We start from the raw sequence: 57,671 nt of genomic DNA on the forward strand, positions 1-57,671 counted from the left end.
AAAGAAGTAAATCAGTTAATGAATCCGGATCAATCCTGATTGTAATCACAGTTTGAAACAAGTGTTATCGAAAATCTTTCTTTTGGCAGGTGAAAAGAATGATCGAAGTAAGAGAAATGAAAAAAGGTGAAGATTCCAAACTAATGAATTTTCTGCAGAATCAGGTGGAGGAATGCCTTTCTTTCAATGTGGGTGATCGGTTTTTTTTATTCCTGGACAATGATCATCTGAAGGGTTTTTTGGCAATCAGGAAAGTAGGTGAGCAGATTTATCAACTACTATATCTCGAAACAGCAGGCCAGGACCCAGCAATTCAGGACGGTTTGATGCGAACCACTCTTAATGCGCTTTATCGCAAATCTGTGGAATGGGTCATTGCAGACAGAAGTTTTCATGAAAAACTCATCGTATTACAAGATGCATTTATACCTACTGATCAGGTACCAATAGTTACTATAGATTTTCAGGATTCGTTCACCAATTTACACAATCAGAATATGTTGGCGGCAAAGCCTGCTGTCATTTTCGAAGGAACTTGCAGAGGAGGTTCTTGATTAAATGTCGGCTGATATTTTTCAAGATTTGCAAGATAAAAATAAAAAAACACAGGATCAGTGTTCCATTCACAAATATGCTGCCCTTGCACAAGAATTATTGGAAAAACGACTAAAACGTGGGGATCATGTGATAGATGGCACCATGGGAAATGGGCTGGACACATGTTTCTTATGGAGGCAAGTTTGTCCTGGTGGACAGGTGTATGCGTTTGATGTTCAATTAGCTGCTATCGAAAAAACCAGGAAGCATCTGAGCGAAGCAGGTTACTTACGGCAACATGAAGAAATTTCACTCATCAACGACTGTCATAGCCGTCTTGCTCATTACCTACCCAGAACAGTAAATGCCGCCATGTTTAATCTGGGATATTTGCCTGGAGGTACAAAAGACACCACCACTTCTTGGAACAGCCTGCAACCAGCATTACAATCTCTAATAAGGGGAGGGCTGATTGAAAGTAGTGGTCTGATCTCCATTATGTCATACAGTGGCCATATGGGTGGAGCCGAGGAACGACAAAAATTGCTTGAGTATGTCAGACACTTAGAGGAACCGGAGTGGCACGTAACTGAAATTACTAAAATCAACGCTGGCAGGAGTCAGTCCCCAATTTTAATAATCATTCAACGGAACTAATAATACTCATTGCCGAAATCTGGCTCATCCAGTATAATAAGATTTAAATTACCTTGATTCATTAGTGGATAAAAACAGTAGCGGAAAAAAGAAGGAGGCACAACAATGGGACAGGTAAAACTAACAGATACAACCTATCGGGACGCCCACCAGTCATTAATGGCCACCCGAATGCCAACAGACGTGATGCTGCCCATCGCAGAAAAAATGGACGCAGCCGGCTACCACTCCCTTGAAATGTGGGGCGGAGCCACCTTTGATTCCTGCCTGCGTTACCTGAACGAAGACCCCTGGGAACGGTTGCGCATCATCCGAAAAGCCATTAAAAACACCAAGCTGCAAATGCTGCTGCGAGGTCAGAACATTCTGGGATACAAACACTATGCCGACGACGTGGTGGAAGAGTTTGTCAAACGGGCCATCGGGAACGGCATCGACATCATCCGCGTTTTCGACGCCCTCAACGACGTGCGCAATCTGGAAACCGCCGTCAAAGCCATCAACAAAGAAGGCGGCCACGCCCAGTGCTGTATCTCCTACACCATCAGCCCCGTGCACAACACCACCTACTATCTGGAACAGGCCAAAGCCATGGCCCAGATGGGGGCCGATTCCATCTGCATCAAAGACATGTCCGGCATCCTGCCCCCCTACGTCGCCTATGAACTGGTGTCAGCCCTGAAAAAGACCGTTGACCTGCCCATCCAGGTACACACCCACGACACCTGCGGCCTGGGAAGCATGACCTACATCAAAGCCATCGAAGCCGGCGCCGACATCGTCGACACCGCCATCTCCCCCATGGCTCTGGGAACCTCCCAGCCCGCCGCCGAACCCCTGGTGGCCGCCCTGCAGGGCACCCAGTACGACACCCACATGGACCTGGTACACCTGGACGAAATCGCCCAGTACTTCCGGCCCCTGCGGGAAAAATACTTCAATGAAGGCCTCATCGACCTGAAAGTCATGAGCGTGGACACCCGCACCCTCATCAACCAAATCCCCGGCGGCATGCTGTCCAACTTCATCTCCCAGCTGAAAGAACAGAAGAAGATGGAAAAAATGGACGAAGTACTGGCAGAAGTGCCTCGGGTCAGAGAAGAACTGGGCTATCCACCCCTGGTCACCCCCACCAGCCAAATCGTGGGCACCCAGGCCCTCTTTAACGTACTGGCCGGCGAACGGTATAAAATGGTACCCAAAGAAGTCAAAGACTACGTCAAAGGCCTCTACGGAAAACCCGCCAAAGAAATCGACCCCGCCATGATCCAAAAGATCATTGGCAGCGAAGCCGTTATCACCCACCGGCCCGCAGACGACATCCCGCCACAGCTGGCAAAAATACGGGAAGAAATGAAAGAATACGAAGAGCAGCCTGAAGACGTGCTCTCTTATGCCCTCTTCCCCCAGATTGCCATGAACTTCTTCAAAGACCGCTGGTCGAAGAAGTATCAGATTGAAACCACCCTCTACAATGAAGAAGAGAAGACGCATCCAGTGTAAGGCATGGTGGTGACATCACGCTTATGGAGTGGTTCAGATTAAAGGAGCGGATACGATGCACATTCTCATCACCAATGATGACGGAATCTATGCTGAGGGTATCTACGCTTTGGCGATGGAGCTGAAGAAAATGGCTCGGGTAACAGTGGCTGCACCCAACCGGGAAAAAAGCGCCACTGGACATGCCATTACGATGCATTCACCCATTACCGTCAAAAACATCAGCCGATTTGGGAAAGATGTGAAAGCCTTTTCCATTAACGGAACGCCGGCTGATTGTATCAAACTGTCAATGGATGTTTTATTGAAAGAAGATCTGCCTCATTTGGTTGTTTCAGGCATCAACAACGGGCCTAACCTGGGAACAGATGTCATATATTCCGGAACCGTTTCAGGGGCTATTGAAGCAGCTATTATGGGATTACCGGCTATCGCCGTTTCCATGGCGCATCATCAGATTTTACAGTTTGATGATGCCGCAACTTTTATAAGAGATATGGTTCCGCGAGTGCTGACACCAAAGCAACAGTCACCAATCATTTATAATGTTAACTATCCGGTATGTGATAAAACTTTTATTAAGGGGGTTAAAGTCACCCGCCTCGGGATACGACGGTATGTCAATAACTTTGTACACCGTACAGATCCCCGTGGTAATTCTTATTACTGGATGGCGGGTGAGCTAATGGATTTACCACAGCAATCAGACAGTGATATGACAGCTGTCAAGAATCATTATGTCTCTATCACACCGCTGCATTATGATATGACAGATATATCATTAATTCCGGATATGGAGAAATGGGATTTAAAAATAAAATAACATGAGTGAAAAACGGTCTATAGCAGGCCGTTTTTTTAAATGTATAAAAATATGTCCTCCAATTTTCGGATAATCATGAGGATTATTTTTTTGCTATGGTGACAGCTCACCATACTTTCTGAAAGCCTGCCGTATTTTAACATCACTGTAATCATACTGGCAGCACATCTTGTTTGCAAGATTCACATCCCATCGATGCATGAGTGAATAAGAAAACGTTTGCTTTAGTAGCTGTAAAGATTGAAAAATCACAATAGTAATATTGACACATAATTAACAAGTCTGCGCGAATCATCAACTTTCTGCAAATCATGAAATTATAATTGCATAAAAAGAAAAACATCGCGCAAAATGAAATATTTATTGCATTTTGCGCGATGTTTTGCTATGCTTAGTGATAGGTGATCCCGTCAAAACGATCTGAATAGCACCCGCAAGTAGCAAGAACCATAGTGAATGAAAATGTGAAAGGGATGAGATGATGGTTAAAGAGCGAAAAAAAAAGCAACTGAAGACAATTACCTCATGGTGTAAGGGGTGTGGCATATGTGTGGCCTTCTGCCCTGTTAAGATTTTAGCGATCGAGAATGATAAAGTTCAAATTGTTAATCCTGAAAAATGTACCAGTTGTGGGTTGTGTGAAATGCGCTGTCCCGATTTTGCCATTTATCTGGAAGAACAGGAGGATGAAACAAATGGGTGAGAGAGTCGTCAAATTAATGCAGGGAAATGAGGCCTGTGTAGAAGGGGCAATTGCTGCCGGCATGCGGTTTTATGCCGGTTATCCCATTACACCATCAACAGAAATTGCTGAACTTTGTGCAGAGAAGCTTCCCGTACTGGGAGGAAAGTTTATACAAATGGAAGATGAAATTGCCGGTATGGCAGCCACTATAGGTGGGTCGCTGGCGGGATTAAAATCGATGACCGCAACCAGTGGACCTGGTTTTTCTCTTAAACAGGAAAATATAGGCTATGCTGCGATGGCACAAATTCCGTGTGTCGTTATTGATGTTATGCGCGCGGGACCGAGCACTGGTCTTCCAACGGCGCCATCCCAGGGAGATGTGATGCAAGCAAAATGGGGAACTCACGGAGACCATCCCACAATTGCATTATGTCCTTCATCTGTGAGAGAAGCCTATGACTTGACAATCCGTTGCTTTAACTTGGCTGAGAAGTATCGCACACCGGTATTTCTGATGATGGATGAAATTATTGGACACTTGCGTGAAAGAATTGAAATACCCAATTCTGATGAATATGAAATATTTGATCGCTTAAAGCCAAAGGCCAATGATCCCAACTACAAAGCCTATGAGGTTCAACGCGGAGAAATTGTACCACGCATGGCTGCATTTGGTGATGGCTATCCTTTTCATGTGACTGGCCTGGTATACGATGAGTATGGGTTCCCAAAAACAGACACTGATGTGGCCGAAAAACTGTTGTGCCACTTAATGAATAAAGTCTCAGACAATGCTGATGACATTATTACCTATGAAGAGTTTGAAACAGATGATGCTGAGCTGGTTATTATTGCTTATGGCGGTGTTGCCAGAGCTGCTCGTCAGGCGGTAAAAGAATGCAGAAAAGCTGGAATGAAAGTTGGCTTGTTCCGCCCCATAACCCTTTGGCCTTTTCCAGAAAAACGCATTCATACTCTGACACAAAAAACCAAAAAGATACTGGTAGCTGAAATGAATCTGGGACAGTATGTGATTCCAGTGCATCGAGTTAAAATGCCAGATTCAAAAGTATTCCAGTACGGAAAAGTGAACGGGGAAGCCATTACGCCCGAAGAAATAATCGCTAAAGTAAAGGAGGCATATTAAGATGAGTCAGGGAAGCCAATTGATCCAAGATAATTTCAGAAGTCATCGACTGCCACATATATGGTGTCCCGGCTGTGGCCACGGGGTGATTATGCGAGGCGTAGCACAGGCAATCGAAAATTTGAAGCTGGATAAAACAAAGGTGTGTGTGGTTTCGGGAATCGGTTGTTCTTCACGGGCTACCGGATATATGAACTTCAATACATTGCATACAACTCACGGCAGAGCACTTGCTTTTGCCACTGGCGTTAAGCTGGCCCGACCTGAACTCGAAGTGATTGTCATCACTGGTGATGGCGACTGCACAGCCATTGGGGGTAATCATTTGATACACAGTGCGCGCCGAAATATTGATATCACCACAATAGTATTTAACAATAAGATTTATGGAATGACAGGCGGGCAGTCATCACCTGCCACACCTTATCATGAGAAAGGGACAACAGCTCCCTACGGAACCATTGATCCTGACTTTGATATTTGCAAACTGTCAACAGGTGCGGGTGCGACTTATGTGGCTCGGTCCACAGCCTATCACGTGCCTCAGCTCATCAAATACATTCAAACGGGTATAGCTCATAAAGGCTTTGCGATGATTGAAGCCGTCAGCGGATGTCCAACCTATTACGGTCGGAAAAATAAAAAGGGTAACGCTGTTGATTTAATGAATTATTATAAAGAAAACGCCATTGATATCAAAATGGCCGACAAATTGCCACCCGAAAAGAAAGAAGATAAATTTTTCATTGGCGAATTCACCCGGGAAGAAAAGCCGGAGTATGTTTCAGAATATCAAAAAATCATTGATAATCTGCAAAAGGAGCTGACGGATCATGAGTGAGAAAATTGAAGTCAGATTGGGAGGATCCGGTGGACAAGGGCTCATTCTGGCAGGCATTATTCTGGCAGAAGCTGCTATTTTGGAAGGCAAGAATGCCATTCAGGCCCAGTCATATGGTCCCGAAGCCAGAGGCGGAGCCAGTAAAGCGGAAGTGATTATCAGCGACGGTGAAATTGACTTTCCAAAAGTTCAGAATGCCGATGTTTTGCTGGCGCTAACCCAAAAGGCCTGTGACAAGTACCTGTCGTCGCTCAAAATGAATGGGCTATTGATTTTGGATGATTCCATTGATATCAGTCCAACTACCTTTGAAAACTTTCAAGTTGTCAGAATCCCAATCATTCAAACCGCAACAGAAAAGCTGAAGCGTGTGATGGTGGCAAATATCGTGGCATTGGCTGCCATTCGTGAGCTTACCCAGGCTGTGACGAGGGAATCTCTGGAGGCTGCGGTACTCAAACGTGTTCCGCCAGGCACAGAAACCTTGAATCGACAGGCTTTGCAAGAGGGTTACCAACTGATTCAGTTGATCAGTGACCCAACACATTAACCGTTAATATCCAAGGGTTGGCTATTTAAGAATGGCTGTACCCAAATGTAAATATGTTGTATAATCATAAAGACGGAAACGTTTTCAGCATGGATAGAGGAACCGGTGCAGGTCTGATCAAGCACATCAACCAGATGCATTATCTGACGACGGAGGTGAACCAATGGATGACCAGCATGATTTGATTCTCAGCATCCAGAAACAATTCCCAAAGCTGAGCAAGGGACAGAAACGCATTGCACAATTTATCATTGATCACTATGACAAAGCGGCATTTATGACAGCATCAAAGCTGGGATCTCAAACAAATGTGAGTGAGTCGACGGTTGTTCGATTTGCCAACAGTCTTGGGTTTGAGGGATATCCGCAGTTGCAAAGATCACTGCAGGATATAATTAAAACCAAACTTACAACAGTTCAGCGGGTGGAAATGGGTAAAGACTACTCCAGTGATATGGAAGTGGTCGAAAAAATCATGAAGTCAGATATGGAGAATGTTCGACAGACCATAGAAGGTATTAATTATAATAATATTGAAAATGTCATTGATGAAATGATGAAGGCAGAGCGAATTTATATTATTGGTCTTCGGAGTTCAAAATCACTGGCGGATTTTCTGGGGTTTTATTTGAGTTTGATTCTGGGAAATGTCAGCATGGTTGGATTTGGGATAAGTGACATCTACGAGCAAATGTTACGCATCTCCGAAAAAGATCTGTTGATCAGTCTTTCTTTTCCCCGCTATTCAAGTCGAACCATTGAAGTGACAAGGTACGCGAAAGAACAGGGCGCTAAAGTGGTTGCGATTACAGACAGTGCTATTTCCCCCATTGCAGGTTTGGCCGATCATTATCTAACGGCCAAAAGCAGCATGGCTTCATTTGTGGACTCGCTGGTGGCTCCCTTGAGTTTATTGAATGCCATTATTGTTGCCATTGGAATGCGGGAAAAACGTGATATTACTGAATATTTCAATAAACTGGAGACCATCTGGGAAAAATACAATATATACGATGGGCGAGATAAGTAACCTCTACGTAAGTTGAAAATCTTCTTCCAAGCCACAGTGTTCTTGGCTGTTTTCGAAATGCAATCTTTGTCGGTTGCATTTCTTTATGTTATACGGATGAAATCTCATGATATGTGACTGCCCTTGTGAAAGTGAATCTTTTCATGTATAATCGTTGTAGCACAAAGCAGGCGAGTCGTTTTTCCAAGGAAGGTGATGGAATGAATCTGATGTCCCTCAGGGGAGCGATAACTGTTGAAGAGGATCAGGCAGAATTCATCGATATGGCTATGATGGAACTGATGAACACATTAATCCAGCAAAATCAGTTGAATGAAGATCAGGTTGTCAATTTGATTGTTAGCGCAACATCTGATTTGGTCTCCAGGTATCCTTCTGTTGTCGTTCGTGAACAACTTGGGTGGAATGATACGGCGATACTGAATGTGGAAGAAAAAGTAGTGATCGGCCAATTGCCACGATGTATCCGTGTGTTGTTGACCATTCAGACCCCTCTTACTAAATCTGAGCTGGTTCACGTGTATTTAAGAGAAGCCGTTAAGCTGAGGCCTGACTGGCAATGATTTTATAGGTTTCAAGAATAGGAGAGAGACGTCTTGGAAGTCATTTTAGCAAACCATTCTGGTTTCTGTTTTGGTGTTGAAAAAGCAGTTCGCCGAACGACAGAAGAAGTCAATTCAATCGAAGCAGGTGTGCATCCAGTATGCTCCCTGGGTCCTGTGATTCATAACCAGCAAGTTGTCGAGTCTCTTGAAAAAAAAGGACTCAACACTATCAATGATGTCAGTGAAGCCTCAGAAGGAACTGTCATTATCCGTTCCCATGGTGTTGCGAAAGATGTATATGATGTTTTGGAGGCAAAAGGACTGCGTGTTGTTGACACTACTTGTCCTTTTGTGAAAAAGATACAGACGATTGTTCAGGCGCGTCACCAGTTGGGTGAAACAGTGATTATAGTGGGCAATTCGGAACACCCTGAAGTTATTGGAATCAATGGCTGGTGCCAAAATAGAGGTATTATTATTTCTGATGAAAATGACTTGAAAAAGGTACCGGCAGAAGGACCGCTCTGTGTGGTTGCTCAAACAACGTTACCGGTTCAATTGTTTGAAAAAATCGCTTCAAAACTTACTGAGTTGAATCCACAAACATACGTTCATCACACGATTTGCCTGGCAACACAAGATCGGCAACGTGCGGCTGCGGAACTGGCGGTACTAGTCTCGGCGATGGTGGTTGTGGGAGGCAGACACAGTTCTAATACTCGCAAGTTATATGAAGTGTGTCAGAATTTTTTGCCAGAAAGCACCTATCTGGTGGAAACTCAAACAGATCTTCCAATTGGTAAATTAATTGATGCAGAAAAAATAGGGTTAACCGCAGGAGCATCTACACCGGGTGATGAAATTCAATCTATTTATGATACTTTGTGCGGATTAAAAAAAGACCAAATTTACCAAATTGCCATTGATGGACCTGCAGGAGCAGGGAAAAGCACGATTGCAAAACTATTGGCATCAAAACTGGCATTTACATATATTGATACTGGAGCTATGTACCGGGCGATCACCTATAAAATTCTCAAACAGTGTATTCCTCTTAATGATGTACATGCGATGATTGCATTGGCAAAGCAGACAGAGATCACAATAGAAAATGAGCACATTTTTTTAGATCAAGAAGACGTAACTGATCTGATTCGATCTGAAAAAGTGACAAAAGGCGTTTCAACTGTTGCCTCTGTTAAAGAAATCCGCGAAGAAATGGTGCAATTCCAAAAATGCATCTCGCAACATTCACACGTTGTAATGGATGGAAGAGATATTGGAACAGTGGTGCTTACAGAAGCAGACTTAAAGGTTTTTCTAACTGCTTCTGTGGAAGAAAGAGCTCGCAGGCGTTTTGAAGAACTGCGTGAGCAACAGCCAGACGTACAACTGAAAGCCATTGAAGAACAAATAAAACAAAGGGATTATGTTGATGAAAATCGGGAACACGATCCGTTAACTCCGGCAAATGATGCCGTTCATATAGATTCGACCAGTCTTTCTATTCATGAGGTGGTGGAAAATATCACTCAACTCTTTTGTGAAAAAATTAAAAAGGAATCCGTGGAGAAATTAGTCGACGGGAGATAATAAAATAATTTGATTTTTTTACAAAGAATAGAAGGAATCTGGTGTTTTTTGTCGAATAGACAATGGAATCATTATGCTACACCTGAAACTATTCAACCATAGGGGGTAATTGAATGAGCACCAACAACGATCAAAATAACGAAATGAATCACCTGATGGAAGAAATTGAAAAAACCATGGTTCGCCTGCACAGCGGCGACATTGTAAAGGGCCATGTGATTAGTGTAACCCGGGATGAAGTTACTGTTAACCTGGGCTATAAATCAGACGGTATCATTCCACGTGATGAAGTTGCCGGTGAAATTGCTTCTGACCTTCCTGCCCATTTTTCGGTGGGAGATGAAATCGAAGTATGTGTGGTCCAGGTTGATGATGGTGATGGCAATGTACTGCTTTCCCGCAAAAAAGTGGATGCAATGAATGAATGGGTTGAGTTGTCAGATGCGAAAGAAAAAGAAGAAACCATCGATGTAACTATGAAAGAAGTTGTTCGTGGCGGAATGATTGCGTACTATAAAAATGTGAAATGTTTTATTCCGGCTAGTCAATTATCTGATCGATATGTGGATGATCTGAATGTATTTGTGGGCCAGCAGTCAAAAGTACGAATTCTTGAAATGGATCGCAGAAGAAGCAAGGTAATTCTTTCGCGCAAAGTAGTAATCCAAGAAGAAAAAGAGCAAAAAAAGAAGGAGCTCTTGATAACACTCCAAAAGGGTCAAGTTGTCGAAGGCCAGGTAAAACAAATTACTAACTTTGGTGCCTTTGTTGATATTGGAGGTATTGACGGACTTATTCATATCTCTGAGTTATCATGGGGACGTGTTAAACACCCTTCAGATGTTCTCTCAATTGGTCAACAAGTTGACGTCGAGGTATTGGATTTCGAAGAAAGCAGCGAACGTATTTCACTAAGCCTCAAATCAACTCAACCTGAGCCTTGGAAAGTGGCGGGTGATAAGTATCAGATTGGTGAAGTCATTGAAGGCGTCGTCGTCCGTCTTGTTGATTTTGGTGCTTTCGTGGAAATCGAACCGGGACTCGATGGTTTGGTGCATATCTCACAAATTAGCGAAGCTCACGTAGCAAAACCATCGGATGTATTACAGAAAGGTCAAAAAGTACAAGTTAAAATACTCGATGTTAACGTGACCGACCAGCGAATGAGCCTGAGCATGGCCGCTGTGGAAAAAGACAATAAGGCTGACGAAAGCGTCGGTGAAACAGAAGCAGCGGACAACAATGTCTCAGAAACTGAAGAACAAGCAGTGACCATTGGCGATGCTGTTGGTGATGTTTTCAAAGAAGAAGCATTAGAAGATACGGATGAAACGGATGCTGTGAACATGGCGGATGATATTTCTGAAACTGTTGAAGAAACCGAAGCTGTTGAAGAAACCGAAGCTGTTGAAGAAACCGAAGAGAGCAAGCCAGAATAATGTTCTGAACGATGCAGTTAAAGGAGCACCGCAATGGAAGGTTATGAACAGTTTAAAGAACAGGTATATCGCTTGACTGGTATTGACTTGTCCAGCTATAAGGAACGGCAGATGAAGCGACGGATTGAATCTTTGATTTCCAGAAACCGGCTGAACTCTTACGATGCTTATCTTAAAGCGTTGCAGAATGATAAACGATTGATGGAAGAATTTATCAATTATTTGACTATCAACGTGTCAGAGTTTCGTAGGAATCCACAACAGTGGGATGTTTTGGAGAAAGAAGTTATCCCGTCACTTATGAAAAGCACCAGAAAGTTAAAAATCTGGAGCGCTGCCTGCTCTACCGGCGAGGAGCCCTATACGCTGGTCATGTTAATGTCCCGTTTTATGCCCTTGACTGAAATTGATATTCTGGCAACAGATATTGATGCAGGGGCGCTTGAAAAAGCTAATAACGGGATCTATAATAGCAAAGCCGTCAAAAATCTGGACCCTGCAGATGTTCAGCAGTTCTTCGACAAAAATGGGGATGCATACCGGATTAAAGACACTGTAAAACGTCAGGTCAATTTCAAAAAACACAATTTGTTAGAGGATGCATATCCTTCGAAGTGTGATTTGATCATTTGCCGCAATGTGATGATCTACTTTACAGAAGAAACCAAAAGTATCATGTATCATAAATTTCATGATGCATTAAAGCCTAAGGCGGTTCTTTTTGTTGGAAGTACCGAGCAGATCATTTTACCAAACCGGTATCACCTGACACCCTTAAAAACTTTTTTTTATCAACGCAGTGATTAGTAGTATCAAAGGTTAGCTTTAAATGAAAAAGCCTGCGTCCTCAGTGTGGAGAGGACACAGGCTTTTTATAATATTATTCTCTATGCAAGGGTATTGCCGGGGTAAGCTTTCAATGCCTTTTGCAAAATATCCATCGCCTTTTCCAAATCATTTTCCTTTAGAATATAGGCAATGCGTGCTTCGTCTCTTCCCAGGCCAGGTGTTGCATAAAAGCCTTCTGCGGGGGCCAGCATAACAGTTGCACCTTGGTCATCAAAATCATTGAGCATCCAAATGACAAATTTTTCCGCATCATCTACAGGCAGTTTAGCAACTACATAGAAAGCACCAGCAGGTTTCTTGCAAAACACACCGTGAATTTGATTCAGAGATTTAAATACTGAATCGCGGCGTTTTTGATACTCATGGTTAATATCAGTTAGATAAGAGTCAGGTGTTTGATACAGCTTGACAGCCCCTATCTGCTCCAGTGTGGGAACGCATAATCGCCCCTGACAAAGTTTTAAAATCTGTTTTATTAATTCTTTGTTTTTGGATGCCAAGCTTCCGATTCTGGCACCGCAGGCACTGTAGCGCTTTGAAATACTGTCTACAATGATTACCCGATCCTGAATACTTTTTATGTGTCCAAAGCTTGTATAAGCCAACCCATCATATACGAACTCACGATAAACTTCATCTGCAATGATATAAAGACCATACTCTGCAGCTAATTCTGCAAGCATGTGAATTTCATCCCTGGTGTAAACAACTCCGGTGGGATTTCCGGGATTTGAAAGCAGGATCGCTTTTGTTTTGGGATTAATCACTTCTTCAATTGCCTGCTTGGAGGGCAGGTGAAAACCTGTTTCTGCTTGACATGTAATGGGTGATACGCTGACGCTGACCGCAGCACTGAATCCATTATAGTTGGTGTAGAAAGGTTCAGGAATAAGAATTTCATCTCCAGCATCAGCAACAGCGATAATGGCAAACATAATTGCTTCGGAACCGCCGTTGGTGATTAAAACCTCATCATCTTCAAAATAAATGTCATTTTTTTTATAGTAGTCAATGATGGCCTTTATCAGTTCAGGAATTCCCTGGGACAGGGTGTAAGCCAATACCTTTTCATCAAACTGTTTAATGGTATCCATGAAACTGGCAGGTGTTTCGATATCAGGTTGACCAATGTTCAAATGAAACACTTTCTTACCCTTCGCTTTTGCTTGTTGTGCATAAGGCACCAGTTTGCGAATGGGTGATTCCTGCATCCCGGTAATTCTTTTGGAAAACTCCATCTGATTACCTCCTGTCATTTAAATAATTCAATTGATCACCCTGATTATAACACATCCTCTGAAGGGTGTGGGCCTCCGTATTATTTTTTAAAACTTGCATCTATTCAGTTATCTTTGGGATTTGACATCATGTAGACAATATGTCTCCAACCAATTTCACATGATACAGAAAGAAGAAACTTCTTTATCATGATAAGTGTTGAATGTTATTGCAAAAATGATATCTTTCATATAAAATGAAATAAACTAGAAGTATTTGGGCATTGTTTTTTCCGCATTATGGGAATCGTTCCCACAATGCGGAAAAATGATTGGTTTTAAATGTTGCCAGACGAAATTCAACTTATTCAGGAGGATGAAAAATGACAAATTATTACGCTGAACCATTTAAAATTAAAATGGTTGAACCAATCAAAATACTTACCCGGGAAGAACGCGTCAGAAAGATCGAGGAAGCGCATTACAACGTTTTTGGTCTTAATTCTGACGATGTTTACATCGACCTTCTTACTGACAGTGGTACTGGGGCCATGAGTGACAAACAGTGGTCAGGAATGATGGTAGGTGACGAATCTTATTCCGGGTCTCGCAGTTTTCGTCATTTAATGGAATCGGCAAAAGACATTTTCGACTATGCTTTTTTTCAACCGGTACATCAAGGCAGGGCTGCTGAAAAGGTAGTGATGCCGATTTTCCTGGAAGAAGGCAAGGTGGCCATTTCCAATATGCACTTCGATACCACACGAGCACATGTGGAGCTAGCCGGAGCACGGGCCGTGGATTGCGTGATACGTGAAGCGCTGGATACTGTGAGCTACCATCCCTTCAAAGGGAATATGGATACGAAGCGTATGATCAATCTGATAGAAGAGTATGGGCCTGAAAAAATTGGCATGATCATTATCACTGTGACAAATAACAGTGCAGGTGGACAACCTGTTTCAATGGCCAATATTCGAGAAACCAGCGAAATTGCCAAATCATTCGATATTCCTGTATGCATTGATGCTGCTCGTTATGCAGAAAATGCGTATTTTATTAAAAAAAGAGAAGCGGGTTATGAAGATAAATCTATCAAGGATATTGCCCGTGAAATGTTCAGCTATGCGGATTTCTTTACTATGAGCGCCAAAAAGGATGCTATCATCAACATGGGCGGATTGATTGGCGTTAAAGATAATGAAGCATTATTTGAAACAATAAAAGCCAGAACGATACCACTGGAAGGATTTATTTCTTATGGTGGTTTGGCTGGCCGCGATATTGAAGCGATGGCCATTGGATTACAGGAGGGAACAGATTTTGATTACCTGCAATACCGAATTGGGCAGATGGAGTATTTGGCAGGAAAACTACATGATGCCGGTATTGCTTTCCAATCTCCAGTCGGTGGGCACGCGCTGTTTATTGATGCTAAAAAAATGCTTCCCCACATTCCATATCACCAATTTCCTGCACAAACATTAGCACTTGAACTATATATTGAAGCAGGGATTCGATCTTGTGACATCGGTTCCTATATGATGGGAAATCACCCAGACAGTGGGGAACAAATTGAATCAGAATTTGAGTTTACCCGATTGGCAGTGCCCCGCCGTGTTTACACTCAGTCGCATCTGGATGTGATCGTTGAAGCGTTGAAATCGATTCGAGAGCGTGCTGATCAACTCAAGGGATACAAAATTATCTGGGAGCCCGCCATATTGCGACACTTTACTGCAAAACTTAAGCCGCTTGATTGAAGTATTTCAAAAATGACATAATATATTATCAACTGATTTGTCTGCATTCCTGTTGATGCGGCCTGTCTGTTGACAAGTTTTGCAAGGTTGAAACATTCAAGATTCATGATGTATTGGCGCGTATCTGTTGACCTGGCATTGCGTCATCCATCCTTGCCTGCCGATATCATTTGTACATTTAAATAAAGAGAGTGTGATATGAGAGATGATCATATGAGTACTGGCAGCATTCAATCTGTTTTAAAAGCATTGCAAATGTTGGATCTATTTGCTATTGCACCTGGATGGAATATGACAGATATTAGCAAAGAACTTAATTATCCCACAAGCACCACGCATCGTTTACTCTTGACGCTGGAAGAAGCTGGATACATTCATAGGGATATTCAATCGAAGATGTATTACCTGACAATCAAGCCTTATCTTATTGGCAGCAAAACAGAAATAGTTAATATGTTGGAAAAACTTGCACTTGCATCCATTAGAGAGTTAGCACAAAACCTTAATGAAAGTGTGAACGTTTCCATAGCGCTGGGTTTGAATGCGGTGACAGTTCTAAAAGCAGATGCCGAGCGGCAATTTTCAGCTGTTCCCCATGTTGGTGATAAACGACAGTTGCATGCCACATCCGTGGGAAAATGTTTGTTGGCTTACAATAGTAATGGTTGTTATGATCATTTGATGAAATCTAATGAGTTATTAAAATCCTATACACCAAATACCATTATCGAAAAAAAGACGATTGAAAAAATGGTGGAAATAATTCGATATCAAGGTTTTGCAACTGATCATGAAGAAGTGGAAGTGGGTCTGACTTGCATAGGAGCTCCCATTTTTGATCAACTTGGTAATTGTATCGCGGCAGTTAGTGTGTCGATGCCCACCTTTCGGATCACAGACAAGGAAGCGGTTATATCTCAAGTCATCAAAACTGCTGGAAAAATATCCTCGAAGTTTAAATTTTGATCTGCCGTTGTTTTATGCTTGCATCAGCATGCATTAAAATCATTTTTTATGGGTCCGGTTGTAGAGTGGATCGATCAAAAAAGGACCGCGAAAGGATGTTGTTCATCTTTCGCGGTCTTTGTTGCATACAGGTAATTAACTTGACTGACATGTTTACAATAGCTATTATAACTATGCTTAGAGCAATTGAAGTATAAGTGATTGAGGGGTTAATACCTGCAGTGAAGGAACTACGAGGGCGGCACCTTTTAAGTGGTCAGGAAAGCCAACACCTACTGCGGTCATGCCCGCATTCAAAGCAGCATCAATACCAGCCTGGGCATCTTCAAAAACCACACAATTGGAGGGTGGTTCACTAAGTGCTTTTGCTCCCAACACAAACACTTCCGGATCGGGCTTTGCACGTGTTGTAATATTTCCATCCACTATAGCATCAAAATATGGTAATAGATCGAGTTTTTTCAAAATCAACGATGCGTTCTGACTTGCTGAGCCCAGGGCTGTTTTTAAGCCAAGCTGCCGACTTTTTTTCAAAAAATCGACAGCTCCTGGAAGTACGGCATCCTGATTGAGTGTTTCCAAATATTCGACATACCATGTGTTTTTTTGCTGTGCCAATTGAATGCGATGATTTTCGGTAAACGATAAGCCTCCGATTTCAAGAAGAATATCCAACGCCTGCATGCGGCCAACGCCTTTCAAGCGTTCATTGTCAGTTTCGTCAAATGAAAATCCCATTTCAGCAGCTAAACGCTGCCAAGCTAGATAATGATATTTTGCGGTATCAACAATCACACCGTCGAGATCAAAAATAAAGGCAGTCTTCATTGACAGGCACCTCCTGGTAAGCTGATAATTGATCATGGCTGTGGTATACTCAATTATAGCATATGGTTGCAAAGCGAGTGTCGCTTTGCTGACGAATCGATACATAATCTTATCAAAACATATTGGAGGCACTTCTTGTGACATATCAATCATCTCTCAACGACCCAACTGCCTCATTAAATCAACAAATCATGGTATTGGCCGGGCCTGCAATTTTGGAAATGCTGATGCACACACTGGTGTGGACGGCTGATACTGCTATGGTGGGCCGATTAACGCCCGCAGACATTGCAGCTGTCAATCTGGGAGCACATATGATGTTCACAATTGCAGCTATTTTCGGTGCCCTGGGTACAGGTGCAACAGCTATGGTAGCACGTGCCATTGGTGCCGATAATAGCGAAAAAGCAACACATACCGCTTCCCAAGCCATGGGATTAAGTATTATTCTGGGTCTGGTGATTGCAACTGTGGGCATGCTGATGGCTCAGCCTATTTTTGAAAAGCTGGTGGACGACCCGCTTGTGATTGATAAAGGGTCTGAGTATATGCGGATCGTTTATATCGGTGCATATTTCTTAATTCCTCAAATGGTGGGAAATGCCATCATAAGAGGTAGTGGAAACACTTTTATACCGCTGCTTTCAGCAGTGGTAGCCAATGTTTTCAATATCGTTGCGGATTATGTGTTGATTTTTGGTAAACTCGGATTCCCTGCCATGGGATCAAGAGGAGCTGCGATAGCAACTGGAACTGCACAAATTTTAGGAGCCTGTGTAACGTTTTACTATTTGTTTCGTGGCAGTGGAACCATCAGGCTTTCGTTTCGAAAATTGTTCTTTTTTGAGTCAACAAGTGTTAAAAATCTGGTAAAACTTAGCATACCTGCTGGTCTTGAAGTGACAATGAACGAAGGAAGCCGATTAGTCTCCTCTTTTTGGATCGCACAATTAGGCACTGTGTCTTACGCAGCACATTCTCTAGCGGTCGCGGGTGAATCAGTTTCATTTATGCCAGGATACGGATTTGCAGTTGCTGCTGCAACGTTGATGGGACAGCGTTTAGGAGCGGGTAAATTGAAAGCTGCAGATGAAAGTGTGCGACGTTGCGTTTTGTTTGCTGTGATACTTATGGGGTCGGTGGGTGTCTTGTTTTTTTTCATGCCTCATCGGATCATGGGACTTCTAAGCACGAGTACTGACGCGGTTGAATTGGCGGGTAGAAGTATTCGAATTGGTGCATTTGAACAGATTCCAATAGCAATTGCCATGGTAATTTCAGGCGCTTTAAAAGGAGCTGGCGACACCCAGGGCCCCTTTCGTATATCGCTCGTCACAAATCTATGCATACGACTTCCTCTTATTTATTTGGCAGTGTTCGTCTTTCAGCTACCGTTAACTGTTGTCTGGATAATTTCTGTCACACAATATGTTGTTGAAGCTTTGCTTATGACTCGTCGTTACCGCAAAGGGCATTGGAAAACAATTAAAGTGTAGTATCCACGGTTATAAATTAGCTTTGCTGGGTAATAATACCCAAGGAGTCAGATAGGTCAATAGACCTTGAATAGGATGAATATCATCATTTGTCAACTCACTTTGAAGGGAACATCCTAAATATATATATATGGAATCATTTCTTCCAGGCTTGGTTCTTACAACGACAAATGGTGATACCCTTATCCGAGCCCTGTTATTTGGGGCCCGGGATTTTAATGAATGTTTTTGGTGCTTGTATAGTTGATGACATTTGCGTCATTTTTGAAGTTAAAAGCGACCACTTTTTGAAATGAATGATATTCCATGTTTGAAAAACCCATTGAAAATGGTGATTGAATGGAACAGTACCAAGTAACTTTTTTCTCCGATTTTCGTGAAGCTGATCGGTGCGCGGTGATATTGACGAATCGATTGCAATTATATTACGGATCCAAGATGAACCCCAAGGTGAACTTTCACATTAATTTTGTGTTGCGAGAACTGCTGAATAATGCAGTTGAACATGGCAATGCTTTCGACAGGAATAAGAAAGTGATTTGCAGCATTTGCTACGGCAAACAAATAGTGGAAATCTGTGTCAGAGATGAAGGTGCGGGCTTTTCTTCAAATATGACCGCAGCACCAGAAACTAATGGAGCAAATCAGCAACGAAGTCGAGGTCTTTGGATGATTCAACAATTAGGATTAACCCTGGATATTAAGGGAAACCAAGTTAAAGCAATTTATAATTGGAGGGTGTAGAGATGAAAAATATGATAAAGAAAGAAACGTTAACCATTTCATTTGACAGTAATCTTACTGCAGCATTGGTACCCGATCTGACTCGGGAAGTCAAAGCGATTCTGGAAATGGAACCTGGATGCGAACGTGTGGTGGCAGATCTCACTGGTGTTGAATACATTGATTCCACAGGAATCACCCTGATTATTGGTATGTATCGATCCATCGATGCAGCGAACAAGAAGTTTTTGGTAAGTGGCGCGAGAGAAGAAATTAAAGATCTATTCAGTATTATTCGGTTGGATAATATTTTTGATATTCAGTAGAAAATCAACGAAGCTGGGGTGATCTGATGATTCAAAATGAAGAATTCATCAATGAATTTGTTGAAGAGGCAAAAAGCCATCTTGATATGATTGAAGCAGGGCTGCTAAGTATGGAAGAGGGCTGTGGCGACTCGGAAAATATAAATACAATATTCAGGTCAATTCACAGCATTAAAGGAACTGCTGGTTTTTTTGGATTAGAAAAAATTGTTGAGCTGGCACATGTCATGGAAAATCTGTTGGGGGAAATTCGCAACCAGAAAATAGCCCCTGATTCAGTCATGATAGATCACCTGTTGCGTGGAAATGACCAATTGAAAACAATGGTAGACAATGTGACAGATAGCAATGATGTGGACGTGACAAACTATGTGGCCATATTCACCGATTTGTTAAATCAGGAAACTGCTCCTGAGACGGCTAAAAAATTGATATTATCCAGTGCTGAGACCAATCACAAAATAATGGAAATAGATCAGCATCAGGAAAATCAAATCAAAAAAGCACGTCAGCATGGGCACCATCTTTATAAAGTCACCATTGCAATGAATCGAGATTTGGGAAGTGAGATCAGTCCAATTAAATTTTTTAAAAAGATACAATCAGTGGGAGAGATTGTTGATTCTTTTATTGATATCAGCGACATTGACGGACTTGACTCAGTTATGGAAGCGGACGTCGTATTTGCATTTGTTTTCACTACAGTATTGGAAAAAAACTTGTTACCCATTGCGCTGGATATTCAGGATGAGAGTATCGAAGAGCTTGATACTGAAACAGACTTATCAACGCTAAATCTTTCGAATGAAGCAAGCATTAAAAAGGCCAAACTGTCAAAGCTAACCGAGAACCAAACACCGGAAATCATATTCAATGAAAATGAAAACAAAGAGACTCAGAGTCAAAACGGTACAGAAACCATATCCGTTGTAGCAGACGGATTGTCAGTTGTAGGGAGAAAAGAAAGCGGTTCAACGGCAGAAGACAGTGTTCGTGTGCATGTATCTCTTTTGAATGACCTTCTCAATCTGGCAAGTGAAATGGTGCTGGGCAGAAATCAACTGTTGCGCAATATTGATCAGCATCGAAAACAAATCAATGGTTTGGATTCCATTCTTCAAAACATTGATCGTGTGACAACAGAGTTGCAGGAAAAAATCATGCAAACACGCATGCAGCCTGTGGGCAATGTGTTTAATAAAATGCCAAGAGTTATTCGGGATTTGTCCAAAAAACTAGGCAAAGAAGTTGATTTGATTATTGAGGGATCACATGTTGAGCTGGATAAATCAATCATAGAATCTCTCAGCGACCCATTAACCCATTTGATACGAAATGCTGCAGATCATGGACTTGAAATGCCTGCCGAACGCAAAAAAGCAGGCAAGCCGACAAAAGGAACTGTTTTGCTGAAAGCTTATCACGAAAGCGGATATGTTCACATTGATATTGTGGATGATGGAGCGGGAATCGATGCTGACCGTATTCGAAAGAAAGGATTGGAAAAAGGGCTGGTTTCGGAATCAGAATTGAAACATATGGGTGAGCAGGAAGTGCTACAGATTCTTATGAAGCCAGGTTTTTCAACTGCTGAGAAAATTACAGATGTTTCCGGCCGCGGTGTTGGAATGGATGTGGTGAAAACCAATATTGAAAAACTGGGAGGCACCGTCGAAATTCAAACAAAGCTTGGCGAAGGAACAACTTTTCGAATGATTTTACCCCTAACACTGGCCATTATTCCTTCCCTAATTGTAGAAGTTAACAACTATAAGTTTGCATTACCGCAGGTAAACTTACAGGAAATGGTACGTATCAAAGCTGGTGATGAGAGTAAAAAAATTGAGCTTGTGCATCGCGCACAAGTACTGCGGCTTAGAGGAAAGCTGTTGCCGATAGTTCACTTGGGAGAAGTGTTGGGGCTGGATCAAAGGCAAACAGATTCGGAGGGAACAGCTGCCGATATTACCCGTGTTTTAGTGCTGAAAGCAGGCTCAAAAAGATTTGGTTTAATTGTTGACCGTATTTTTGACGAAGAGGAGATATTGGTGAAGCCTCTGCCGAAATATTTTAAGAACTGCCAAGGATACTCAGGTGTGACGATCATGGGAGATGGAAAAACAGCCATGATACTTGATCCTGAGGGAATTGTCACCAAAGCAAGCCTTCGTTTTACAGAAGACCAAATTGAAACAACACAGCTTGAACAACAAGAGCAGACAGAAGAGCTGCGAGAAGCACAAAACCTGTTGATGTTCAAATGTTCAGGTGAAGAGACTTTTGCTATCGACCTCTCGTTGGTTTCAAGAGTGGAAGAAATTCTACCCTCACAAATTGAGATTATTGGCGACAAAGAATACATCAAGCACCGAGGCGAAGCCTTGCGTGTGATTCGTCCAGAGCAATACTTGCCGGTTACCAGCAAACAAAATAATCCAGAAAAGCTATATGTTATAATTCCCAAACTTGTTGCCAATCCCATCGGTCTCATTATTGAAAAAATTCACGATACCATGATGACCAGCATCAAATTAAATCAGGAAGATATCAAAGGTAAAGGAATTATCGGATCAACTATTTTAAATGATAAAATTGTACTGCTGGTGAACATTTACGAAATTTTTGAAATGGTTTCGCCAGATGAATATGAGAATAAATCATTGAAAAATTCAGCCGAAGGCGCGGTCATTCTTTTAGCAGAAGATACGCCCTTTTTTTCCCGCATGACAAAAAATTATCTGGAATGGGCAGGCTATCAGGTCTATGCAGTTGAAAATGGAAAAACTGCACTCGAGCTTTTAAAAGAAAAGGCGGTGGATTTGGTGTTGAGTGACATCCAAATGCCTGTGATGGATGGGTTGGAATTGGCCAGAGAAATACGTAAAGATCCTGATTTGGCTGCATTACCCATGGTGGCGCTCACTTCGATGACTGGTGCTTTGGATCGTCAGGCTGGTTTTGAGGCGGGTTTTGATTTCTATGAGTTCAAGCTTGATAAAGTGACCATTCTTGAAACCCTTAAAAAAGCATTACATCTAAGGGGGAAAGCGGTATGAACGGAAAAGTGCTGTCCTTTTACCTAAATCATAAAATGTTCGGACTTGATATTAGCTTAGTAAAAGAAATCAGCCGACGCGTGGAATATAGCCACGTGCCTGACTCAGACCCGACAATTGTGGGTTTAATGAACCTTCGTGGACAAGTGGTGTCATTATTTGATCTGAGCCAAATTCTTGGAATTTCATCTGTGAAGCATGAATTGAGCAAAACGGAAAAACCTTCGTCAAGAAATATGGCCTGTATCATTCTTAAAGCACAGGGAAATGGGTCAAATCAAGTAGGTTTTTTGATTGATGAGTCAGGCGATGTTTTAGACATTCAACATGACTGGTGTGAAAAAACACCCGCCAACGTTGAAGAAATACGCAGCGAATATATCAGCGAAGTGGTTAAGCTGCATGAAAAACTGTTGTTGATATTGGATGCAGAGAGGGTCTTTGACAGATAATATTATTTGAAGATAGGTGATACTTGTGGCAAAACTGAAAGCACTAGTGGTGGATGATACCATCATCTACCGAAAAATTCTTTCTCAGGCCGTGGAGGATACTGGATTGTGCGAGGTTTCCAAAACAGCACCAAATGGTGCTATTGCCCTTGACTGGCTGAAACAACGCCCCTTTGATGTGGTGTTGCTGGATGTCTTTATGCCGGAAATGGATGGTCTTGAAACCTTGAAGAAAATTAAAATGGATTATCCACATATTGATGTGATTATGATCAGCAGCGACGGTAGTGAAAGTGTCAAAAACACCATGAAAGCACTGGAACTGGGTGCATTGGAATTTATTCTCAAGCCAACTGGGGGTGATGCAAACCATAATATTGCTTCCATTACTCGCATGCTTAAAATTCTCTTTGCACAAATTCAAATTAGACAAATGAGCCGGCGAACTACTGATGGGGAAAGTCATTTGAATGCAACTCGATTGTCAGAACCGCGTAAGGTGCCCCGTCAATTAGCAATACAACAACCAACCAACAATCAAAAGAGAAGTTGGAGTCAAGCAGATATGGTGTTAATTGCTTCTTCCACAGGCGGACCTGTCGCGTTGGAAAGGCTGTTGTCCAGTATACCTCATGAATTTAATATTCCGTTGTTGATTGTGCAACATATGCCGAAACACTTCACACGGGTTTTGGCTCAGACTCTCAATCACAAGACACACCTCGAAGTGATGGAAGCTGAAAATGAAATGGAAATGAATGCTTCCAGTGCGATCATTGCTGCAGGGGGACTTCATATGAGTGTTGTGCAGTCAGGGGGGAAAAGAAAAGTACAACTCTTGGACACTGCCTATGTCAATGGTGTTAAACCGGCTGCAGACGTGCTATTCAACTCTATTGCAGAATCCTGTCAAGGACAGCGGGTTCTGGTAATCATACTTACTGGGATGGGCAGTGATGGCACTGCTGGCATTGCTCGGATGCAAGAAAGCTGCGAAGTTTATTGCATTACTCAGAATGAAGAGACATGTGTGGTCTACGGAATGCCCCGAAGTGTTGAAGAAGCAGGCTTTTCTGATGAAAGCTTACCCATAGATCAGATCGCAGAACGAATCGCAGCATTTGGATCGCGCAGGAGGTGAAGCAGATGGGCAGTGGGTTATCGACAAAAGCATTTTTACAGTTTCAAAAATACATCGAAGAACAATGTGGTATTGCAATTGGCAATGAGAAAGCCTACCTCATAGAGAGCCGTTTGACAAAATTGCTGGTAGAAGCTAATTTGAACACATTTGAAGAACTATACTCGATGCTGGCTCAGAAAAAAGACCCAAAACTTTCAGAACGGGTTATCGATGCCATCACGACAAATGAGACTCTTTGGTTTCGGGATAAAACACCTTGGCAGGTTCTCGAATTGATACTAATGCCAGTGTACATTGATGAAATCAGAAAAACTGGTCGACGTATCCGTATATGGAGTGCTGCTGCCTCTTCTGGACAGGAAGCCTACTCAACGGTAATTTCAATAGACCAATATCTCAAACGCTATTCAATTAAAGATGTTAGTTTGAATGATTTTGAAGTGATTGGAACAGATATTTCCGGACCTATTCTTGAGATTGCCCGAGCGGGCCGTTATGATCCGATTTCAATTATGCGGGGACTTGATCCAAAATATAAGGATACATATTTCAATAATGAAGGCAGGGTATGGATTGTTAAAAATGAGTTTAAACAACACGTCAAATTTCAACAATTCAATCTACAAAACTCTTTTATTGGATTGGGAAAATTCGATGTTATATTTTGTCGTTATGTGATGATTTACTTTTCGCAGCAATTCAAACGTGAAATGACAGAAAAGCTGGCACAGGCATTGAAATCAAAAGGTGTTCTCTTTATTGGAAATTCGGAAATCTTCCCTGACTATAAAGCCTATTTCGAACCCCGACAGCACGAAAAAGGTGTTTATTACCAAGCAAAGGAGTGACAATCATGAAAATATTGTCTGTTGATGATTCCGCAATTGTCCGAAAAATAATCCGGGGTGCTGTAGAAGTTCTTGGTTATGATCTGCTGGAAGCCTCCGATGGTCTTGAAGGCATGGAAGTGCTGGAAAAAAATGTTGAAGAAATAGGACTAATCTTGCTGGACTGGAATATGCCCGGCATGAACGGTCTTGAACTCTTGGAAAAAATTAAGTCTAACAAGTTGTATAGTTACATTCCGGTAATGATGGTTACAACAGAGAGTGAGAAAGAGAATATCGTGAAGGCTATTAAAGCTGGTGCAGTTCATTATGTCGTTAAACCATTTACCATGGAAGAACTAATTAAAAAAATCATGGAATGCCTGGGAAGAGGTGAATTGCATGAGTGATCAGGACCATCGTTATCAAGAAGCTTTTTCAATGGCTGTGAGTGACGTAATGCTTACAATGACCGGCTTTGAGATGGAAGAGGACTTGAGTTATGAAGGACAGGGATGTTGTGGGCTTGATGGGGTGCCGCAACCTTGTGAAATATCTGGGGCCATGTTTCTAGTGGGAAAAAACAGTGGAATGGCTTCTATTACCATGACTCGGCAAACGGCCCTGATACTGGTATCCTATATGACAGGGATACCCTATTATGAACTTGAAAATGAAGATCTGTATGATGGTGTGGCTGAAATGATGAATCTCATCGCCGGCCGCTCGAAAGCAATCCTAAGAGAAACGGATTACTACTTTGAAATAACACCACCATTTACCATCGTGGGAGAAAATCATTTCATTGTTCACAAAAAACAATCGCAATTCATACAGAAACGCTTTATTAGCAGCGATTTATCCTTTATACTAAAAGTGTTTCGTATACGATAGTCACCAAACGATCAATACATTACAGATTATGGAGGGATAAAATGAAACGAGTACTGATTGTTGATGATTCGCCTATTATTCATAATCTGTTGCGTAAAGTCCTTGAACGCAATGGATACGAGGTGTGCGGAGATGCCAAAAATGGCAAGGAAGGCGTTGACCTATACGCAGAGCTTAAGCCGGATCTGGTTTTCATGGATATTACAATGCCAGTGATGGAAGGTATTGATGCCGCGCGGTTTATAAAAGAAAAAGACCCTTCTGCCAAAATCATCATGCTGAGTGCAATGGGTGACGATGCCATCAAGGAAGAAGCGCATTCAATTGGTGTTGATATTTTTCTGAAAAAGCCTTTTGATGATTACAAAATTGTGAGTGCCATTGCTAAAATTGTTTAGGAGGGAAGGCCATGAACCCGCAACTGACGAGTCCTTTTTTAGAGAGTGCAAAGAATATGATCAACCAGATGGCTTCAGTGCAGATTCAAGAAAGTGATTCGTTCCAGGAACAGCAAGATGATATTGCGTCCTATGGTGTATCTGCACTGGTTACTTTTGCAGGAGTTTTGAAAGGACGCTTGCTTCTTGACTTGGAACCATCTCTGGCAAAAGAAATTGTTCAACAGGTAATGGGTGAAACGTATGATGATATGAAAGATTCAACATTCATGGGAATGATGGGAGAATTGAGCAACATCATCGGTGGTGACGCCCTCACTTTTTTGAATAATGAGCAGTCTTATAATCTGCGTTTGGCTTCACCGGCCGTTTTTATTGGGAAAGAAATGATCATTTCCATACCAAAAATCCAGTCTGCTACCATTCACTGCACCAGCAGGCACGGCAATATGCGCATTAATGTAGCTTTCGAAAAAGGGGGAGTAGCATAATGGATGTCCAGTATATTACCCCATTTTTAGATTCTGTCAAAAGTATATTGCAACAATTTGGAATTCAAAATGTGACCAGAGGCACTATCAAAAAGAAGGAAACCATGAGTGTCGACAAAGATATTATTTCCATTGTCGGGCTGGTGGGTGATGTGAAAGGTAATGTGAGCTATGCATTTTCTGAAGCAACAGCCAAAAATATCATCTCTTCCATGATGATGGGGATGCCGGTCGAGCAATTGGATGGTATGGCACGTAGTGCCATGTCTGAGTTTGCCAACATGATTACAGGCACAGCCATTGGATCGCTCTCAAGTTTGGAAGCAGTTAATGAAGTGATGCCCAGTCCCCCTTCAATTATTTATGGAAAGGACATATTCATGATCATCAGCCCAGTGGAAACGCTGGCAATAGAATTAGAAACTGATGCAGGGAAAATTGAGGTGAACATTGGCCTCGAAATGTGAGGAGCCTGTCTATGTACAATATACTGATTGTGGACGACATGCTTGTGAATCGTAAATTGATGAAAAAGGTATTGAGCGACACCATTGCTGATATTCGCTTCGTAGATGCAGAGGACGGGTTTCAAGCTTTGGAAAGTCTTGACAAACAGGAAATTGATCTTGTGATTCTGGATTTAATGATGCCAGGAAAAGATGGATACGAAGTGCTGGCAGAGATGAAAAAAGATCAGCGCCATCAAGATATTCCCGTTATTGTTAATTCAGCGGTGACAGATATGGAGAGCATTAAGAAAACCCTTGAGCTGGGAGCCATGGATTATTTCACGAAACCCATCACACCCGAGCAAATGAAAGTCATTATCCCTCTTAAGGCAAACAATGCTCTGAAATTTTACGAACAACGAAAAAAATTAAAAGAAATTAACCACCGAATGAAAAATGAGTTAAAAATTGCAAGTATGTTGCAACGATCTTTAATTCGTTCAAAAGATGAGCATCAACGGGTAAAGGTATATCAAAAGTATCTGGCCTGCGATGAACTGGGTGGCGATCTCTTTGATTATGTTGAAACTCCTGATAAAGACTGGTTTATGATCGCCGATATTACTGGACATGGCGTTGCTGCTTCTTTAGTTGCATCCATGCTAAAAGTGGTTTTCAATCATGCAATTCAGGCAAATGATGATCCGGCATCCGTATTGCAGGAAATCAATTTAACTTTCTATCATTTAATGTCTGACAGTGCCAACCTATGCTTTTCTGTTTTTGTCGGGTGCATTGCGGGGGATACCATACGATATTCCAATGCTGGTCACCCATACCCTGTGTTGATTCGCAAGAACACAGAAGACTGGCAGATGCTTGAAGTGAATGGATACTTGATAGGGCTTTTCGATGATGCCACGTACATCAATCAAGAATGCCTATGGCAGCCAGGTGAGGCAATTCTAACGTACACAGATGGTCTTTTCGAGAATCCTAGAAATCCAGAAAAAAGCAAGAGCTATCTGAGTGTGTTTCATCACGCCAAACTATTGGATAATCGGGCGCTGAACGATCCTGAACTTTTTATGGAACAACTGATGGCTTCATTTGGAAAAGTAGATAAGAATCAAATTGATGATGACATTGCCATCATGTATATGGTGCGCCACAATCAAAAATAGTATTATTTATAACAACAAACCTTTCGTATGATATGTGACGGAAGGTTTGTTTCTTGTGTAGAAAACAAAAGATGAAGATTGTCGTAGTTATAATTGAATGCATATCATATGAAAGGGGAACCATACCAAATGGAGAAACGATTTTACAGATCAAGAACTGATAAAAAGCTGGCGGGTGTGTGTGCCGGTATTGCCAACTATTTTGAGATTGATCCCACGCTGGTAAGGCTAATCTGGATTGTCTTTACATTTGCAGGGGGAACCGGCATATTAGCATATATTATTGCTGCCATTATTATGCCTGAAGAACCGTTTGATTATTTCGAAACCCGGCAGCAACAATATCAGTCGTCCAACAATCAGACAGAAACTGCAGATGTTTATGAAGTTGATGATGAAAACACATATGAAGGTCATGAGAAGTTAGGCGAGAGTGAGCCGTTCGCCGATTCAAGGAAGCAATCTCCCCGGGATAACCATCGACATTCAAATGATCGTGAACGAAACAATATGACAGTTGGCGCCATTCTGATCCTCATCGGAGTGATGTTCTTCAGTCGAAACTTTTTCAGATGGTACTGGATTGATTTTAGCTACTTATGGCCGGCTATCTTGATTCTTATTGGTGTTGTCATGCTCGTCAATAAAAGGAAGTGAGCATCATGAATCGCCGTAAATTTACACCAGGAATCATTTTCATTGGATTGGGAAGCCTTTTACTTCTGCGTAATCTGGGATACCTCCATTGGTGGACGTTTGGGAGTCTATGGCGATTTTGGCCGCTTATTCTTGTCATTATTGGCATCAATACTATCTTTCATCGTTCAAACTTTGTCCCAGCGCTTACATGGACTCTTTTCTTTGCATTACTCATTGGTATTGGATTAACAACACCTGCACAACCATTTTGGAAACATCCTGTGCAGATAAGTGACGAAATTTTCCTGCCGGTTGAAAAAAATATTGATGAGGTTGCTCTTAATTTGAACACTGGTGCACTAAATTTTGAATTAGTGGCCACTGACCAAGCTCTGCTTCAGGTAACTGGATTTCCAGGCCGGTTGGAAAAACGCATCGAACATGACAGAAACGGGCAGATGGTCGTTGAGATAAGTTCGAAGAATGTTTCGTGGAAAAACAGCAAATATCACATGGCGGATGGTCTCCTGGCTCTAAACAATCAAATTCTTTGGGATCTAACCTTTAAAGTGGGCGCTGCTACAGCACACATGGATCTAAAGGATATAACTTATCGTTCTCTTGATTTTTCCATGGGAGCTGGTGAAGCCACGTTGGTTTTTGGACAACCTCAAATGGATACTGATGTAAAAATAAATACTGGTGCCAGTCATATACTGCTACGTATTCCCCGAAATGCCAATGCAATCATTCGCACCGATAATGTACTTACACAAACAGTAATGGATGATCGTTATTGGGTGCGTCGCGAAGATGAATTGTTTTCAGCTGGATATGATCCCGAGGAGCCTACTCAAAGAATTGATATCAAAATAGGTGTTGGACGTTTGGGAATTGAGAGTGTGCAATAATAAAGGTATCACCTGTTCTGACGATATCTGCTGGATGCTATTGTCGATTAATTTGTCTAAATAACTCGATCATTTGAAGGACGCTTTCGCCATCCAAGTTATGTTGGGTGGCTTTTTCGATTGCTTTCGACCAACTTTCATCCAACATATATTTGTGTGACAGCATTGCCTGATAATCGTGAAGTGACGGTGGCTGTTTAATCACTTTTACCAACTTTCCAATGATCCGATATTCTGAAGTATATGGTATATCTGGATAGAGAGGGTTTGCAGGCCGCAATAATGTTTCTCTTCCGTTTTGAATAAAAAATTTCAGAGTTGCTGCCCAATAATCATTTTCAACGCCTGCTGCCACAATATCTCCGTGTCGGGCAATTTGCTGACTTACTAATAAAGCTATATCACCTTCATAGATACCTGCCCAGCTCATCGAGTCGCCAATAACCGTCAGTGCGAAATCGGCTCCATATTCTGCCAGATTCAAAGCATCTTCCCAGTTCTCCTCTGCCAGCAGCGGAGTTCCTGCCCGAATGCTGCCAATTAAGGGGACGGTTCCGGCGTTGTTTTCTGGCCCTAAGTCATTGTTTAGTCCGATAAGATAGTCAACGCTTACTTCGAAAAACGCTGCTAAACGCTTCAGGTTATCAATGCTTGGAACTCTTTCGCCACTTTCGTACTGAGAAATAGTGGAACTGCTGGAAAGGTTTAAGAGTTTGCGAATATCAGATTGATTCATTCGATGTTGCTCTCGAAGTTGCTTTAGCCGTTTACCCAATACATACATGTTGATCCCTCCCATTACAGAATATCACATTTTGCAAAACAATCAACAAATTTCACAAAAAGAGAAGTGAAACGGTTGACATTCACACAACGTGAACATATAATGGTGTTATTAGATGAATAACGAGAAAACAATCTTTAATTTCACATTAAGCGAAAAATGTCAGTCTTATCATCGAAATCAATATATGTGCGAGAGTTCACTTGAACCAGTGGAAAGGATGAACCTTCATGCGAAAAAGGCATCAAAGTAAACAGCGGCACCTTCAGCAAATTGCCCGTATATTGGTACTGATAACGATACTTACTGTACCATGCAGCATTGTATTCCATCATCTTTACCAGCGTGAAGTGCAATTGCAACAAAGGCGAATAAGACTTGAAGAAATGCGTATGACTTTAATTGAAATGGAAATAGAACGCAATGAATTACTGGCGCAAATCAATGACGTTTATCAGGCAGCTCGACCTGTTGAACATCGTTCCGGTATTATTTCGGGTGAGGTCGCCAGTCTTTCTACCATCAAAGCGAACCGTTGATAATCGACAATTTACTCTTTGTCTTCATTGTTAGCAAATTAAAAAAGAAATTCGCTGATATCTGGCAGGAATTTCTTTTTTTTTGCCGAAGAAAACAGAAGATGAGAGTCGTTGAATAAGAGTGAAATGATAGCGGCATGAGAAGGTGAAATTGTTGCATGATCTTCAGGTTTAAGAGAGAATATCATTCCGAGGGGGCGTATGTACATGTTGGCAGATTATCAGCATTACTTTAATCGCAATATTGGGATATTCACAGAAAACGAACAGAAACGTTTACAGCAAATAACCATCGGAATTGCAGGAGCTGGCGGTGTGGGCGGACTACTTGCAGAACGTTTTATTCGTTTAGGTGTAGGTTGCATAAAAATTTGTGATCCCGGAAGTTTTGAACCCAGCAATATTAATAGGCAGTATGGAGCGACATGTCATACGATGAACGACAACAAAGCAGCAGTCATCCAGAAAATCCTTTGTGAAATAAACCCTGATGCCAGTATTCATAGCGATCAAAATGGTATTACCGATGTCGCTTCAGCGGTATCTTTCGTTGAAGGGTGTGATCTGGTGATTGATGAAATGGATTATGGTGCATGGAAAGAATCTATTTTTTTACAAAGAGCCGCCAGATCAAAAGGCATTTATTATCTATTTGCTGGAGCTATTGGTTTTGGTGCGTTGGTTTCAAGCTTTGATCCCCAAGGAATAACATTGGAAGAATATAATGGGCTTAACCCTGATCAAGATCTGGACAACTTGACATCCGGTTCCATTACTTCTGAAAGGGTTATGCCTGTAATCCCTTCATATGCTGAAAGAGCAATGACGAAAGACATGTTGAAAGAAGTTGTTGATGGGCACAGGCCAGTACCCACTTGCAGCATTGGAGTTGGTATGGCAGCTTTGTTGGCTGCAAGTGAAAGTATTAATATCATTTTAAAACGCAGAGAACCGGTTAGAGCCCCGCAATATCTGTATACTGATTTATTGGATCATCAAATGCATGTTGGCAATATGGATCATAACAATGGTAGTTGAATGATAATTGGAATAGGTGCAGAACTACAAAAGATTTCGGCTGCCCCACTGAATTCCAAAGGCTCCCAGGGGAGCTGTAATAATGATGGACAACACTGCCAACGCAAGAATTGTATCTCCATGGATTGCCCCTGCTGCAAGCGGTAATGCGCCCGTTGCTGCCTGCACCGTTGCCTTCGGCAGATAAGCGATAATGCAAAACCCTATTTCTTTCCAGGAGTAACCTTCTCGAGACACTGAAAGGAATACACCCAGACTTCGGGCGGTCAATCCGCAGAGAATTATAAGTACCCCCCACCAACCTGCTTCGAGTGCAAGCGAAAAGTTAACGGCTGCACCCACCATGACAAAGAGCAGTATTTCTGCAAATATCCACACCTTTGATAGTTTGTCTGAAAGAGCTTTTGCAACCTGTGGTTTTCTTTCGAGTATGAGAAAGCCAGTGAACATCACACCTAATAGAGCGGCCATGGGAAGCCTCTCATTGAATGCATCTTCAGCAGCTGTCATTAAAATACCAGCCCCGACTAACAAGAGTACTTTTTTTGTATGTCTGATATCATATGCATTAAAAAGCCACAAAAGCATTGTGGCTACAAGACCGCCAACGATTAAACCGTTAATGATTGACAGTGGGACAGAGGCTATTTGCCAAATCAAATGAAAGGACTGACCGCTGAATATGCTAATGAAAGAGGAAAGTACCGTTATTGCAATGACGTCATCAAGAGAAGCACCTGCCAGAATCAGTGTGGGAATCCGTTGATTAATTTTTTTCTGATGGTTCATCAGTGCAAGCATAGCTGGCACAATGACCGCTGGTGAGACTGCTGCAACTATAAATCCCAGCATACCAGCTTCCAGAAAAGGAAATGCCAGCCAGTGCATGGCAAGCAATGTGATCACGATTCCTTCCAGCATACAGGGAAGCACACTCATTTTGAGAGCTTCGGAGCCAACCTCATTTAAATTGTCGCGACTGATACCCAGACCTGCCCTCAGCAGAATAATGATAAGTGCTATCTTTCTTAGATCTCCGGAAATGGCTAAGGTTGTCGAATCAATCAGATTAAATCCGTAAGGTCCTAATATGATCCCCAACAACAGCAACCCCAATAGACCAGGCAGTTTAAATTTTTGAAACACTTTATGAAACAGTAAACCAAGTAAAGTGATCAGTGCGATGCTTAATGCCATTGAACGACACTCCTTCAAAGTAAGATAGATTAAGTGGATTTCGATGCAAAAAACTCCTGTAAATGCCGGTGAAATAATTTGACGGCATTTACAGGAGTCATCATCTGCAGAGCAGCTTTTCGGGTGAACTCCATCACCTTTAGAATTTTATATGCACGCAGTATATCATAGATCAGTATAGAATTCAAATCAGAGATGAGCCATTCATGGAAAAGCGCAATGAAACAGCACACATACCGCAGTTAAATAAAAGCCGGTTCCTTTGTGGAACTGGTTTTTATTATTCAAAAAATGATTTAAGAGCGGGTTTTACTTAAGGTGCCATTGAAGGAAATGCAAGGATGAGATAGATAAATTGCATAAAACGCAAAATATTATTCAATAAATGCAATTTAATGATTGACAAAGAAATGGAACTTGCATATAATTTGATTAAAATATCCGAAAAAAGAATGTTAAGATAATCATAATTGCATTTTATGGATATGTAGTTATCTGTAAATTTATTGTTGGCAAATAAATGGGGAGCAAGGAGAGGAGAATACAATGTATAAGGTTGTTTTAATTCCAGGTGACGGCATCGGTCCTGAGGTAGCTGAAGCAACTCGTAAAATTGTTGGTGCAACAGGCGTTGAAATCGACTGGCTGGTGGTAGAGGCAGGAACTGCAGTTCTTGATAAAACAGGTGAATTGATCCCGCAGTCTGTATTTGATGCCATTGAAGCACATCGTGTGGTTTTGAAAGGGCCAATCACCACACCAATTGGAGGCGGCTTTAAAAGCATTAATGTACTTTTAAGGCAAAAATATGAATTGTACGCTAATATGAGACCGGTGACCAGTTACCCGGAGATTGGAAAATATTCAGAGGTTGATTTGGTTATTTTCCGAGAAAACACTGAAGATTTATATGCGGGTCGAGAGGTACGGGTATCAGAGGATGAAGTCCATGGTATCAAGGTAATCACACGTCAAGCTTCAGAGAATATTGTCCGCGCAGCATTCGAATATTCAAAACGGAAAAAACGTCAGAAAGTATGTGCCGTACATAAAGCAAATATCATGAAAATGGCAGACGGACTCTTTTTGGAAGCTAGCCGGAATGTGGCCGCTGACTATCCTGATATAGAGTATTCTGAAGTTATCGTAGATAATATGTGCATGCAGCTGGTCATGTATCCGGAAAAATTTGATGTAGTTGTTACAGAAAACCTTTATGGAGATATTCTTTCTGATTTAGCTGCTGGTTTGGTAGGTGGACTGGGTCTCATTCCCAGTGCAAATATTGGGAAAGATTGTGCCATTTTTGAAGCCGTTCACGGAAGTGCACCAGATATTGCCGGTAAGGGAATTGCTAACCCCATAGCTCTGACATTAAGTGCAGCTATGATGCTGGATTATTTGGGAGAAACAACTGCAGCATCAAGAGTTCGCACAGCAGTTTATCGGGTATTGAAAGCAGGCATAGAATTGACACCTGATCTTGGCGGAAAAGGAACAACAAAAAAATTAACGGGGGTTGTTATTGATGCCTTATGATCTAGCAACTACATCTGCAACAACAGCAAAAAGAATCAATGTTTCTGCCGACACGCTGGCGGCAAACTTAATAAAGAGGAATGTTAAGAGCTTTCGTGAATCTGCTTCCTTTGCAACATTAACTGAAAAAGCTGCAACTAACAATGTGATTCATCCATCTTATTATGAACAGTACGAAGTGAAGCGAGGATTGCGTAACAGTAATGGAACAGGCGTTCTTGTTGGGTTGACTCAAATCGCTGATGTTCACGGTTACCTCATGAATGAGGAACGAAAAGTCCCAACGACGGGAAAACTGTATTATCGAGGCATTGACATGACAGACTTGATGAGACGATGTCAGGAAGAGGGACGCCATGGTTTTGAAGAAGTGGCATATTTGATTCTGTTTGGCGAATTGCCGGATATGACAGCGTTGGAAGGCTTTCAGGAATTATTGGACACAAGCAGATCACTGCCCCGTGATTTTACTGAGAATATGATTTTGAAGGCTCCCAGCAAAGATATCATGAACAAGCTTCAACGGAGTGTGCTGGCTTTCTATTCTTATGATGAAAATCCAGATGATATAGGTGTTGCTAACGTTCTCAAGCAAAGTATCGAACTGATTGCCCGGTTTCCCACAGTTATTTCGTATGGTTACCAGGCAAAAGCACATTATTTTGATGGCAAGAGTCTTTATATTCATGCTCCAGTATCTGGTATTGGAACAGCTGAAAACATACTTCATATGATTCGAAAAGATAATCAGTATACAAAAAATGAGGCAGAAATTTTGGATCTCTGTTTGGTGATTCATGCAGAGCATGGTGGCGGTAATAATTCTGCTTTTGCAAACAGAGTGGTTTCGTCTAGTGGTACCGATACTTACTCAGCTATTTCAACAGCTGTTGGGTCTCTAAAAGGACCAAAACACGGTGGTGCAAATAAGCAAGTGAAATCCATGGTCGATGATATTAAACAAAACTGTCACAACTGGCACAAAAGAGAGGCTCTCAAGGATTATCTGGTAAAAATACTGAAAAAAGAAGCATACAATGGAGAAGGGCTCATATATGGTATGGGTCATGCTGTGTACACCATAACAGATCCCCGTGCAGAATTATTGCGGGAGAAAGCACATGAACTAGCCAGAGAAAAAAATGCAGAAGAAATGTTTAATCTCTACTTTCACATTGAAACCATCACAAAGGAAATTCTTTGCGAAATGAAGGGGCCAGATTTTACCATTTGCGCCAATGTCGACCTCTATTCTGGATTTGTATATGAACTGCTGGGTATTCCCGAAGAGTTGTATACGCCACTTTTTGCAACTGCCCGAATAGCAGGGTGGTGTGCACATCGCATTGAACAGATCATCAGCGATAATAAAATAATGCGTCCTGCGTATAAAAGCGTTTCTCCAATTAGTGACTATGTTACATTAAATCAGCGTTAAAAGTGCTGCTCCTTCGGGAGCGGCTTTTTATTTGAACCGTATGGCATAATCACCTATAATGGTTTTAACGGATGAGAAGACTTGCACATCAGACGGAGAAATCTATGTTAAATAAGAAGAAAATACTCTAAATGAGAGGAAGGACTGAAATGGAAAAAGGGATGCAGACCTATCTGACACGCATGGGAAGCAAATTGCCAGACTCTGTCTCGAGACCCAAATCACTGCCAATCACTATGAGTTCTGTTTTTGATTTTGAAGATGTGGAAATGCTCGATCAGGTTTATGCCGGGGATGCACCTGGCTACATCTATTCCCGTAATGGAAACCCCGTACATGATGCCCTGAAAGAAATCATGTCACAGATTGATGGTGGCGAAGCTAGCGGCGTCTATGCATCGGGTATGGCGGCAATTACTTTGTCCATCCTAGCACATGTGGAGGCGGGTGATCACATTGTTGCTGCCAATGTTCTATATGGCGGCACCTATTCATTATTAAAAAACGAACTGAAACGCTTCAATATTGACGTCACTTTTGTGACTCCAACGATTGAATCAATTACTGAGGCTGTACGTCAGAATACACGCCTGCTTTATGTTGAAACAATTTCCAATCCAATGATGGATGTTGTGGACCTTGATAAAATGGTTGAAGTATGTAAGGAAAGCGGTATCAAGCTCATTGTGGACAATACATTTGCAACAGCTGTTGTTTGCAGGCCGTTAACTCTTGGAGCTGATGTCGTGGTTTATAGTGCCACTAAATACATTTGTGGACATAGTGATGTTACCGGGGGAATCGTCGTCACTCAAAAACGAGAAGAGATGGAGAAAATTGAAGGAATCGCCGCGTTATATGGTCCGATGATGAGCCCTTTTGATGCATGGCTGCTGGTGAGAAGTTTGAGAACACTGGAATTGAGAGTTCGACAACATTCGCATAATGCCATGCAAATGGCTTCTTATCTGGAAAAACATCCAAAAGTTGAAAAGGTTTACTATCCGGGGCTTGCCAAATCGGCTACCCATGAAATCGGGAAAAAACTATTTCAGAAGGAGTTATTTGGTGGCATGTTAAGTTTTGACCTGATTGGTGGAGAAGCAGCCGCTTATCAACTCATTCGCGATTTGGAGAACATCAGACTTGTTCCAAGCCTCGCAGGTGTATCCACGACACTTTCATATCCGGCGAAAACGTCTCATAGAGCTCTCGATGATCAAGAACTGAAGCAGGCAGGTATTTCGAAAGGTACACTGAGACTGTCCAGTGGACTTGAAGATTTTAATGATATCATGGCAGAATTTGAAATGGCGCTGAATAAACTTCCGTAATAAAACAAGATAAAGAACATCAAAATGCTGACTCAAAAACAATGAGTCAGCATTTTGATTATGGCCTCGCATCCTTATGGCTGAGCAGGCGGTTGTTCATCAATGATTCCCTGCCTTGGCGGACGTTCTCCGCCAAAACCTTCTGGAGGTACTGGAATTTCTCCATTAAAACCTTGTGGCATATTCTGAAGCTGTTCGTTGAAGCTTTCTGTTGAATCAGCAGGTCCCTGCGGTACCATTGGAGATCCGCCTCTTTGACGCCCACCACCAGGCATCATGTTTTGAGGAGCATCGGTGACACCTGATTCCGAAAGATAGGTGACGGTATTTTCAAGTGTTACACTTACTAATAGTAAGCCATCACTAATAACAGCATATTTACTTCCCATAGTCAGTTCGGGCGACGAAAAAAGCGCATATGCAGCATCCATGGATGACGTGTGTGACAATATTTCGTTTCCCTGTGAATCCTGAAGACTGATCAATGTACCGGCTGGCTGAGCAACACTGAACTGCATATAAATCATCGGTTGAGTCAAATCACTTTCTGACAGTCTCGACAGTGTGGCACTTCCCAGTGCAACCAGATCACCACCGCCAATTTCAAACACGCCGTCATAATCGATAGCGCCTTCCATGCCCATTGAGAGACCATCCACACGAAGACTACCGCCAAGCATTCGAATGTCACCATTTGAGTCGATACCATCACCTCGTCCGATTACATGGATATCACCACCGTTTAAAATGAATATACCGCCTGATTCATTGACATTGATACCATCATCATCGGCATTAATATAGATAGAACCCCCATTTATTGTTATTGAGGCACTTTCGATACCCTCGTAAGCATTAGTGATGGTAATTTCTCCGCCGTTTATAACCAATGTATCATCGGAATGGATCGCATCATCACCAGTTTCAATAAGCAAAGTACCATCATTGATCGACAAGTGGCCATCGCTGTGGACCGCATCATCATAAGAGGAGATATCAATATAACCACCATCAATAATCAGATTGGCACCTGCTTTCAAGCCCTTTTGGCTGATGGTGCTGCTGTCAGTCTCATCATTATCGCTGTTTTCCAAAGGCGCATCAGTTGAAAGGAAGGGGGCGCCATTTCTTAAACCTTCGGGACGCATTCCAAATCGGCCTGTTTCATTTCCTGTAGTAGTGCTATGACCTGGATACCCGCCGCCAGAAATGAGATGATAACTACCATCAGCAATATAGAGGGTGTTTTCAGCTTGTATAGTATCTGCAGAGGCATCAATGGAAAATTGACCATCATAAATGATAATGTTTCCTTTAGAACTGTCTGTATCATTGGTTGAACGAATACCATCTTTTTCGGCAGTGATAGTTAAGGAACCGCCGGCAATCTGAACACTGTCTTTTCCAACAATACCATCTGCCACAGAATCAATGATCAGACTACCACCAGTGATATACACGTCATCACGGCCATTGATAGCATCATTGTAGTTGGCGGTGATGGTAAGAGTGCCATCACCAGTGATAGAAAGATCATCTTTACTGAAAATGGTGGCACGCGGTTCATTGTTTTCATCGGGCAGCATGTGAGCCGTGTCAGCCAGACGATTTTCTGTTGCTGCTTCCAGAAGCAGAATCACTTTGGCAGCAGATTTTACATGAATGGGTGCACTGGTTTTACTGGTAATATCAACTCCATTCAATACAAGAATGACCGGATTTTTATCCTGAGATTTATCAATGTTCACTTCAATACTGCCATCTGCCAATGTGCCACTCACTTCATAAATCCCCGATGCTGTGATAGTGGCAATTGATCCACTGATGGAAACGCCTTCGCCATAGGAAATGATGGTGTCTCCATCCAGTTTTAACGATGTATACACCTGTTGCTGCCAGTCGAAGGAAAAATCATCTGACGTAAAGGTGGATTCAATGCCGGCAACGTCGCTAATGACTCCCGTGAACCGGAGAAATTCATCGGACATCTGGTTTGTGAGGATGGGTTCGGGTGTTTGTGAGCTTGCCACATTACAACCGGCTATGCCGACCAATGTCAATGTGAATACCATGATCAATATGACCAAGTGATACATTTTGCCAGAAAAACTGGAATTGCTTTTTTCATGATGCGTCATTGTCACTCCGCCTTTCGGATTTATTGACTAATATAAGCCAAATATTTGCCGAAGCAAGACATATGAACGAATAGATGTCTGAGAGGCGCTTCATATGGTACTTCGGTTAATGCCAGTATAGAAGGTATAAGTGAAGATTGTCTGAAGAAGGTTCGAATGTTAAGTGAAAATGATGATATCAGCCAAGTTGTCTACCAGATCGCGTGCTGAAAAATAGCAACTTTTTCACAACAAAGTTCATAATCCTATTCAATAACAAAAGCAAGCCTCTTGTTATCTCGAGAGACTTGCTTGATCTCAACGGTTATTGCATTTGAACTGTGGAATTAATTACTTGTGAAAGAGGCTCTTTCATCAGACATTGATAAAGTGGTGAGGCAACGAAAACCAGAAAATGGTATTTTCATCAGGATGTGAAATCACGCCATACTGGCCCTGATGAAGTTCGACGATGGATTTCACAATAGACAAACCCAAACCCGTCCCCGTGACTCCTCTACGGTGATTTTCATCAATTTTGAAATAGCGATCCCAAATATAGGGGAGCATTTCCGCTTCAATTCCTGCGCCGGTGTTCATCACTTCTATTGTCACAGAGTCATCTGTAATACGCTGAGTAACAACCACTTTTTTGTCATCGCCGGTGTAGTTGACGGCATTGATCAGTAAATTATAGAATGCTTGGGCGATTTTACTTTCATCTGCATTAATCAAAACATGATGATCGTGGTTAAAACTGATTTCATATCCATCATTTTTTAAAAGCTCATTTAATCGGTGGATAGTTTTCTGTAACTGTTCAGTTAAATCGTAGATGGCGGGAGAGACCTGATGCATACCAGATTGAAGCTTGGAAATATCCAACAGGTCATTAACCATGGTGCTCAATCGGTTGGTTTCATCCAGGATGATCTGGGCATTTTCTGATTTCATTTCTCCAGGCAAATCCCGCATTGCCTCAGCGTAGCCGCTGATTAAAGTCAGAGGTGTTCGCAGATCGTGTGAGATATTTGCAATTAAATCCTGACGAAGTTTTTCTACTTGGGATAATTCTTTGGCAGTTTGGTTAAGCGTATCGGAAAGCTCGTTGATTTCGCGGTAGCCAGTGCCTGAAAAAATGGTTTCATAGTTTCCTTTAGCCAAGGTCTTGGCACTCTCATTGAGTTTTTCAATAGGGGTAGAAACACGTTTTGCAATAAAAAAAGCCATGAAGATTGAGAATAAAACCATAAGAATAGTTATATAAGACAATTGCACTCTTAATGTTTGTGTAGTGGCATTTACTGGTATAATCATCGAATTAATCAACACAACTACGATTTTTCCATGTTCATCTGTAATTATTTTTGAATAAATAATCGATTGGTTGGGATTCCTGTCAATGGGTGGAATACGGCGAAATGTATCAGACGTAGTGTCAACACTTCCCGTGGTGAGAGGAGCGCTGGGCCGCGGCAATCTATTGGAATCAGGGTTTAAATATTCCAACAGTTCACCACCACTCTCAAGCGTTTTGACAACCAAGTTTATTTTTTCATGAACCGGCATGCTGTGAATCATGCAATTTCTCGAAGCGTGAGCGGAATAGAGTTGTGTTCCACTTTCGCTTAGCACCTCAATACAGAGATCATTATTCTCAGCAAATGCTTCAACGACTTCCTGCAGATTATCATCGTCTATTTGGCGAACAATGGTGGCTGCGGCACTTTTAACTTCACTGATTTTGATTTTTTTATAGAAGGAGTCTAGAAATATGACCTGAAACAACCAAAGGATCAACAATAGGAGGGCACAAAACCCTAAAAGAAATAAATAGATTTTCCATTTAATGCTGATTTTATTCATCTCTTCCTGTCACCTCACTAACAGGTAAACTAATCAATTCTGTCGAAATGCTATCCTTCAAATCGATATCCAACGCCTCGAAGGGTTGTAATAAACTGAGCGTATTCTCCCAATGATTTACGCAGTAATTTGATATGCGTGTCCAGCGTGCGATCATCACCACCATAGGCGTACCCCCAAACTTCTGTGATGATTTGTTCGCGTGTCAGCGCGATGGTGCGATTTTTGATCAGATAAAAAAGCAGATCATATTCTTTGGGAGAAAGATCCACAGGTTGACTGTCAATCAGAATCTTACGAGCAGTAAAATCAGCGTGAAAGCCATCCTTTTCAAATACTTCATGAACTGTAGTGCCTGTATGCCGAAAACGTTTCATAATGGCTTCGAGCCTCATCATCAGTTCTTTAGGAGAAAATGGCTTCACCACATAATCATCAATACCCAATTCAAAACCATGAATTTTATCATATTCTTCCCCGCGAGCTGAGAGCATCAGCACGGGAATATCCTGGAATTTTCGAATTTCCTTTACCGAAGAAAAACCATCAAGTTCAGGCATCATGATATCCATAATAATGATATCAAATAATTGGGTGCGGCATAATTCAATGGCTGCCATACCATTGGGGGCCTCTGTGACATGGTGTCCTTCGTAAAGCGCATATTTTTTGATGAGTGCCCTGATTTTTTCTTCATCATCCACAATTAAGAGATTTGCCATTTTCATCACCTCCGTTACATTCGTGTTTAGTGTCAGTTAAAGCGATTGAGTTCTATGAATGACACCTGTTAACCATTTAAGTATACTTGAAAAAATGCTGAATATAAAGAAAATCTGAGCTGCATTACCTTGAAGATATCGAATATTTCTGATGTTGTACTGCCGATGCCACGATCTTACAGCATCAATGTGAACTCCATCTGAATATTACGCGAAGTATATATGAATTGTGTGCAAGCAACATCGGGTATTTCTCAGGGTTATATGTAAAGAATTCGATGCAGGCCTCAGAATGAAGAGGACTTCCGATTAAGAGTGAAATAGGGTACAATGATAAAAGATATTTGAAGGATGGTGTCCAATGTGATAATGAATGAAAAGTGTTTTCATATTAAGACCTATGGGTGTCAGATGAATGAGCATGATTCTGAAAAATTAGCTGCCATGTTAGCGCAAATGAACTATTTGGAAGCCGACAGGCTTGATCAGGCAGACTTAATCATTCTTAACACCTGCTGCGTTCGTGAGAATGCAGAACTGAAGGTATATGGAAATTTGGGAGAAATGAAGCATTTAAAAGAAAAGAACCCTGATCTGATTCTGGCCATCTGTGGCTGCATGATGCAGCAAAATCATGTGGTGGAAAAGATTAGAAAATCTTATCCTTTTGTGGATTTAGTTTTCGGCACCCATAATCTACACCGATTTCCAGAGTTGCTGGTTAATGCCCAGTCAATGGAAGGGTTGCTGGTGGAAGTGTGGGACAACGAAGAAGAGATAGCAGAAGATCTCCCGGTGGAGCGCAAATATGTTTCAAAAGCGTTTGTTAATATCATGTATGGTTGTAACAATTTTTGCTCTTATTGTATAGTGCCCTATACCAGAGGACGAGAACGTAGCAGAGAGCCAGAGAAGATATTGGAAGAAATTCATCAACTGGCCGCCCAGGGGACAGTGGAGGTAACATTGCTCGGTCAGAATGTCAACTCCTATGGGAAGACTTTGGGTGAGAAAGTTGATTTTGCGGATTTGCTGTATTTAATCCATGGTGTGCCCGGCATTCAGCGAATTAGATTCATGACTTCACATCCGGCGGACTTCTCAGAAAAACTGATGGAAGCCATGGCCAATTTAAAAAAGGTCTGCAATCATCTTCATTTGCCGGTGCAAGCGGGAAGCAATCGGATCCTGAAAGAAATGAACCGAAAATACACCCGTGAAACTTATCTTGATAAAGTTCAGAAACTCAAATCAAAGATTCCCGGTATCGCCATTACGACTGACATAATTGTGGGGTTTCCAGGAGAAACCGATGAAGATTTTGAAGATACCTTAACGCTTGTAAAAGCAGTGGGTTATGATGCAGCCTTCACCTTTCTGTACTCGGTAAGAACTGGTACACCGGCAGCGGAAATGAAAAATCAGGTGGCCGATGAAGATAAAATGCGACGGTTCAATCAATTGGTTGCAGCGGTTAATGAGATGGGACTGGCGAATAATCAACGGATTATGGGTGAAACACTTTCTGTATTGGTGGAGGGAATCAGCAAAAATAACCCTGATCGCCTTACCGGACGAACAGAAACTCATAAACTGGTTAATTTTGCAGGAAAAAAAGAATGGATTGGACGTATTGTGCCTGTAACAATCACTGATGCGAAGACTTTTTCGTTATTGGGCGTATGCCCGTTGGAAGACGATGATGTGTAATCAATGCGAAAACCATTGGCATGTATCTTGAGGAGTGGTGATATTGTCAGGACTAACACCGATGATGCAACAGTATCAGCAAATAAAGGAAGCATACCCGGATACGTTGTTGTTTTATCGACTGGGTGATTTTTACGAGCTTTTTTTTGAGGATGCGCAGATAGCTTCAAGAGAACTGGAAATCACCCTTACAGGGAGAAATTGTGGAAAGGAGGAGCGGGCGCCCATGTGCGGTGTTCCTCACCATTCGGCACAGGGTTACATCGATCGTTTAATTCGAAAAGGTTATAAAGTGGCTATTTGCGAGCAGACAGAGGATCCAGCCATGGCCACAGGCATTGTTCGCCGAGAAGTCGTTCGCGTCATTACGCCCGGTACGGTGACTGATTCCAGTCTTCTTGATGAGAAACAGAATCATTATCTTGCAGCCATTACATTAACAGGGTTAAAATGGGCATTGGCCTTTGCTGATCTTTCCACCGGTGAAATGTCTGTCATGATTCAGCCGGAAGAAAGTCCGGTTGAAACTCTCTTAAACGAACTGGGTCGTATCAGGCCGGGAGAAATATTGGCAGATGCCGTTGATGATACTACTCTGAACAATGAAGATGGCTCATCCCCGTTGCAACGCTTTCATAAATGGAGTCAGGAAGCAGGAATTTTTCTAACAGATGCCCGGTCTTACCGGGAAATGGCCCTATCTGACAGAACCTATGAGCGATTGTATCGACAATTTCAGCGGCCTGAGACAAAAGCTGTTTTAGAACAGTTATCTGATACAGCCATGGAGACGTTGGCAGTGCTTTATGAATATATTGAAAGCACTCAGAAACGAACATTGGAGCATTTTACTCACATTCAGCTTTTAGAACATCAGAAAACCATGGTATTAGATCTTCATACCCGCCAAAATCTCGAACTGACAGAAACGCTACGGGATAAACAGCGAAAAGGGACACTTCTATGGGTGCTGGACAAAACCAAAACAGCAATGGGTGGACGAATGTTGAGGAGATGGGTGGAAGAGCCCTTACTTGATGCTACTGCCATTAATCAACGATTGGATGCGGTCACTTACTTTCTGGATCATCCATTGATCCGCCAGGACATCCGAAAGTTGCTTCAATCAGTCTATGATCTGGAAAGACTCATCGGGAAAATATCCTTCCAAACTGCCAACCCAAGAGATCTTTTGGCACTGAAACAAACGCTGATGAACATTGAAGAAGTTCAAAATCGCCTTGGCAGCAACACTGGCAGCCAACTGATTGACCAGCAGATGGGCCTTGTGGATCCGAAAGAGATATTAATCGATTTGCTGGATAAATCGATCCATGAAGAGGCTCCGCTGCAAATCAAAGACGGTGGTGTTATTAAAGAAGGCTATCATCAGGAAATTGATGAATTGCGAAATGCTGCGAAAGAAGGGAAACAATGGATAGCCACCTATGAAAAAAATGAACGGGAAGCAACAGGCATTAAAAACCTGAAAACCGGATTTAACCGAGTATTTGGCTACTATATTGAAGTGACCAAGTCTAATGTTCAACTAATACCAGACCATTACCAGCGTAAGCAAACACTGGCCAACTGTGAACGGTATATTACAGATCCGCTGAAGGATCTTGAGGCCAAGATTTTAGGCGCAGAAGAAAAAGCCTTTTTGCTTGAATCCAGGGTATTTTCTGAAATTCGAGATGTGCTTAAGACTCATATTGCTGATCTTCAGAAAACAGGTCGAGCCATTTCCACGATTGATGCCATAGCAGCGCTTGCAGAAACGGCCTTTCAAAACCGATATCAATGCCCGAAGGTGGGGAATCACAGTGGCATTTCTATTCGAAACGGACGTCATCCGGTGGTTGAAAAAACCCTTCAGCATCACCAGTTTGTTCCTAATGATACCACGATCAATCAACAGCAACAGTTTATTCACCTCATTACAGGCCCCAATATGGCTGGCAAATCGACTTACATGCGTCAGGTGGCACTGATTGTTCTCATGGCTCAGATGGGATCCTACGTGCCTGCTGATACTGCCCATATTGGTGTGGTGGATAGAGTTTTCACCCGAATTGGTGCCAGTGATGATCTATCCCAGGGACAAAGTACATTTATGGTTGAAATGAGTGAGGTATCATCTATATTGCGATCAGCTACGCACCGAAGTCTGATCATTCTTGATGAAGTGGGAAGAGGTACCAGTACTTATGATGGTTTGAGTATCGCATGGTCAGTGATTGATTACTTGCACGAAAATATTGGTGCCAAAACACTGTTTTCCACACATTACCATGAACTAACTGAACTGGAAGAAACCTTCGCCGGGGTGGCGAACTATCGGGTGGCTGTCAAAGAAAAGTCTCATGAAGTCATTTTTTTGCGCAAAGTGATCGTAGGAACGAGCGATAAAAGCTATGGGATTCAAGTTGCCAAGCTGGCGGGTCTGCCGGAAGAGGTTCTGGAAGAAGCGAAAGCCATTTTACATGTACTGGAAAATCGGTTTGATGCTTCACAGCCTCCCATTTCCATCTTTGAGAAAAGACAGCAACGCATCAGCTCAAAAGCGCCGGCTTCCCAGATACTTCCGCAGGTTCATCCACTCCCCCAGCATACCCGAAAATTGCAAATTCACTACCAGAAACTGAAGAATTACTTTGGATCAATACAGGAACTGGATGTGATGACAATGACACCGTTAGAAGCGCTTAATAAACTGTATGAACTGCAAAAAGAATCGATGGATCTGTTGGAAAGTACCTTTTCAGATCAAGATGAAAAGAATAACTCAATCAGAATTCCGTAGTATCTATATATGTTGAAGTTATCCGTATTATAATCTGAGTCAACGTGGGAGGTGCGTTCAGGTGACACACAGCATTCGGCAGTTGGATACCCATATGATTAATCAAATCGCGGCGGGAGAAGTAATTGAAGGTCCTTTTTCCGTGGTTAAAGAATTAATGGAAAATGCCATTGATGCTGGAGCAACGATTATTCAGGTTGAAATAGAGCATGGAGGGAAAAGCAGCATTGCGGTTACCGACAATGGGGCAGGTATTCCGGGCGATGAAATTGAAATTGCCTTTAAGTCACATACCACTTCTAAACTGCGCACTATTGATGATCTGCAGCATTTGCATACACTGGGGTTCAGAGGAGAAGCACTGGCAAGCATAGCGGCAGTTTCAAGAGTGGAAATCACCACAAAGCAACCATCTCGCGTGAGCGGGTACAGGGCCATCTTTGAAAGTGGTCAGATGATGTCACTGGAAGAAATAGGTTGCCCGGATGGAACCCGGATCATCGTCCGGGATCTTTTTTATCAAACACCAGCACGCCTTAAGTTCATGAAAAGCGATGGTGCAGAATCAGCACGTATATCCGAGTTGATCACGCGATTAGCGCTGAGCAGACCAGATATTGCTTTTCAATACATTAACAATAATAACATTACGTTAACTACCCGAGGCGAAAATACGCTTTCACCTGCTGTTTTGTCGATATTTCCAGAAGACATTGGTCGAAATATGTTCGAAACAGCTCAGACAACATACTCACTTGAAAACTATCGTTTGACAATCAGCGGCTTGCTGAGCCAACCCCATTTCTCAAGAGGAAATCGGCAGTATCAGTTCTATTATGTGAATGGCAGAAGTGTACGCAGTGAAGTGCTGACACAGGGGCTTGAACGCGCTTATGAAGGTGCTTTGATGGTAAATCGTTTCCCTCTATGTGTACTCTATATTGACATTACGCCAGAACTATTGGATGTTAACGTTCATCCGTCAAAAGTGGCCATTAAATTTCAGTATCCACAATGGATCGTTGAGTCACTTAGCGATTACGTTAAGAAGGCACTTCAAACACAAACTACCATGGTTCACTCAGAACCATCCAGAAGCTACGGCTTGGCCCATACGCATGCATACGGCAAATCTCTTTCAGGAGAACAAATTCATTTGCATAGTTTGCAGCGAAGGTCTGACAAGGTTGAAACAATAGACAAGGCATTGTCTGAATCTCAACAGGAAAAAAATGATGATTCATTGAATATGAAAGCTGATTCAATGCCGCAAATAGAGCAACATGGTGCGTTTAAGCCTGAAAACAGAGAAGTTGAGACATCTTCTCAATTTGAAGTCAGACAAACTGAAGTGAATTATGCTGCATCACATGTAAATGTCTTGCCTCCCACGTCACCAATCAATCCCGCACTACAATCACAACAACAATTTCTGGATGAAGTGCTGACAAACCGTCAATATCATCTTTTGGGGCAGGCTTTTAAGACATATATTGTGCTTGAGTCGGGTGAGTATCTCTATTTAATTGATCAGCATGCCGCACATGAACGCATCATGTATGAATCATTGTTAAGCGAGGCCCGTCAACAGGGTGTGGCAATCCAAGAATTAATGGAAGGACCCATCATTGATTTATCGATCTCAGAAATGGATTGGGTTATGGCTCATAACAGTATGTTTAAACAGATGGGCTTCATTCTTGAATCATTTGGGCACCAATCTATTCGAATTACCGGTGTTCCATATCAAATGGGATTACCGGCAGAGACCAACTTTTTGAAGAGTCTGATTGATGAGTTTATGAGAGAAGATTGGCAGCATCAGCCGCTACCTCTGGAAAAACTAATCAGACATGCTTGCCGACTTGCCATTAAAGCACGCGATTCATTGAACCGCATGGAAATGACGGCACTTTTAGACCAGATGATTCGTCTTCCGATTCCGCTTACATGTCCACACGGACGTCCAATCGTTTTAAAAATGCGGGAATACGATCTTGAAAAACTCTTTAAGAGAGTTTAAGGAATGGATACATGGGTCTTAAGACGTGTTTATGACTTGTGGATATTGAAATAGTAGACAGATACATTGGAATAATGGAAGATGATAACAAGCCTTCTGACAAAGTGATGACAGTTAGCAAAGGGAACTTCCTCCAATTGTGAAAGGACGCATATTTATGGCAACTTCGGAACAACGACCTTTGGTTGTAATTATTACAGGCCCAACAGCAGTAGGCAAAACACATGTCAGCATTCTATTGGCACATCTCATCCGCGGAGAAATTATATCTGCCGATTCCATGCAAATCTATCAACACATGGATATTGGAACGGCAAAGTCAAGTAAAGAAGAACAAATGGGTATTCCACATCATTTGATTAATTTGGTTAGTCCTGATCAACGTTTTACAGTAGCTGACTTTCAGCAGATTGCATTGCGAAAAATTGATGAAATTCATCAGCTGGGTGCTGTTCCAATTGTGGTTGGGGGTACTGGCTTGTATCTACATTCTTTATTATATCAGATGGATTTTTCCAGGGTGAACGGTGCGTCAAAGATTCGTCAACAGTTGGAAGCTGTAGCTGCACAGAAAGGCAGTCACGTACTTCATCAACGGCTGCAAACACTTGACCCTACAGCAGCTCAACGCATTCATCCACACAATGTCAAAAGAGTGGTTCGGGCGCTCGAAATAGTAATGGAATCGAATGAGGGCATCAATGATTTTTCAAGTGAACTCAACCGAAATGAGACGTATCGATATCTGACCTTTGTTATCAATGAAGATCGGCAGGCTCTTTATCAACGAATTAATCACCGGGTGGATATGATGTTGAAACAGGGGCTTGAAAAGGAAGTGCGTCATTTGCTGGATAATGGCTTTTCAGCCAAATCACCTGCCTTACTGGGTGTCGGCTATAAAGAAATAATTCGTTATTTTGAAGGTGAAATTGGGTATGAAGAAGCCGTAGAAATGATTAAGCGAAACAGTCGACGATATGCCAAACGACAATTGACCTGGTTTAAGAAGCTTCCTGAAGCCACATGGCTTTCCATTGATTCAGGAGAAGAGAGGCAAACTGCGATGCATCGAATGGCAGACATCATCAGCCACCAAATCAGACTAACGATGGAAAGTTAAACAGGGAAAAAACCCTGATCCAGCTGAAAAAAACACAGAGAGGGGCAACATAATAATGAAAAACAGCATTAATCTACAGGATGTATTTTTAAATCAGGTGAGAAAAGAAAACACTCCCATTACTATTTTTCTGATGAATGGTTTTCAATTGAGAGGACATGTGAAAGGCTTTGACAATTACACCATCGTGCTGGACAGCGAAGGAAAGCAGCAAATGATTTACAAACATGCCATCTCGACTATCATTCCTGCAAAAGCAGTAAACTTTTATCAGGCGCAACAGGATCCTGTGGAATCACTCTAGTTGAAGGGAGTCATCACATATGCAGGAAACCGAAGAGATTCTTCAGCAACTGGGGATCAGTTCGCAGGTTATTCGCTTGGTGAAAGCCGCTGAAGAAGCAGTAGATCCACTTTTTCGTAATAGAGAGAGCATTAAGGAATACAATCAGTATAAAGTATTGAAAGCCATGCAAAAGGCTCAGTTGAGTGACCATCATTTCCAATGGTACACCGGGTACGGCTACAATGATCCGGGAAGAGAAAAAACGGAGGAGATATTTGCCTCCGTTTTTGGTGCGGAAGACGCATTGGTCAGACCAAATATTGTTAATGGCACACATGCTCTAAGCCTGGCGCTTGCAGGAAATTTGTTTGCAGAAGACTCATTATTGTGTGTCACAGGCGCGCCATATGATACGTTGCACCAATTAATCGGACTCGCGGGTGAGTATCCGGGAAGCTTAATTAAATCGGGCGTCCACTACCGTCAAATTAATCTAAAACCAGACAATTCTTTGGATCAACAGGCAATCAATCAGGCTATCCTGGAAAAAAAACCGACGATGGTGTATTTTCAGCGATCTACAGGGTATTCATTTCGCCCTGCATTATCATTGACAGACCTCGAAAGTCAGATTCAACAGATAAAACTTCGCTGGCCAGAAATCATCATTATGGTAGATAACTGCTATGGAGAATTTTTAGACTTGAAAGAACCTCTTGAAATGGGTGCAGATATCATTGCTGGTTCTTTGATTAAAAATCCTGGAGGCGGAATTGCATTAACAGGCGGGTATGTGGCCGGAAAAGCTGAACTGGTAGAGCGTGCTGCCAGCAGACTAACTGCGCCAGGAATTGGAAAAGAATGCGGTTTGACTTTTGGAACAACTCGCACTGTATTACAAGGACTATTTTTGGCGCCCATGATTGTGTGTGAGGCAGTTAAGGGAGCTATTCTTGCAGCAAAAGTATTTGAAAGTGCCGGCTATCAGGTTCAACCCACTTGGAATGCTTCTCGTAGCGACATTATACAAGGTGTCCAGTTGAATACTCCTGAAGCTGTGAAAGCATTTTGTAGGGGCGTTCAGGCTGCTGCCCCAGTGGATCATCACGTGACACCTGTAGCGTGGGATATGCCAGGTTATCAGGATCCTGTCATTATGGCGGCTGGTGCCTTTATCCAGGGTTCATCTATAGAGCTAAGTGCCGACGGACCCATGCGCCCCCCATACCAGGTATATTTTCAGGGAGGACTCACCTACCCCCATGCAAAATTTGGAGTGATGAAAGCTCTTGATGCAGTGATCAATTTATAACAAATTGAATCATCTTGAAAAAAACACTGGGTCACAGTAACCATTCAACTACGAATAGTTACTGTGACCCAGCGTTTTGATGGTGATTACCATTTAAGTACTCATCAGTAGCGTCGTAACAGACCGATCACTTTGCCAATAATAGCGACTTCATGTACAATAATAGGCTCCATTTCAGGATTCTCAGGTTGGAGGCGATAATAGTCTTTTTCTTTAAAGAAACGTTTAACGGTTGCTTCATCATCCAACATGGCAACGACGATATCACCGTTGACTGCATTTGATTGTTTCTGAACCATTACGAAGTCATCACTCATAATACCGGCCGATATCATACTGTTTCCTTTAACTTTCAGAAGAAAAATCTCCTCATCGGAGTTAACAAAATGGTGAGGCAAAGAGAAGTACTCTTCAATATTTTCCACAGCCAGTATAGGTTCGCCCGCAGTTACAGTTCCGACAAGGGGAATATTTAACGGATTTCTGACGGCAGTTTCATTTCTGAAAGGTGCATCAAATATTTCTATTGCCCGTGGTTTTGTTGAGTCGCGTTTAATGTACCCTTTTTTCTCAAGGTTGATCAGGTGGTTATGGACAGTGGAAGTGGAGCGAAGATTCACAGCCCGTCCAATCTCCCTGACTGAAGGGGGGTATCCCTTTTCCCGCAGAGTTTGCTTCATATATTGAATGACTTCCCGCTGTTTAAGCGTTAGATCTTCATACATGGGATGGCTCCTTTCTATCAACCTATCAACAAGGATTGATTCACATAATATGATTATAGCATAATTATTAGTGTAGTTCAAACAAACGTTCTTCCAGCTGGTAATTTGATTTTGATATACATATGAGAATTGGTTGTCTATGATTGATCGATATCATTGGATTCATCGTCCAGCCATTCAAAGTTTTTTACTATCTCTCGTTTAACATCTTTTTTATGGGCGGCATATAGCTGTGTTGTCGTTACGTTATCATGGTCCAGTAAATTTTGAACATCAAAGATCGAGAATCCCTGTTGAATAAGAGAAGTAGCAGCAGTAGCCCTAAGCTTGTGTGGACTGTATCCGTTTTTGGCAGTAGTGCCCAGAACAAGTGCCGTATATTTTTTCACCAGATTTTGTATGGTGCGTATCGTCATTCGTTTCTTTTGAAGTGACAGAAACAGCGCATCACGGTGCTCTTCATCCACGATTTCATCTGAAGGACGTTCTTTATTGAGATAATCCCGGATGACGCGTTCGCAGGATTGATTGATAGGCATCAGAGATTCTTTGCCCCTTTTTCGATAAATCTTAAATTCACCTCTACTAAAGTTAAAAGATGAAATATTCAGCTGGTGAAGTTCGGTGACGCGAAGACCATATGTTAAGAAAAGCACTAAAATAGCACGATCACGGAACCTTGTTCTTTCCCAGTATTTTTTTTCTTTAGCTGACAATTGCACACCCGTTTCCACAAGATCAAGCAAATGAACCACTTCATCAATATCCAACCGCTTAATGGCATCAGGTTGAGGCTTGGGAAGCTGAATGGGATTAAAACCGTCTGTGATATTCACTTGAAGCCATCCATCCCTATAAAGGTTTTTAAACAACACAGAAAGAGAAGATTTTTTTCGTGCCAGTGCACGTTGATGGTTTTCCATGACCCGAATCTGATGAGTTTCTTGAATGGTATAGCGTTGACAGTATTGACCGATGAAATAATTGATATCCCGAGCAGTAATGGATCTAAACTCATCGAGCAAAATGTCCTGGACGCTTGCAGCCTGGGTAAGTGTTGTTTCATCCACCAGATACTGGCAAAAAAAGACGATATCTTCCAGATATGCAAGCCGGGTCGATGGTGCCACAGCATTTCGTAAGTACAGAAAAAAATCCTGCATAAATGTCGGTAGCTTTTGCTCCGTTTCCAGACTTCGTTGAATCATGCTCTGTTCTCGAAATACAATGTGATCAGGTTTATCAGATTTATTGTGAACATGAAGCTGCCGTTTTATTGTTGGTTTTGTTGATGTGGATATTTTACGTTTCATGGAAATCACTCCCATAGAAAATTACCATTGAACTATTCGCTAAATACGCATTTAAAGAATAGTACCGAAGAGCAGTTTTTTTATCACTAGCGATCAATCGATGCTTTGTTGGAGTTCTTCACCACTAACACATTTTTCATCACTCTTGAGAAACGCATTTGTATCCGGCAGTTCACTCAGGGATGTGAAACCAAAAGTTTTTAAAAAATGTGACGTTGTTCCATATATGATTGGACGACCAATTTTTTCCAGCCTTCCCTTGTCTTCAATCAGGTGCTTCTCAAGTAGTGTGCGTATCGCCTGGTCGCATTTAACACCACGTATATCTTCGATTTCAGCCTTTGTAATGGGTTGCTTATAGGCAATGATGGCAAGTGCTTCCAGAGAAGCCTGAGAAAGCGTCTTATAACTTCGGGGGGTGATGAGTTTTTCCAGGTACGTAACATAAACCGGGTTGGTGGCCAACTGATAGTCATCTTCCATTTGCAGCAGAATCATGCCCCGGTGATAAAAAGCATAATCTGCACGCAGTTCGCTAAGGAGCTCTCTGGTTTCTTTAAGCGAGAAGCCCGTGGCTTTGGATAGTTCTGGTGCGCTGATGGGCTCAGAATAAGCAAAAAGGAGTGCTTCCAGAACAGCTTTTTGTTTTTCTCTTTCCAAAATATGATTCACCTCTTTACATAATCCACAGCAAAACAATCATTTCTGGCGATGATCATAGACTGTCAGTGACTGCCTCGATGGGATGAATACCTTGAAACAATGATCAAGTCGTGACCTTTGGGATTTGTTGTCACCATCACCTGATTGGTACGCATTAATTCCAGCAAACTTAAAAAAGTGACAATGATCTTTTCTCTGTGATTGAGTGATAGAAAAAAAGTTGTGAAATGAAGGACCCGTTCTTTTTTTAATTGGTCAAGCACATATTCGTTTTGCTGTGCAATGGTAAATTGTTCCCGGGCCATCGTGATAGGTTGTTGCTTCTCTTCTCCTCTGCTGTTGAGATATATTCTCATTAAATCACAAAAGGTACTAGCCAATACCTCGGGACCAGCGATATCAAGTATTTCGGGTTCAGCTGGTTCGGGAGATGATAAGGATTGGACAAACGCGTAGAGATCCTCGGGTGGTTTGAAATAATGGGGTTGTCCATTCTCAAAAGTTTTTAAAAATGCCGCAGCTTGCTGAAATTGTTGATATTCAAGTAATTGCCTAACTAATTCTTCACGAGGATCGTGGGATTCCTCTTCTTCTCCTGCTGCTGCAGCTGAACGGTTTGCCGGCAAAAGAGTTCGGGATTTGATTTCCATCAATGTTGCCGCCATGACTAAAAATTCACTGGCCACTTCCATCTGAAAAGACTGCAGTTCATTTAGATAGGCCATGTATTGATGAGTAATCTCTGTGATGGGAATATCATAGATATCAATTTCGTTTACCTGTATCAAATGACAAAGGAGGTCAAGCGGTCCCTCAAAAACCTTCAGTTTTAGGTTCAAGTCGGCGCTCATTGGAGACTCCCCTTCATACAATCATCATCAGCAGCATCATGAGACCATTAAACAGCACATTAACAATGGGAAACAGAATGCGTCTGATGACACCCAGAAACAATAACAGAATCAGAATAATGTAGGTGTATCGCTCCAACTCATAAAATGCATGTTCAAATCTTGAGGGAAATAGCGATATAAGAATTTTTGAGCCATCCAGCGGCGGTATTGGAAAAAGGTTAAAAACTGCCAGCACCAGGTTGATTGAAATAGCTGAGAAGAATAATTGCTGCACGAGTAGACCAGGCCCTCCGGTGATCCGAATGACCATTCCAAGAATCACTGTCAGCAGGGTTGCCGTCACGATATTTGAAACCGGACCGGCCAGTGATACCAGCAATGTTCCTCTGCGCCGGTCACCGGTAAAATAATAGGGGTTAACCGGGACGGGTTTTGCCCAGCCAAATCCTGCAAACAGGAGCATTAAAAATCCAAAAGGATCTATGTGAGCAATAGGATTCAGGGTCAGTCTGCCATTATTTTTTGCTGTGGGATCTCCTAATCGGTAAGCCATGTAACCATGAGAAAACTCGTGAATGGTTAAACCCAGTAATATACCAGGCAAAATCATGATGATTCGGTTTAAGTCAAAATTAAGCATGTGGTGCCTCCTTCAGTCTGTTATATAAGTTTTCAGCGTATTTCAGTTCACCATCATGATCATAAATGGTGCCAAGCACCTTTGCTTTCAGCACATTATCCAAGATGCGACGATAAATTGGACCTGGATTGATTCCCAGTGATTTGAGATCATTACCTGAAATGGTCAGCTGAATATGTCTCAGTTTAAGCAAATAAAAAGCAATGTAATGCCGGATATATGGATCATCGGAGTCATTGTAGAAAAACATAAGCGCCTCTTCGGTGTGTGGTCGAAGCAATTGATATATAGTAAAGCGATCTACCTCGTCTTCTTTCAGAATATGATAAATGGTGTCTCGTTGGTTCATTGACTTCATCATTTGCTGAATGAGTGTTTGGTTGGCAACTAAAATTTGGCATACTTCTTCCAAATATGCCGGCGGTACTTCAGACATAATTTGCATCAACATGACAACTGTTTGATTGAAGGATGATGGCGATAATTGTCTGAAACCCTCCATTGCAAAACGAATACCCTTCAGACGTTCCAGTGTGTGGGACTGTACAATGAAGCCAGAATGTAGGGCCTGGAAAACACCCAGTTCTTTCATCAGCGTCATGCTGTGATGAAAGGATTCCTGCTCTCTAATCATATGAAGAAACTCTTCACGGATACGGTCATGACTGAGGCGCCGAATCATATCGTTTTGTAGTGCCTGTTGTAAAAATTGACGTGTAGAAACCTCCAAGTGAAAACCAAGTCGAGCTGCAAAACGTATAGCTCTAAAAATGCGTGTCGGATCTTCAATAAAACTTAAATTATAAAGTACGCGAATAGACTTGTTTTGAAGGTCTTTCATGCCGCCAAAATAGTCGCTCATATCTCCAAAAGAAGACTGATTCAAACAGATGGCCATACAATTAATGGTAAAATCACGTCGAAATAAGTCGCTCCATATGTTGCTCTTTTCCACTTTTGGCAATGCGGCAGGATACTCGTAGTATTCCCTTCGCGCCGTGACAACATCCAGTGTAATATGACTGGATAAACGAATGACAGCGGTTTCAAACTGTGGATGGACGGTGAGTTTGCCGCCCACCGCCTGGTGAAGGGCTTTTGCAAAGACGATACCGTCACCTTCAGTGACGAAGTCAATGTCCCAGTTGTCGGTTTTCAGCATGAGATCTCTGACAAAACCGCCCACCACATAGACATTCTGATTGAGTTCATCACCGACAGTTCCCGCTGTTCGCAGCAATTCAAAGATATTGCTTGACAGTTGTTCCAATGCTTGGCGGCAGTTAAAGGTTTCGACATCAGGGTCAAGAAATATTTTCTGATACCAGTAAGAAGCATGACTTCCGTGTAGATATTTAAGCAGATCAGTTCTTGTGACAATGCCAATAATCTGATCATCTTCCATCACCGGCAGCCGCCCGATGTTGTGAGTTACCAATAATTCATTTATGTCACCCACGGAGGTGTCGGCAGAAATACTGATAACTTCATGACTCATAAAGGCCTTTACCGGTGCGTGACCCAAGTGATGATTCATGGCTTTCTCGATGTCGGTTCTAGAAATAATTCCACAAATTTGTTGCTGCTCATTGATCACAGGCATGCCTGTGTGACCGTACCGCAACAGAATTTTGTTCGCTTCTTCTATCGAAAGGCCGGATTGAATGGTTTTAACC

At 42.1% G+C, this 57,671-nt stretch carries 55 protein-coding genes, 1 pseudogene and 1 riboswitch (2 of these 57 only partly in view); of the genes and pseudogenes, 43 read left to right on the top strand and 13 right to left on the bottom strand.

Features of this window, described 5'->3' with window-relative positions; all coding sequences use genetic code 11:
* From QOL74_RS05550 to QOL74_RS05615, 15 genes and pseudogenes are all read left to right on the top strand, one after another.
* Window positions 1–39 carry the end of a pseudouridine synthase gene (locus tag QOL74_RS05550; RefSeq protein ID WP_283408451.1) on the top strand. The gene continues 681 nt to the left of window position 1, outside the view, so 39 of the gene's 720 nt are visible here — the last part of the coding sequence; the start codon falls outside the window, past its left edge; the stop codon is at window positions 37–39.
* A 59-nt stretch (window positions 40–98) separates the two neighbouring features.
* Window positions 99–554 carry a hypothetical protein gene (locus QOL74_RS05555; protein WP_283408452.1) on the top strand — a complete coding sequence of 152 codons (456 nt, stop codon included), beginning with the start codon at window positions 99–101 and terminating at the stop codon, window positions 552–554.
* 4 nt (window positions 555–558) lie between these two features.
* On the top strand, window positions 559–1,194 hold the full coding sequence (gene mnmM / locus QOL74_RS05560) for a tRNA 5-(aminomethyl)-2-thiouridylate-methyltransferase MnmM (protein ID WP_283408453.1): 636 nt from the start codon (window positions 559–561) through the stop codon (window positions 1,192–1,194).
* Window positions 1,195–1,299: 105 nt separating this feature from the next.
* Complete coding sequence (locus QOL74_RS05565; protein ID WP_283408454.1) at window positions 1,300–2,697, top strand: oxaloacetate decarboxylase subunit alpha; 1,398 nt, start codon at window positions 1,300–1,302, stop codon at window positions 2,695–2,697.
* Between the two features lie 55 nt (window positions 2,698–2,752).
* Window positions 2,753–3,520, top strand: a complete 768-nt coding sequence (surE, locus tag QOL74_RS05570; RefSeq protein WP_283408455.1) for a 5'/3'-nucleotidase SurE — start codon at window positions 2,753–2,755, stop codon at window positions 3,518–3,520.
* Window positions 3,521–3,998: 478 nt separating this feature from the next.
* Window positions 3,999–4,223: a 4Fe-4S dicluster domain-containing protein gene (locus QOL74_RS05575; protein WP_283408456.1), complete on the top strand. Its 225-nt coding sequence runs from the start codon at window positions 3,999–4,001 to the stop codon at window positions 4,221–4,223.
* A complete protein-coding gene (locus QOL74_RS05580) occupies window positions 4,207–5,355 on the top strand; it encodes a 2-oxoacid:acceptor oxidoreductase subunit alpha (RefSeq protein WP_346771720.1) in 1,149 nt (382 codons plus the stop codon). Before QOL74_RS05575 ends, QOL74_RS05580 begins: the two co-directional genes overlap by 17 nt.
* Before the next feature lies 1 nt (window position 5,356).
* Window positions 5,357–6,196, top strand: a complete 840-nt coding sequence (locus QOL74_RS05585; RefSeq protein ID WP_283408457.1) for a 2-oxoacid:ferredoxin oxidoreductase subunit beta — start codon at window positions 5,357–5,359, stop codon at window positions 6,194–6,196.
* Window positions 6,189–6,746, top strand: a complete 558-nt coding sequence (locus tag QOL74_RS05590) for a 2-oxoacid:acceptor oxidoreductase family protein (protein WP_283408458.1) — start codon at window positions 6,189–6,191, stop codon at window positions 6,744–6,746. Before QOL74_RS05585 ends, QOL74_RS05590 begins: the two co-directional genes overlap by 8 nt.
* Before the next feature lie 163 nt (window positions 6,747–6,909).
* On the top strand, window positions 6,910–7,776 hold the full coding sequence (locus QOL74_RS05595; protein WP_283408459.1) for a MurR/RpiR family transcriptional regulator: 867 nt from the start codon (window positions 6,910–6,912) through the stop codon (window positions 7,774–7,776).
* A gap of 200 nt (window positions 7,777–7,976) precedes the next feature.
* Entirely contained in the window at window positions 7,977–8,339 is a 363-nt protein-coding gene (aroH, locus tag QOL74_RS05600) for a chorismate mutase (protein WP_283408460.1), read from the top strand.
* A gap of 33 nt (window positions 8,340–8,372) precedes the next feature.
* Window positions 8,373–9,194 (top strand): annotated as a pseudogene (ispH, locus tag QOL74_RS18410) (4-hydroxy-3-methylbut-2-enyl diphosphate reductase); the annotation flags it as partial.
* Window positions 9,195–9,203: 9 nt separating this feature from the next.
* Window positions 9,204–9,914: a (d)CMP kinase gene (gene cmk, locus QOL74_RS18415; protein WP_346771726.1), complete on the top strand. Its 711-nt coding sequence runs from the start codon at window positions 9,204–9,206 to the stop codon at window positions 9,912–9,914.
* Window positions 9,915–10,027: 113 nt separating this feature from the next.
* Window positions 10,028–11,353, top strand: a complete 1,326-nt coding sequence (rpsA, locus tag QOL74_RS05610) for a 30S ribosomal protein S1 (RefSeq protein WP_283408462.1) — start codon at window positions 10,028–10,030, stop codon at window positions 11,351–11,353.
* A gap of 33 nt (window positions 11,354–11,386) precedes the next feature.
* Complete coding sequence (locus QOL74_RS05615; RefSeq protein ID WP_283408463.1) at window positions 11,387–12,160, top strand: CheR family methyltransferase; 774 nt, start codon at window positions 11,387–11,389, stop codon at window positions 12,158–12,160.
* Between the two features lie 80 nt (window positions 12,161–12,240).
* Here the strand turns inward: QOL74_RS05615 and QOL74_RS05620 are convergent, their stop codons facing one another.
* Window positions 12,241–13,440 carry a pyridoxal phosphate-dependent aminotransferase gene (locus tag QOL74_RS05620; protein ID WP_283408464.1) on the bottom strand — a complete coding sequence of 400 codons (1,200 nt, stop codon included), beginning with the start codon at window positions 13,438–13,440 and terminating at the stop codon, window positions 12,241–12,243.
* A gap of 362 nt (window positions 13,441–13,802) precedes the next feature.
* Between QOL74_RS05620 and QOL74_RS05625 the strand changes: the two genes are divergently transcribed.
* Window positions 13,803–15,182, top strand: a complete 1,380-nt coding sequence (locus tag QOL74_RS05625; RefSeq protein WP_283408465.1) for a tryptophanase — start codon at window positions 13,803–13,805, stop codon at window positions 15,180–15,182.
* A gap of 198 nt (window positions 15,183–15,380) precedes the next feature.
* Complete coding sequence (locus QOL74_RS05630) at window positions 15,381–16,148, top strand: IclR family transcriptional regulator (protein ID WP_283408466.1); 768 nt, start codon at window positions 15,381–15,383, stop codon at window positions 16,146–16,148.
* Window positions 16,149–16,325: 177 nt separating this feature from the next.
* On the opposite strand, the gene pgmB is transcribed toward QOL74_RS05630, so the two are convergent.
* Window positions 16,326–16,976 carry a beta-phosphoglucomutase gene (pgmB, locus tag QOL74_RS05635; RefSeq protein ID WP_283408467.1) on the bottom strand — a complete coding sequence of 217 codons (651 nt, stop codon included), beginning with the start codon at window positions 16,974–16,976 and terminating at the stop codon, window positions 16,326–16,328.
* Window positions 16,977–17,113: 137 nt separating this feature from the next.
* Between pgmB and QOL74_RS05640 the strand changes: the two genes are divergently transcribed.
* From QOL74_RS05640 to QOL74_RS05710, 15 genes are all read left to right on the top strand, one after another.
* On the top strand, window positions 17,114–18,472 hold the full coding sequence (locus QOL74_RS05640; protein ID WP_283408468.1) for an MATE family efflux transporter: 1,359 nt from the start codon (window positions 17,114–17,116) through the stop codon (window positions 18,470–18,472).
* A 339-nt stretch (window positions 18,473–18,811) separates the two neighbouring features.
* On the top strand, window positions 18,812–19,216 hold the full coding sequence (locus tag QOL74_RS05645) for an ATP-binding protein (protein WP_283408469.1): 405 nt from the start codon (window positions 18,812–18,814) through the stop codon (window positions 19,214–19,216).
* 2 nt (window positions 19,217–19,218) lie between these two features.
* Complete coding sequence (locus tag QOL74_RS05650) at window positions 19,219–19,521, top strand: STAS domain-containing protein (RefSeq protein WP_283408470.1); 303 nt, start codon at window positions 19,219–19,221, stop codon at window positions 19,519–19,521.
* Window positions 19,522–19,547: 26 nt separating this feature from the next.
* Entirely contained in the window at window positions 19,548–22,577 is a 3,030-nt protein-coding gene (locus QOL74_RS05655) for a hybrid sensor histidine kinase/response regulator (RefSeq protein WP_283408471.1), read from the top strand.
* A complete protein-coding gene (locus QOL74_RS05660) occupies window positions 22,574–23,029 on the top strand; it encodes a chemotaxis protein CheW (RefSeq protein WP_283408472.1) in 456 nt (151 codons plus the stop codon). The genes QOL74_RS05655 and QOL74_RS05660 overlap by 4 nt, the downstream gene beginning before the upstream one ends.
* Window positions 23,030–23,054: 25 nt before the next feature.
* A complete protein-coding gene (gene cheB, locus QOL74_RS05665) occupies window positions 23,055–24,170 on the top strand; it encodes a chemotaxis-specific protein-glutamate methyltransferase CheB (protein ID WP_283408473.1) in 1,116 nt (371 codons plus the stop codon).
* Between the two features lie 5 nt (window positions 24,171–24,175).
* Window positions 24,176–25,021 carry a CheR family methyltransferase gene (locus QOL74_RS05670; protein ID WP_283408474.1) on the top strand — a complete coding sequence of 282 codons (846 nt, stop codon included), beginning with the start codon at window positions 24,176–24,178 and terminating at the stop codon, window positions 25,019–25,021.
* A 5-nt stretch (window positions 25,022–25,026) separates the two neighbouring features.
* A complete protein-coding gene (locus tag QOL74_RS05675; RefSeq protein ID WP_283408475.1) occupies window positions 25,027–25,410 on the top strand; it encodes a response regulator in 384 nt (127 codons plus the stop codon).
* Entirely contained in the window at window positions 25,403–25,894 is a 492-nt protein-coding gene (locus tag QOL74_RS05680; RefSeq protein WP_283408476.1) for a chemotaxis protein CheX, read from the top strand. The genes QOL74_RS05675 and QOL74_RS05680 overlap by 8 nt, the downstream gene beginning before the upstream one ends.
* 41 nt (window positions 25,895–25,935) lie before the next feature.
* Window positions 25,936–26,292, top strand: a complete 357-nt coding sequence (locus QOL74_RS05685) for a response regulator (protein WP_283408477.1) — start codon at window positions 25,936–25,938, stop codon at window positions 26,290–26,292.
* A gap of 11 nt (window positions 26,293–26,303) precedes the next feature.
* Window positions 26,304–26,783, top strand: a complete 480-nt coding sequence (locus tag QOL74_RS05690; RefSeq protein ID WP_283408478.1) for a chemotaxis protein CheX — start codon at window positions 26,304–26,306, stop codon at window positions 26,781–26,783.
* Entirely contained in the window at window positions 26,783–27,250 is a 468-nt protein-coding gene (locus tag QOL74_RS05695) for a chemotaxis protein CheX (RefSeq protein ID WP_283408479.1), read from the top strand. Before QOL74_RS05690 ends, QOL74_RS05695 begins: the two co-directional genes overlap by 1 nt.
* An 11-nt stretch (window positions 27,251–27,261) precedes the next feature.
* Window positions 27,262–28,416: a PP2C family protein-serine/threonine phosphatase gene (locus tag QOL74_RS05700; RefSeq protein ID WP_283408480.1), complete on the top strand. Its 1,155-nt coding sequence runs from the start codon at window positions 27,262–27,264 to the stop codon at window positions 28,414–28,416.
* A 129-nt stretch (window positions 28,417–28,545) separates the two neighbouring features.
* Complete coding sequence (locus QOL74_RS05705) at window positions 28,546–29,073, top strand: PspC domain-containing protein (protein ID WP_283408481.1); 528 nt, start codon at window positions 28,546–28,548, stop codon at window positions 29,071–29,073.
* 5 nt (window positions 29,074–29,078) lie between these two features.
* Complete coding sequence (locus tag QOL74_RS05710) at window positions 29,079–29,966, top strand: toast rack family protein (RefSeq protein ID WP_283408482.1); 888 nt, start codon at window positions 29,079–29,081, stop codon at window positions 29,964–29,966.
* Between the two features lie 37 nt (window positions 29,967–30,003).
* On the opposite strand, the gene QOL74_RS05715 is transcribed toward QOL74_RS05710, so the two are convergent.
* Window positions 30,004–30,750, bottom strand: coding sequence for a LexA family protein (locus QOL74_RS05715; protein ID WP_283408483.1), 747 nt, complete (start codon window positions 30,748–30,750; stop codon window positions 30,004–30,006).
* Between the two features lie 230 nt (window positions 30,751–30,980).
* Here QOL74_RS05715 and QOL74_RS05720 point away from each other — a divergent pair, with 230 nt between their 5' ends.
* Entirely contained in the window at window positions 30,981–31,289 is a 309-nt protein-coding gene (locus QOL74_RS05720) for a hypothetical protein (protein WP_283408484.1), read from the top strand.
* A gap of 207 nt (window positions 31,290–31,496) precedes the next feature.
* Window positions 31,497–32,327, top strand: coding sequence for a ThiF family adenylyltransferase (locus QOL74_RS05725; protein WP_283408485.1), 831 nt, complete (start codon window positions 31,497–31,499; stop codon window positions 32,325–32,327).
* Between the two features lie 24 nt (window positions 32,328–32,351).
* Here QOL74_RS05725 and QOL74_RS05730 read toward each other — a convergent pair whose 3' ends face one another.
* Window positions 32,352–33,524: a cation:proton antiporter domain-containing protein gene (locus QOL74_RS05730; protein WP_283408486.1), complete on the bottom strand. Its 1,173-nt coding sequence runs from the start codon at window positions 33,522–33,524 to the stop codon at window positions 32,352–32,354.
* An 84-nt stretch (window positions 33,525–33,608) separates the two neighbouring features.
* Window positions 33,609–33,671, bottom strand: a riboswitch (Fluoride riboswitch).
* A gap of 399 nt (window positions 33,672–34,070) precedes the next feature.
* On the opposite strand from QOL74_RS05730, the gene QOL74_RS05735 reads away from it, so the two are divergent.
* The 3 genes from QOL74_RS05735 to QOL74_RS05745 all read left to right on the top strand — a co-directional run bounded on the left by QOL74_RS05735 (window position 34,071) and on the right by QOL74_RS05745 (window position 37,835).
* Entirely contained in the window at window positions 34,071–35,063 is a 993-nt protein-coding gene (locus QOL74_RS05735) for an isocitrate/isopropylmalate dehydrogenase family protein (RefSeq protein WP_283408487.1), read from the top strand.
* The gene (locus QOL74_RS05740) at window positions 35,053–36,501 is read left to right on the top strand and encodes a citrate/2-methylcitrate synthase (protein WP_283408488.1); all 1,449 of its coding nucleotides are present in this window, start codon (window positions 35,053–35,055) and stop codon (window positions 36,499–36,501) included. Before QOL74_RS05735 ends, QOL74_RS05740 begins: the two co-directional genes overlap by 11 nt.
* Before the next feature lie 149 nt (window positions 36,502–36,650).
* The gene (locus tag QOL74_RS05745; RefSeq protein ID WP_283408489.1) at window positions 36,651–37,835 is read left to right on the top strand and encodes a trans-sulfuration enzyme family protein; all 1,185 of its coding nucleotides are present in this window, start codon (window positions 36,651–36,653) and stop codon (window positions 37,833–37,835) included.
* A gap of 74 nt (window positions 37,836–37,909) precedes the next feature.
* Here QOL74_RS05745 and QOL74_RS05750 read toward each other — a convergent pair whose 3' ends face one another.
* The 3 genes from QOL74_RS05750 to QOL74_RS05760 form a co-directional block, all read right to left on the bottom strand.
* Window positions 37,910–39,973, bottom strand: a complete 2,064-nt coding sequence (locus tag QOL74_RS05750; RefSeq protein WP_283408490.1) for a carbohydrate-binding domain-containing protein — start codon at window positions 39,971–39,973, stop codon at window positions 37,910–37,912.
* Window positions 39,974–40,327: 354 nt separating this feature from the next.
* The gene (locus tag QOL74_RS05755) at window positions 40,328–41,818 is read right to left on the bottom strand and encodes a sensor histidine kinase (RefSeq protein WP_283408491.1); all 1,491 of its coding nucleotides are present in this window, start codon (window positions 41,816–41,818) and stop codon (window positions 40,328–40,330) included.
* Between the two features lie 50 nt (window positions 41,819–41,868).
* On the bottom strand, window positions 41,869–42,540 hold the full coding sequence (locus QOL74_RS05760; RefSeq protein WP_283408492.1) for a response regulator transcription factor: 672 nt from the start codon (window positions 42,538–42,540) through the stop codon (window positions 41,869–41,871).
* 366 nt (window positions 42,541–42,906) lie between these two features.
* On the opposite strand from QOL74_RS05760, the gene miaB reads away from it, so the two are divergent.
* The 6 genes from miaB to QOL74_RS05790 all read left to right on the top strand — a co-directional run bounded on the left by miaB (window position 42,907) and on the right by QOL74_RS05790 (window position 51,800).
* Window positions 42,907–44,250, top strand: coding sequence for a tRNA (N6-isopentenyl adenosine(37)-C2)-methylthiotransferase MiaB (gene miaB / locus QOL74_RS05765; RefSeq protein WP_283408668.1), 1,344 nt, complete (start codon window positions 42,907–42,909; stop codon window positions 44,248–44,250).
* Window positions 44,251–44,293: 43 nt separating this feature from the next.
* The gene (gene mutS, locus QOL74_RS05770) at window positions 44,294–47,056 is read left to right on the top strand and encodes a DNA mismatch repair protein MutS (protein WP_283408493.1); all 2,763 of its coding nucleotides are present in this window, start codon (window positions 44,294–44,296) and stop codon (window positions 47,054–47,056) included.
* A gap of 61 nt (window positions 47,057–47,117) precedes the next feature.
* Complete coding sequence (gene mutL / locus QOL74_RS05775) at window positions 47,118–49,079, top strand: DNA mismatch repair endonuclease MutL (RefSeq protein WP_283408494.1); 1,962 nt, start codon at window positions 47,118–47,120, stop codon at window positions 49,077–49,079.
* Between the two features lie 157 nt (window positions 49,080–49,236).
* The gene (gene miaA, locus QOL74_RS05780; protein ID WP_283408495.1) at window positions 49,237–50,202 is read left to right on the top strand and encodes a tRNA (adenosine(37)-N6)-dimethylallyltransferase MiaA; all 966 of its coding nucleotides are present in this window, start codon (window positions 49,237–49,239) and stop codon (window positions 50,200–50,202) included.
* A gap of 52 nt (window positions 50,203–50,254) precedes the next feature.
* Window positions 50,255–50,506 (top strand): RNA chaperone Hfq, encoded by a 252-nt coding sequence (hfq, locus tag QOL74_RS05785; protein ID WP_430383863.1) that lies wholly within the window; start codon window positions 50,255–50,257, stop codon window positions 50,504–50,506.
* Window positions 50,507–50,525: 19 nt separating this feature from the next.
* On the top strand, window positions 50,526–51,800 hold the full coding sequence (locus tag QOL74_RS05790; RefSeq protein ID WP_283408497.1) for a methionine gamma-lyase family protein: 1,275 nt from the start codon (window positions 50,526–50,528) through the stop codon (window positions 51,798–51,800).
* A 104-nt stretch (window positions 51,801–51,904) separates the two neighbouring features.
* Here QOL74_RS05790 and lexA read toward each other — a convergent pair whose 3' ends face one another.
* The 6 genes from lexA to QOL74_RS05820 form a co-directional block, all read right to left on the bottom strand.
* The gene (lexA, locus tag QOL74_RS05795; protein ID WP_283408498.1) at window positions 51,905–52,525 is read right to left on the bottom strand and encodes a transcriptional repressor LexA; all 621 of its coding nucleotides are present in this window, start codon (window positions 52,523–52,525) and stop codon (window positions 51,905–51,907) included.
* 137 nt (window positions 52,526–52,662) lie between these two features.
* On the bottom strand, window positions 52,663–53,838 hold the full coding sequence (locus QOL74_RS05800) for a tyrosine-type recombinase/integrase (RefSeq protein WP_283408499.1): 1,176 nt from the start codon (window positions 53,836–53,838) through the stop codon (window positions 52,663–52,665).
* Between the two features lie 93 nt (window positions 53,839–53,931).
* On the bottom strand, window positions 53,932–54,498 hold the full coding sequence (gene scpB / locus QOL74_RS05805; RefSeq protein ID WP_283408500.1) for an SMC-Scp complex subunit ScpB: 567 nt from the start codon (window positions 54,496–54,498) through the stop codon (window positions 53,932–53,934).
* Between the two features lie 65 nt (window positions 54,499–54,563).
* Window positions 54,564–55,352, bottom strand: coding sequence for a segregation and condensation protein A (locus tag QOL74_RS05810; protein WP_283408501.1), 789 nt, complete (start codon window positions 55,350–55,352; stop codon window positions 54,564–54,566).
* 13 nt (window positions 55,353–55,365) lie between these two features.
* Window positions 55,366–55,995 carry a site-2 protease family protein gene (locus tag QOL74_RS05815; RefSeq protein WP_283408502.1) on the bottom strand — a complete coding sequence of 210 codons (630 nt, stop codon included), beginning with the start codon at window positions 55,993–55,995 and terminating at the stop codon, window positions 55,366–55,368.
* Window positions 55,988–57,671, bottom strand: the 3' portion of a protein-coding gene (locus QOL74_RS05820; protein ID WP_283408503.1) for a CBS domain-containing protein. The gene runs 944 nt beyond the window's last position; only the last 1,684 of its 2,628 coding nucleotides appear in the window; its start codon lies off the right edge, out of view — the gene reads right to left on this strand; its stop codon occupies window positions 55,988–55,990. Before QOL74_RS05820 ends, QOL74_RS05815 begins: the two co-directional genes overlap by 8 nt.

The organism is Anoxynatronum buryatiense (assembly GCF_900182905.1).
GTDB lineage: Bacteria > Bacillota > Clostridia > Peptostreptococcales > Tindalliaceae > Anoxynatronum > Anoxynatronum buryatiense.

Coding starts and splice junctions, on each gene's coding strand:
- QOL74_RS05730 (WP_283408486.1), bottom strand. CDS start 33,524: ATGGCATTAAGCATCGCACTGATCACTTTACTTGGTTTACTGTTTCAT.
- QOL74_RS05590 (WP_283408458.1), top strand. CDS start 6,189: ATGAGTGAGAAAATTGAAGTCAGATTGGGAGGATCCGGTGGACAAGGG.
- QOL74_RS05755 (WP_283408491.1), bottom strand. CDS start 41,818: ATGAATAAAATCAGCATTAAATGGAAAATCTATTTATTTCTTTTAGGG.
- QOL74_RS05710 (WP_283408482.1), top strand. CDS start 29,079: ATGAATCGCCGTAAATTTACACCAGGAATCATTTTCATTGGATTGGGA.
- QOL74_RS05645 (WP_283408469.1), top strand. CDS start 18,812: ATGGAACAGTACCAAGTAACTTTTTTCTCCGATTTTCGTGAAGCTGAT.
- QOL74_RS05690 (WP_283408478.1), top strand. CDS start 26,304: ATGAACCCGCAACTGACGAGTCCTTTTTTAGAGAGTGCAAAGAATATG.
- QOL74_RS05650 (WP_283408470.1), top strand. CDS start 19,219: ATGAAAAATATGATAAAGAAAGAAACGTTAACCATTTCATTTGACAGT.
- QOL74_RS05705 (WP_283408481.1), top strand. CDS start 28,546: ATGGAGAAACGATTTTACAGATCAAGAACTGATAAAAAGCTGGCGGGT.
- QOL74_RS05615 (WP_283408463.1), top strand. CDS start 11,387: ATGGAAGGTTATGAACAGTTTAAAGAACAGGTATATCGCTTGACTGGT.
- aroH (WP_283408460.1), top strand. CDS start 7,977: ATGAATCTGATGTCCCTCAGGGGAGCGATAACTGTTGAAGAGGATCAG.
- QOL74_RS05725 (WP_283408485.1), top strand. CDS start 31,497: ATGTTGGCAGATTATCAGCATTACTTTAATCGCAATATTGGGATATTC.
- QOL74_RS05715 (WP_283408483.1), bottom strand. CDS start 30,750: ATGTATGTATTGGGTAAACGGCTAAAGCAACTTCGAGAGCAACATCGA.
- QOL74_RS05735 (WP_283408487.1), top strand. CDS start 34,071: ATGTATAAGGTTGTTTTAATTCCAGGTGACGGCATCGGTCCTGAGGTA.
- QOL74_RS05565 (WP_283408454.1), top strand. CDS start 1,300: ATGGGACAGGTAAAACTAACAGATACAACCTATCGGGACGCCCACCAG.
- QOL74_RS05790 (WP_283408497.1), top strand. CDS start 50,526: ATGCAGGAAACCGAAGAGATTCTTCAGCAACTGGGGATCAGTTCGCAG.
- QOL74_RS05685 (WP_283408477.1), top strand. CDS start 25,936: ATGAAACGAGTACTGATTGTTGATGATTCGCCTATTATTCATAATCTG.
- QOL74_RS05585 (WP_283408457.1), top strand. CDS start 5,357: ATGAGTCAGGGAAGCCAATTGATCCAAGATAATTTCAGAAGTCATCGA.
- QOL74_RS05595 (WP_283408459.1), top strand. CDS start 6,910: ATGGATGACCAGCATGATTTGATTCTCAGCATCCAGAAACAATTCCCA.
- QOL74_RS05745 (WP_283408489.1), top strand. CDS start 36,651: ATGGAAAAAGGGATGCAGACCTATCTGACACGCATGGGAAGCAAATTG.
- QOL74_RS05810 (WP_283408501.1), bottom strand. CDS start 55,352: ATGAGCGCCGACTTGAACCTAAAACTGAAGGTTTTTGAGGGACCGCTT.
- QOL74_RS05815 (WP_283408502.1), bottom strand. CDS start 55,995: ATGCTTAATTTTGACTTAAACCGAATCATCATGATTTTGCCTGGTATA.
- QOL74_RS05695 (WP_283408479.1), top strand. CDS start 26,783: ATGGATGTCCAGTATATTACCCCATTTTTAGATTCTGTCAAAAGTATA.
- QOL74_RS05670 (WP_283408474.1), top strand. CDS start 24,176: ATGGGCAGTGGGTTATCGACAAAAGCATTTTTACAGTTTCAAAAATAC.
- QOL74_RS05675 (WP_283408475.1), top strand. CDS start 25,027: ATGAAAATATTGTCTGTTGATGATTCCGCAATTGTCCGAAAAATAATC.
- QOL74_RS05620 (WP_283408464.1), bottom strand. CDS start 13,440: ATGGAGTTTTCCAAAAGAATTACCGGGATGCAGGAATCACCCATTCGC.
- QOL74_RS05575 (WP_283408456.1), top strand. CDS start 3,999: ATGATGGTTAAAGAGCGAAAAAAAAAGCAACTGAAGACAATTACCTCA.
- QOL74_RS05555 (WP_283408452.1), top strand. CDS start 99: ATGATCGAAGTAAGAGAAATGAAAAAAGGTGAAGATTCCAAACTAATG.
- mnmM (WP_283408453.1), top strand. CDS start 559: ATGTCGGCTGATATTTTTCAAGATTTGCAAGATAAAAATAAAAAAACA.
- lexA (WP_283408498.1), bottom strand. CDS start 52,525: ATGTATGAAGATCTAACGCTTAAACAGCGGGAAGTCATTCAATATATG.
- QOL74_RS05760 (WP_283408492.1), bottom strand. CDS start 42,540: ATGGCAAATCTCTTAATTGTGGATGATGAAGAAAAAATCAGGGCACTC.
- QOL74_RS05580 (WP_346771720.1), top strand. CDS start 4,207: ATGAAACAAATGGGTGAGAGAGTCGTCAAATTAATGCAGGGAAATGAG.
- QOL74_RS05660 (WP_283408472.1), top strand. CDS start 22,574: ATGAACGGAAAAGTGCTGTCCTTTTACCTAAATCATAAAATGTTCGGA.
- QOL74_RS05800 (WP_283408499.1), bottom strand. CDS start 53,838: ATGAAACGTAAAATATCCACATCAACAAAACCAACAATAAAACGGCAG.
- QOL74_RS05625 (WP_283408465.1), top strand. CDS start 13,803: ATGACAAATTATTACGCTGAACCATTTAAAATTAAAATGGTTGAACCA.
- QOL74_RS05740 (WP_283408488.1), top strand. CDS start 35,053: ATGCCTTATGATCTAGCAACTACATCTGCAACAACAGCAAAAAGAATC.
- miaA (WP_283408495.1), top strand. CDS start 49,237: ATGGCAACTTCGGAACAACGACCTTTGGTTGTAATTATTACAGGCCCA.
- QOL74_RS05630 (WP_283408466.1), top strand. CDS start 15,381: ATGAGAGATGATCATATGAGTACTGGCAGCATTCAATCTGTTTTAAAA.
- QOL74_RS05700 (WP_283408480.1), top strand. CDS start 27,262: ATGTACAATATACTGATTGTGGACGACATGCTTGTGAATCGTAAATTG.
- pgmB (WP_283408467.1), bottom strand. CDS start 16,976: ATGAAGACTGCCTTTATTTTTGATCTCGACGGTGTGATTGTTGATACC.
- QOL74_RS05680 (WP_283408476.1), top strand. CDS start 25,403: ATGAGTGATCAGGACCATCGTTATCAAGAAGCTTTTTCAATGGCTGTG.
- QOL74_RS05750 (WP_283408490.1), bottom strand. CDS start 39,973: ATGACGCATCATGAAAAAAGCAATTCCAGTTTTTCTGGCAAAATGTAT.
- QOL74_RS05655 (WP_283408471.1), top strand. CDS start 19,548: ATGATTCAAAATGAAGAATTCATCAATGAATTTGTTGAAGAGGCAAAA.
- rpsA (WP_283408462.1), top strand. CDS start 10,028: ATGAGCACCAACAACGATCAAAATAACGAAATGAATCACCTGATGGAA.
- QOL74_RS05720 (WP_283408484.1), top strand. CDS start 30,981: ATGCGAAAAAGGCATCAAAGTAAACAGCGGCACCTTCAGCAAATTGCC.
- surE (WP_283408455.1), top strand. CDS start 2,753: ATGCACATTCTCATCACCAATGATGACGGAATCTATGCTGAGGGTATC.